At 69.7% G+C, this 55096-nt stretch carries 53 protein-coding genes, 1 tRNA gene and 2 rRNA genes (1 of these 56 cut by a window edge); 34 read left to right on the forward strand and 22 right to left on the reverse strand.

The annotated features are described in order from the left end of the window. The 3 genes from ACK41C_RS18520 to ACK41C_RS18530 form a co-directional block, all read left to right on the forward strand. Positions 1-1820, forward strand: a 23S ribosomal RNA gene (locus ACK41C_RS18520); the annotation flags it as partial. Positions 1821-1879: 59 nt separating this feature from the next. Further along, a 5S ribosomal RNA gene (gene rrf / locus ACK41C_RS18525) occupies positions 1880-1994 on the forward strand. Between the two features lie 56 nt (positions 1995-2050). Then, positions 2051-2127: transfer RNA gene (locus tag ACK41C_RS18530), tRNA-Met, on the forward strand. 12 nt (positions 2128-2139) lie between these two features. Here the strand turns inward: ACK41C_RS18530 and ACK41C_RS18535 are convergent. After that, complete coding sequence (locus ACK41C_RS18535) at positions 2140-3072, reverse strand: oxygenase MpaB family protein (protein WP_409657462.1); 933 nt, start codon at positions 3070-3072, stop codon at positions 2140-2142. Between the two features lie 61 nt (positions 3073-3133). After that, positions 3134-4537, reverse strand: coding sequence for an aldehyde dehydrogenase family protein (locus tag ACK41C_RS18540; RefSeq protein ID WP_409657465.1), 1404 nt, complete (start codon positions 4535-4537; stop codon positions 3134-3136). Positions 4538-4679: 142 nt separating this feature from the next. Here ACK41C_RS18540 and ACK41C_RS18545 point away from each other — a divergent pair, with 142 nt between their 5' ends. Beyond that, on the forward strand, positions 4680-5156 hold the full coding sequence (locus ACK41C_RS18545; RefSeq protein ID WP_409657467.1) for a hypothetical protein: 477 nt from the start codon (positions 4680-4682) through the stop codon (positions 5154-5156). 42 nt (positions 5157-5198) lie between these two features. Further along, positions 5199-6011: an acyl-CoA thioesterase gene (locus ACK41C_RS18550; protein ID WP_409657470.1), complete on the forward strand. Its 813-nt coding sequence runs from the start codon at positions 5199-5201 to the stop codon at positions 6009-6011. Here ACK41C_RS18550 and ACK41C_RS18555 read toward each other — a convergent pair. Continuing rightward, a complete protein-coding gene (locus tag ACK41C_RS18555; RefSeq protein ID WP_409657473.1) occupies positions 6008-6409 on the reverse strand; it encodes a hypothetical protein in 402 nt (133 codons plus the stop codon). The two genes, ACK41C_RS18550 and ACK41C_RS18555, sit on opposite strands and share 4 nt — an antisense overlap. 134 nt (positions 6410-6543) lie before the next feature. Continuing rightward, positions 6544-6819, reverse strand: coding sequence for a hypothetical protein (locus ACK41C_RS18560; RefSeq protein WP_409657475.1), 276 nt, complete (start codon positions 6817-6819; stop codon positions 6544-6546). A 314-nt stretch (positions 6820-7133) separates the two neighbouring features. On the opposite strand from ACK41C_RS18560, the gene ACK41C_RS18565 reads away from it, so the two are divergent. After that, complete coding sequence (locus ACK41C_RS18565; protein ID WP_409657477.1) at positions 7134-7412, forward strand: hypothetical protein; 279 nt, start codon at positions 7134-7136, stop codon at positions 7410-7412. Between the two features lie 75 nt (positions 7413-7487). Then, positions 7488-8471 (forward strand): aldo/keto reductase, encoded by a 984-nt coding sequence (locus ACK41C_RS18570; RefSeq protein ID WP_409657480.1) that lies wholly within the window; start codon positions 7488-7490, stop codon positions 8469-8471. Here ACK41C_RS18570 and ACK41C_RS18575 read toward each other — a convergent pair. After that, positions 8468-8677 carry a hypothetical protein gene (locus ACK41C_RS18575; protein ID WP_409657483.1) on the reverse strand — a complete coding sequence of 70 codons (210 nt, stop codon included), beginning with the start codon at positions 8675-8677 and terminating at the stop codon, positions 8468-8470. The genes ACK41C_RS18570 and ACK41C_RS18575 overlap by 4 nt on opposite strands. A 134-nt stretch (positions 8678-8811) precedes the next feature. Here ACK41C_RS18575 and ACK41C_RS18580 point away from each other — a divergent pair, with 134 nt between their 5' ends. Beyond that, positions 8812-10791 (forward strand): TonB-dependent receptor, encoded by a 1980-nt coding sequence (locus ACK41C_RS18580; protein WP_409657486.1) that lies wholly within the window; start codon positions 8812-8814, stop codon positions 10789-10791. A gap of 6 nt (positions 10792-10797) precedes the next feature. On the opposite strand, the gene ACK41C_RS18585 is transcribed toward ACK41C_RS18580, so the two are convergent. Together ACK41C_RS18585 and ACK41C_RS18590 are read right to left on the reverse strand one after the other, a co-directional pair. After that, the gene (locus ACK41C_RS18585; protein WP_409657489.1) at positions 10798-12018 is read right to left on the reverse strand and encodes an LLM class flavin-dependent oxidoreductase; all 1221 of its coding nucleotides are present in this window, start codon (positions 12016-12018) and stop codon (positions 10798-10800) included. Between the two features lie 69 nt (positions 12019-12087). Further along, the gene (locus tag ACK41C_RS18590) at positions 12088-13113 is read right to left on the reverse strand and encodes a DNA topoisomerase IB (RefSeq protein ID WP_409657491.1); all 1026 of its coding nucleotides are present in this window, start codon (positions 13111-13113) and stop codon (positions 12088-12090) included. Positions 13114-13231: 118 nt separating this feature from the next. On the opposite strand from ACK41C_RS18590, the gene rlmJ reads away from it, so the two are divergent. The 12 genes from rlmJ to cckA all read left to right on the forward strand — a co-directional run bounded on the left by rlmJ (position 13232) and on the right by cckA (position 25233). Next, positions 13232-14047: a 23S rRNA (adenine(2030)-N(6))-methyltransferase RlmJ gene (rlmJ, locus tag ACK41C_RS18595; protein ID WP_409657494.1), complete on the forward strand. Its 816-nt coding sequence runs from the start codon at positions 13232-13234 to the stop codon at positions 14045-14047. Positions 14048-14121: 74 nt separating this feature from the next. Continuing rightward, a complete protein-coding gene (locus ACK41C_RS18600) occupies positions 14122-14532 on the forward strand; it encodes a hypothetical protein (protein ID WP_409657497.1) in 411 nt (136 codons plus the stop codon). 58 nt (positions 14533-14590) lie between these two features. Then, positions 14591-15154: a sugar transferase gene (locus tag ACK41C_RS18605; RefSeq protein ID WP_409657500.1), complete on the forward strand. Its 564-nt coding sequence runs from the start codon at positions 14591-14593 to the stop codon at positions 15152-15154. A gap of 122 nt (positions 15155-15276) precedes the next feature. Then, the gene (locus ACK41C_RS18610) at positions 15277-17319 is read left to right on the forward strand and encodes an AsmA family protein (RefSeq protein WP_409657503.1); all 2043 of its coding nucleotides are present in this window, start codon (positions 15277-15279) and stop codon (positions 17317-17319) included. Between the two features lie 58 nt (positions 17320-17377). After that, positions 17378-17848, forward strand: coding sequence for a c-type cytochrome (locus ACK41C_RS18615; RefSeq protein WP_409657505.1), 471 nt, complete (start codon positions 17378-17380; stop codon positions 17846-17848). Further along, entirely contained in the window at positions 17848-18519 is a 672-nt protein-coding gene (locus ACK41C_RS18620; protein ID WP_409657508.1) for a cytochrome b/b6 domain-containing protein, read from the forward strand. Before ACK41C_RS18615 ends, ACK41C_RS18620 begins: the two co-directional genes overlap by 1 nt. Positions 18520-18554: 35 nt before the next feature. Beyond that, entirely contained in the window at positions 18555-19316 is a 762-nt protein-coding gene (locus ACK41C_RS18625) for an ATP-binding cassette domain-containing protein (RefSeq protein WP_409657511.1), read from the forward strand. Next, positions 19313-20875 carry a glycine betaine ABC transporter substrate-binding protein gene (locus ACK41C_RS18630; protein WP_409657514.1) on the forward strand — a complete coding sequence of 521 codons (1563 nt, stop codon included), beginning with the start codon at positions 19313-19315 and terminating at the stop codon, positions 20873-20875. The genes ACK41C_RS18625 and ACK41C_RS18630 overlap by 4 nt, the downstream gene beginning before the upstream one ends. 85 nt (positions 20876-20960) lie before the next feature. Beyond that, a complete protein-coding gene (gene fliQ / locus ACK41C_RS18635) occupies positions 20961-21224 on the forward strand; it encodes a flagellar biosynthesis protein FliQ (protein WP_409657517.1) in 264 nt (87 codons plus the stop codon). Positions 21225-21240: 16 nt separating this feature from the next. After that, positions 21241-21996: a flagellar biosynthetic protein FliR gene (gene fliR, locus ACK41C_RS18640; RefSeq protein WP_409657520.1), complete on the forward strand. Its 756-nt coding sequence runs from the start codon at positions 21241-21243 to the stop codon at positions 21994-21996. Positions 21997-21999: 3 nt separating this feature from the next. Continuing rightward, positions 22000-23088 (forward strand): flagellar biosynthesis protein FlhB, encoded by a 1089-nt coding sequence (gene flhB / locus ACK41C_RS18645; protein ID WP_409657523.1) that lies wholly within the window; start codon positions 22000-22002, stop codon positions 23086-23088. 72 nt (positions 23089-23160) lie between these two features. Then, a complete protein-coding gene (gene cckA, locus ACK41C_RS18650; RefSeq protein WP_409657526.1) occupies positions 23161-25233 on the forward strand; it encodes a cell cycle histidine kinase CckA in 2073 nt (690 codons plus the stop codon). Here cckA and ACK41C_RS18655 read toward each other — a convergent pair. Beyond that, the gene (locus ACK41C_RS18655) at positions 25230-25643 is read right to left on the reverse strand and encodes a hypothetical protein (protein ID WP_409657529.1); all 414 of its coding nucleotides are present in this window, start codon (positions 25641-25643) and stop codon (positions 25230-25232) included. The genes cckA and ACK41C_RS18655 overlap by 4 nt on opposite strands. 2 nt (positions 25644-25645) lie before the next feature. Beyond that, complete coding sequence (locus ACK41C_RS18660) at positions 25646-26473, reverse strand: TIGR02587 family membrane protein (protein ID WP_409657532.1); 828 nt, start codon at positions 26471-26473, stop codon at positions 25646-25648. Positions 26474-26568: 95 nt separating this feature from the next. On the opposite strand from ACK41C_RS18660, the gene ACK41C_RS18665 reads away from it, so the two are divergent. Both ACK41C_RS18665 and ACK41C_RS18670 read left to right on the forward strand, forming a co-directional pair. Continuing rightward, entirely contained in the window at positions 26569-27312 is a 744-nt protein-coding gene (locus ACK41C_RS18665; protein WP_409657535.1) for a TVP38/TMEM64 family protein, read from the forward strand. A 38-nt stretch (positions 27313-27350) separates the two neighbouring features. Then, positions 27351-27719: a putative quinol monooxygenase gene (locus ACK41C_RS18670; RefSeq protein WP_409657537.1), complete on the forward strand. Its 369-nt coding sequence runs from the start codon at positions 27351-27353 to the stop codon at positions 27717-27719. A 3-nt stretch (positions 27720-27722) separates the two neighbouring features. On the opposite strand, the gene ACK41C_RS18675 is transcribed toward ACK41C_RS18670, so the two are convergent. Both ACK41C_RS18675 and ACK41C_RS18680 read right to left on the reverse strand, forming a co-directional pair. After that, positions 27723-29360, reverse strand: coding sequence for an acyl-CoA synthetase (locus ACK41C_RS18675; protein ID WP_409657540.1), 1638 nt, complete (start codon positions 29358-29360; stop codon positions 27723-27725). A gap of 108 nt (positions 29361-29468) precedes the next feature. Continuing rightward, positions 29469-30521 carry a fatty acid desaturase gene (locus tag ACK41C_RS18680; protein WP_409657543.1) on the reverse strand — a complete coding sequence of 351 codons (1053 nt, stop codon included), beginning with the start codon at positions 30519-30521 and terminating at the stop codon, positions 29469-29471. A 149-nt stretch (positions 30522-30670) separates the two neighbouring features. On the opposite strand from ACK41C_RS18680, the gene ACK41C_RS18685 reads away from it, so the two are divergent. Together ACK41C_RS18685 and ACK41C_RS18690 are read left to right on the forward strand one after the other, a co-directional pair. Next, positions 30671-32479 carry a DUF885 domain-containing protein gene (locus tag ACK41C_RS18685; protein ID WP_409657546.1) on the forward strand — a complete coding sequence of 603 codons (1809 nt, stop codon included), beginning with the start codon at positions 30671-30673 and terminating at the stop codon, positions 32477-32479. Between the two features lie 13 nt (positions 32480-32492). Then, a complete protein-coding gene (locus ACK41C_RS18690; protein WP_409657549.1) occupies positions 32493-34304 on the forward strand; it encodes a DUF885 domain-containing protein in 1812 nt (603 codons plus the stop codon). A gap of 17 nt (positions 34305-34321) precedes the next feature. Here the strand turns inward: ACK41C_RS18690 and ACK41C_RS18695 are convergent, their stop codons facing one another. From ACK41C_RS18695 to ACK41C_RS18705, 3 genes are all read right to left on the reverse strand, one after another. Then, positions 34322-34990 carry a class I SAM-dependent methyltransferase gene (locus ACK41C_RS18695; protein ID WP_409657552.1) on the reverse strand — a complete coding sequence of 223 codons (669 nt, stop codon included), beginning with the start codon at positions 34988-34990 and terminating at the stop codon, positions 34322-34324. 45 nt (positions 34991-35035) lie between these two features. After that, a complete protein-coding gene (locus ACK41C_RS18700; protein WP_409657555.1) occupies positions 35036-35500 on the reverse strand; it encodes an Rrf2 family transcriptional regulator in 465 nt (154 codons plus the stop codon). Positions 35501-35591: 91 nt separating this feature from the next. Continuing rightward, entirely contained in the window at positions 35592-37262 is a 1671-nt protein-coding gene (locus tag ACK41C_RS18705; RefSeq protein WP_409657558.1) for an EAL domain-containing protein, read from the reverse strand. A gap of 55 nt (positions 37263-37317) precedes the next feature. Between ACK41C_RS18705 and ACK41C_RS18710 the strand changes: the two genes are divergently transcribed. Together ACK41C_RS18710 and ACK41C_RS18715 are read left to right on the forward strand one after the other, a co-directional pair. Beyond that, complete coding sequence (locus tag ACK41C_RS18710; protein ID WP_409657561.1) at positions 37318-37812, forward strand: NUDIX hydrolase; 495 nt, start codon at positions 37318-37320, stop codon at positions 37810-37812. Between the two features lie 26 nt (positions 37813-37838). Further along, positions 37839-38927 carry a phosphatidylinositol-specific phospholipase C1-like protein gene (locus tag ACK41C_RS18715; protein ID WP_409657564.1) on the forward strand — a complete coding sequence of 363 codons (1089 nt, stop codon included), beginning with the start codon at positions 37839-37841 and terminating at the stop codon, positions 38925-38927. Here the strand turns inward: ACK41C_RS18715 and ACK41C_RS18720 are convergent. Both ACK41C_RS18720 and ACK41C_RS18725 read right to left on the reverse strand, forming a co-directional pair. Further along, positions 38908-39309, reverse strand: a complete 402-nt coding sequence (locus tag ACK41C_RS18720; protein WP_409657567.1) for a hypothetical protein — start codon at positions 39307-39309, stop codon at positions 38908-38910. The two genes, ACK41C_RS18715 and ACK41C_RS18720, sit on opposite strands and share 20 nt — an antisense overlap. 65 nt (positions 39310-39374) lie before the next feature. Next, a complete protein-coding gene (locus ACK41C_RS18725) occupies positions 39375-39785 on the reverse strand; it encodes a GFA family protein (protein ID WP_409657570.1) in 411 nt (136 codons plus the stop codon). Positions 39786-39826: 41 nt separating this feature from the next. Here ACK41C_RS18725 and ACK41C_RS18730 point away from each other — a divergent pair, with 41 nt between their 5' ends. Together ACK41C_RS18730 and ACK41C_RS18735 are read left to right on the forward strand one after the other, a co-directional pair. Beyond that, the gene (locus ACK41C_RS18730; RefSeq protein WP_409657573.1) at positions 39827-39961 is read left to right on the forward strand and encodes a hypothetical protein; all 135 of its coding nucleotides are present in this window, start codon (positions 39827-39829) and stop codon (positions 39959-39961) included. A 66-nt stretch (positions 39962-40027) separates the two neighbouring features. Next, positions 40028-40186 (forward strand): hypothetical protein, encoded by a 159-nt coding sequence (locus ACK41C_RS18735; RefSeq protein ID WP_409657576.1) that lies wholly within the window; start codon positions 40028-40030, stop codon positions 40184-40186. A gap of 3 nt (positions 40187-40189) precedes the next feature. On the opposite strand, the gene ACK41C_RS18740 is transcribed toward ACK41C_RS18735, so the two are convergent. Beyond that, a complete protein-coding gene (locus ACK41C_RS18740) occupies positions 40190-41668 on the reverse strand; it encodes a flavin-containing monooxygenase (RefSeq protein ID WP_409657578.1) in 1479 nt (492 codons plus the stop codon). Between the two features lie 89 nt (positions 41669-41757). Beyond that, a complete protein-coding gene (locus ACK41C_RS18745) occupies positions 41758-43305 on the reverse strand; it encodes a PAS domain S-box protein (protein WP_409657581.1) in 1548 nt (515 codons plus the stop codon). 264 nt (positions 43306-43569) lie between these two features. On the opposite strand from ACK41C_RS18745, the gene recA reads away from it, so the two are divergent. The 3 genes from recA (at position 43570) to ACK41C_RS18760 (ending at position 48346) form a co-directional block, all read left to right on the forward strand. Next, positions 43570-44637, forward strand: coding sequence for a recombinase RecA (gene recA / locus ACK41C_RS18750; protein ID WP_409657584.1), 1068 nt, complete (start codon positions 43570-43572; stop codon positions 44635-44637). A gap of 262 nt (positions 44638-44899) precedes the next feature. Further along, positions 44900-47533, forward strand: a complete 2634-nt coding sequence (gene alaS, locus ACK41C_RS18755; RefSeq protein ID WP_409657587.1) for an alanine--tRNA ligase — start codon at positions 44900-44902, stop codon at positions 47531-47533. A gap of 192 nt (positions 47534-47725) precedes the next feature. Next, on the forward strand, positions 47726-48346 hold the full coding sequence (locus ACK41C_RS18760) for a PEPxxWA-CTERM sorting domain-containing protein (RefSeq protein ID WP_409657590.1): 621 nt from the start codon (positions 47726-47728) through the stop codon (positions 48344-48346). 82 nt (positions 48347-48428) lie between these two features. Here ACK41C_RS18760 and ACK41C_RS18765 read toward each other — a convergent pair whose 3' ends face one another. Beyond that, positions 48429-48806 (reverse strand): VOC family protein, encoded by a 378-nt coding sequence (locus tag ACK41C_RS18765; protein WP_409657593.1) that lies wholly within the window; start codon positions 48804-48806, stop codon positions 48429-48431. Positions 48807-48897: 91 nt separating this feature from the next. After that, entirely contained in the window at positions 48898-50115 is a 1218-nt protein-coding gene (locus tag ACK41C_RS18770; protein ID WP_409657596.1) for an NADP-dependent isocitrate dehydrogenase, read from the reverse strand. A 587-nt stretch (positions 50116-50702) separates the two neighbouring features. Between ACK41C_RS18770 and ACK41C_RS18775 the strand changes: the two genes are divergently transcribed. Then, positions 50703-51629: a LysR substrate-binding domain-containing protein gene (locus tag ACK41C_RS18775; protein WP_409657598.1), complete on the forward strand. Its 927-nt coding sequence runs from the start codon at positions 50703-50705 to the stop codon at positions 51627-51629. Between the two features lie 29 nt (positions 51630-51658). Here ACK41C_RS18775 and ACK41C_RS18780 read toward each other — a convergent pair whose 3' ends face one another. Continuing rightward, positions 51659-52717: a serine hydrolase gene (locus tag ACK41C_RS18780; protein ID WP_409657601.1), complete on the reverse strand. Its 1059-nt coding sequence runs from the start codon at positions 52715-52717 to the stop codon at positions 51659-51661. An 18-nt stretch (positions 52718-52735) separates the two neighbouring features. Between ACK41C_RS18780 and ACK41C_RS18785 the strand changes: the two genes are divergently transcribed. Beyond that, positions 52736-53512 (forward strand): RNA methyltransferase, encoded by a 777-nt coding sequence (locus ACK41C_RS18785; RefSeq protein WP_409657603.1) that lies wholly within the window; start codon positions 52736-52738, stop codon positions 53510-53512. A 22-nt stretch (positions 53513-53534) separates the two neighbouring features. Beyond that, positions 53535-54779: a DUF1254 domain-containing protein gene (locus ACK41C_RS18790; protein WP_409657605.1), complete on the forward strand. Its 1245-nt coding sequence runs from the start codon at positions 53535-53537 to the stop codon at positions 54777-54779. A gap of 9 nt (positions 54780-54788) precedes the next feature. On the opposite strand, the gene ACK41C_RS18795 is transcribed toward ACK41C_RS18790, so the two are convergent. Further along, on the reverse strand, positions 54789-55096 hold the end of the coding sequence (locus tag ACK41C_RS18795; protein WP_409657608.1) for a tetratricopeptide repeat protein. The gene runs 1438 nt beyond the window's last position; the window shows 308 of its 1746 coding nt (coding positions 1439-1746); its start codon lies off the right edge, out of view; the stop codon is at positions 54789-54791.

Here is a 55096-nt window from a genome sequence, read left to right on the forward strand (position 1 = left end):
ACTATCTGGCAGACACACGGCGGGTGCTAACGTCCGTCGTGAAAAGGGAAACAACCCTAACCATCATCTAAGGCCCCCAAGTAACGGCTAAGTGGGAAACGATGTGGGATTGCTTTGACAACCAGGATGTTGGCTTAGAAGCAGCCATCATTTAAAGAAAGCGTAACAGCTCACTGGTCAAGCGATCCTGCGCGGAAAATGTAACGGGGCTAAAGCCGTTCGCCGAAGGTATGGGTGTGCGCAAGCACGCGGTAGCGGAGCGTTCCGTAAGCCTGTGAAGGTCAGTCGCGAGGCTGGCTGGAGGTATCGGAAGTGAGAATGCTGACATGAGTAGCGACAAAGAGTGTGAGAGACACTCTCGCCGAAAGTCCAAGGGTTCCTGCGTAAAGCTAATCTGCGCAGGGTTAGCCGGCCCCTAAGGCGAGGCCGAAAGGCGTAGTCGATGGGAACCAGGTGAATATTCCTGGGCCAGTTGGAAGTGACGAATTCCGTAAATTGTCGGGGCTTACTGGATTGCTCCCGGCAGTGAAGGAGTTCCTGGAAATAACTCCAACGGAGACCGTACCCGAAACCGACACAGGTGGACTGGTAGAGCATACCAAGGCGCTTGAGAGAACTATGCTGAAGGAACTCGGCAAATTGCACGCGTAACTTCGGGATAAGCGTGACTCACCCTGGGCAACCAGGACTGAGTGGCACAGGCCAGGGGGTAGCGACTGTTTATCAAAAACACAGGGCTCTGCGAAGCCGTAAGGCGACGTATAGGGTCTGACGCCTGCCCGGTGCCGGAAGGTTAAAAGGAGGGGTGCAAGCTCCGAATTGAAGCCCCGGTAAACGGCGGCCGTAACTATAACGGTCCTAAGGTAGCGAAATTCCTTGTCGGGTAAGTTCCGACCTGCACGAATGGCGTAACGACTTCCCCACTGTCTCCAGCATAGGCTCAGCGAAATTGAATTCCCCGTGAAGATGCGGGGTTCCCGCGGTCAGACGGAAAGACCCTATGAACCTTTACTGCAGCTTCGCCTTGGCGTTAGCGGCAACATGTGTAGGATAGGTGGGAGGCTATGAAGCCGGGGCGCCAGTTCCGGTGGAGCCATCCTTGAAATACCACCCTTGTTGTCGCTGACGTCTAACCGCGGCCCGTTATCCGGGTCCGGGACATGGCGTGGTGGGCAGTTTGACTGGGGCGGTCGCCTCCCAAAGTGTAACGGAGGCGCGCGATGGTGGGCTCAGAGCGGTCGGAAATCGCTCGTCGAGTGCAATGGCATAAGCCCGCCTGACTGCGAGACTGACAAGTCGAGCAGAGACGAAAGTCGGCCATAGTGATCCGGTGGTTCTGCGTGGAAGGGCCATCGCTCAACGAATAAAAGGTACTCTAGGGATAACAGGCTGATTTTGCCCAAGCGTCCACAGCGACGGCAAAGTTTGGCACCTCGATGTCGGCTCATCACATCCTGGGGCTGGAGCAGGTCCCAAGGGTTCGGCTGTTCGCCGATTAAAGTGGTACGTGAGCTGGGTTCAGAACGTCGTGAGACAGTTTGGTCCCTATCTGCCGTGGGTGTACGAAGCTTGAGAGGATCTGTCCCTAGTACGAGAGGACCGGGATGGACACACCTCTGGTGGACCTGTCGTGGCGCCAGCCGCGCAGCAGGGTAGCTAAGTGTGGAATAGATAACCGCTGAAAGCATCTAAGCGGGAAACTAACCTCAAAACAAGGCTTCGCTGAGAGCCGTAGTAGACCACTACGTTGATAGGCCAGATGTGGAAGCGCGGTGACGCGTGTAGCTTACTGGTACTAATCGCTCGATCGGCTTGATCGTTCTTAGTTGAACTCATGCAAGCTTTGAGCTCGATGTCTTCTCGTCATCCGTTTCGTTGACCTGGTGGCTATGCCGAGAGGTCCCCACCCGATCCCATTCCGAACTCGGTCGTTAAGCCTCTCAGGGCCGATGGTACTTCGTCCTAAGGCGCGGGAGAGTAGGTCGTCGCCAGGTCTACCAAACGGATGAACGTCCAGACCCTTCAATCACGATCCTCATACCGGCTTTGCCGCGGGGTGGAGCAGCCCGGTAGCTCGTCAGGCTCATAACCTGAAGGTCACAGGTTCAAATCCTGTCCCCGCACCCAAAGTTCTATGCGTCAGGCCCCCTCACGGGGGCCTTTTGCGTTTTCGGCCGGCGTCAGGTCGAGGCGACGGCGGGCCTGGGTCCAGGGCGCCGCCTCGATCTCGACCGCGTCAGCGATGCGCCCCAGGATCTCGACCACCCGGCGTTCCGGGGCGCTCAGGCGCCAGGCCCGGCCGAGGCCCAGAATGCTCCGGACCTTGGCCGGAACGAGTTCGACCGCGGCGCGGATCAGCAAGCCTTGCAGCGACCGCAGCGGCGCCGGAAGGATTGGAGTGCGGCGCAGGATGTCCAGAAATTCGAAGACGATCTCCGAGCGTTCGAGCCGGGGGCGCATGGCTTCGAACAAGGCGAACACCTCCGCCTCGGAGCGCGGCGTGGCGCTTGCCCCGTAAAGCGCCGCGGCGGGCGCGCCTTCGGCGTAGAACCGGTCGCGGTCGGCCGCCGCGACCGGCCGCACATAGGCGCGGTAGGCTTCCAGGAACCCGAACGACGCCGTGGCGTGCACCCAGGCCAGCAACTCCGGATCGTCTGCGCGGTAGGGCTCCCCCGCGGGGGTCACGCCCGCCACCAGCCCGTGGCGCGCCCGGACGCCGGCGATCATCCGCTCGGCCGTGCTGCGCGCGGCATAGACCGTGACCATGGCGGCCATTCCGGTGCGCCGCAGGCGCGGCAGGGGATCGGTTCGGAAGCTGGTATGCTCCCAGACGCCTGTCCGCACGCGCGGCTCTGCCAGCTCCAGCAGCACGGCGGCCACGCCGCCCACGAACAGGGCCACAGGATTGCGAAACACCCGCCAGGATACGGAATCCGGCGCGGCGAGTGCGGGTTCGCCCAAGGGGTGGGCGAAGTCGACCTGGGGGACCCCCGAACCTTCGAGGAATTCGCGCAGGCCGGCCTCGACCCTGCACTTCACGAACCTTGGCAGAACGGGCGCGGCGGGCGGCATGGCGATCCCTTCCCGTCTCCAGATCGGGTCGGGCCGCGGCCGCCGCAAGGCGGACGCCGCCTCAGCGCGCCATGTTGATCACCTGGCTCTGGGTGAACTCCGCCAGCCCCGCCTCGCCGAGCTCGGTCCCTACGCCGGAGAGCTTGGCGCCGCCGAACGGCACGCCGGGATCGAGCTCGGCGTGCTTGTTGATCCAGACGGTGCCGCTCTCCATGCGGCCGGCCAGGTCATAGGCCTTTTCCAGATCGTTCGACCAGATCGAGCCGCCCAGGCCGTAGATCGAGGCGTTGGCGCGGGCTAGCGCATCTTCGCCGTCCTTGATCCTGATCACCGGCAGGACCGGGCCGAACTGCTCCTCGTCCACCAGGCGCGCCCCGTCCTCGATGTCGCGCACGATGGTCGGGCGGATGAAATAGCCCTTGCCCTCCGGCGCGGTTCCGCCCGCGACGATCTTGCCGTCCTTGCGCGCGTCCTCGATGAAGCCGAGCACCTTCTCGTACTGCATCTTGTTCTGCAGCGGACCGAACTGGACGCCCTGCTGCAGGCCCTCGCCGACGACCGCCGCGTCGGCCAATCTGGCGAGCTCCTCGCACATGCGGTCGTAGATGCTCTCGTGCACGTAGGCGCGCTTGACGGCGATGCAGACCTGACCCGAGTTCTGGAAGGCGGCGTTGAAGATCTTCGGCGCAGCTTCGGCGGGGTCGACGTCGCCCAGTACGATGGCCGCATCGTTGCCGCCCAGCTCCAGGGTCACGCGCTTGAGGGCGTCGGCGGCGCCGGCCATCACCTTGCGACCCGTCTCGGTGGAGCCGGTGAAGGAGATCTTGCGCACGTCCGGATGCTTGGTGAGTTCGCCGCCCAGGTCGTTGGCGTCGGCGATGACGTTGAGCACGCCCGGCGGCACGATGTCCTTCACCAGTTCGGCGATCCGCAGGGTTGAGAGCGGCGTGGTGGCGGCCGGCTTCAGCACCACGGTGTTGCCCGCCAGAAGGGCGGCCGGGACCTTGAAGGCCATCAGGACCAGCGGGAAGTTCCAGGGCACGATGGCCCCCACCACGCCTAGCGGCCGGCGGCGCACCTCCACTTTGCGATTGGGACCGTCGTCCAGCACCTTCACCGGCAGGTCGAGGGTCGCGAAGTAGCGGAAGAAGGCCGCCGCCCCATAGGCTTCGCCGACCGCGGCTTCCAGGGGTTTGCCCTGTTCCTGGGTGAGCAGGCGGCCGAGTTCCGGCGCGTGGGCCTGGATGGTCTCAGCCATGGCGAGCAGGGCCTTGCGGCGATCGTCGATCGGCGTGTCGCGCCAAGCGGGAAAGGCGGCCTTGGCGGCGGCGACGGCGCGGTCCAGCTGGGCCTTGGAGGCGCGGGGGCAGACGGCCAGCGGCTCCTCGGTGGCCGGGTTGACGACGTCCATGGTCGCGTCGCCGTCTTCCAGGCGACCATCGATCAGCAGCTTGAACGGACCCATGGGCTTCCTCCTCGTTTTCGGCGTTCATCAGGCGCGGCTGACGCAGCGGCGGTCAAGCGGGTCCGGGGAGACGTGCGCCGGGAACAGGGTTAGTGAGTAGCCATTGGGTTCGTACCCGCCCGCGCGGCGGCAGGAGGTGTCGATGATCATCGCCGGTTGGATCCTAGCGCTCATCGGCCTGGCCCAGATCGTCTATTCGGGCACGATCGAGGTGTCGCAGCTGACCGAAGGCAACCGGCTGCTCGGCGTGCCGCCCAGCGTGGTGGCCAATGTCGACCTCGTGGGCCAGAGGGCGATGATCCATATGTCGGGGTGCGCCACCTTCCTGGCCGGCGTGATCTTCGTGGGCGCCGCCTATCTGAAGCCGGCGCCGCCCGGCCAGGAGAGCAAGTCCTGGACGAGCATGGCCGCCATCGCCGCCATGGTGCTGACACTCGCCGCCGGCGGCGGCTTCGGCGCCTTCCTCTACGCCCTGCACGAGCGCAACGCCGACCAGCGCCTGGTGGACGAGATCCGCGCACGGGAGGCGCGCAACCTCTCCACCGAAACCCTGATCGAGGAGGCCGAGCGGCGCCTGCAGCGCGAAACGGAAGCCGCCGAAGCTTCCCGCGCGCCATAAGGTCCCCTTGCGCAGGCGCCGAAGCCTGAGCATGAGGGGAGCATGACCGAACGGCTCTTCTTCGACCTGCGCGCCACCCACAATCCGCACCGCTGGTACCTGCCGCTGTCGCCGGCGGTCTGCGTCGGGCCGGCGGACAATCTCTTCATGTTCGGCGGGGTGGGTCTGGCCTCGGCCATCGGGGCGCTGGAGCGCACCTGCGGCCGGCCGGTGGTCTGGGCGACGGCGCAGTACCTATCCTATGCCCGGCCGCCCAGCGTGGTCGATCTCGATGTCTGGGAGCCGGCCTCGGGCAAGTACAACACCCAGGCCCGGGTGATCGGCCACGTCGGCGACAGGGAGATCTTCACGGTCAACGCCGCGCTGGGCGCTCGGCCCAGCGACCGGTCGGGCCAATGGCTCGCCGCGCCGGATGTTCCACCGCCGGAAGACTGCCCCACGGCGGCTCATTGGCGCGGCGGCGGGAACGATCTGCACAGCCGGATCGAGGTGCGGGTGGCCAAGGGCGACTACGGCGGCACGGACGCCGGCGGCGATCCGGCCGACGGGCGGCTGATCCTCTGGATCCGCTCGCGGGAAGGCTTCGCGATCGACGCCCCCCTGCTGGCGATCATGGCCGACTTCGTGCCTGGCGCCGTGGGCAACGCGCTCGGGCTCAACGCCGGCGGCAACAGCCTGGACAACACCATCCGCGTGCGCCGGATCGTGCCGACCGAGTGGGTGCTGTGCGACATCCGCATCCTGGGGATCCACGGCGGCTTCGGCCACGGGGCCATGTACCTGTTCGCGCAGGACGGGGAACTGATGGCCACCGCCAGTCAGTCGCTGATCGTCCGAATCCGCAACGAGCCTTAAGCGAGCGCTTCCAGAACCGGGATCCTGGCTAGGTCCTTCGGCCGCCCAAAGAGGCGGCAGATTTCGATCTGCTCGGCCGGGGAGGGGATGAAGATCGCGCTCCGCCCGTGCGGAACCGCCACGCGTGTGCCGGGGCGCAGCGGAACCCATCGTCCCTCAGCCCTCACTTCCAGTCCGGCCATGATCTCGATAGGCAGCGGGGCGACCGCGGCCTTGACGAACACCCTCGAGCGGAACTGCGGCGAAGGGGCGGGCGGCGCGACCGGCAGGCCCCAGAGTTCCGCCAGCCTCCGGGCGTCCTCCTCGCTGGTCAGGAGGTCGACATCGGGCGGTTCGAGGCCAGACGCACCGGCCAGCGTCATGCCGGCGCTGCCGAACACCCACCAATCGTCGGTCAATCGAGACGCGGCGGCCGCCAGAGCGTGAAGCGTGCGGGCGAGGGGAGACGTGGGACGCATGGCCCCTGATAGCAGACAAGCGAAAGGCCGGCGTCGCCGCCGGCCTTCCTGGAACCTTAAGAGGCCGGTCGCCGTCAGTTGGCGGCGAAGGCGGTGCCGTTCTGCGCCTTGATCTCGGCGAGCTTCACGGTGGTGACCTGGGCCGTCTGCTTCACGCAGCGGCGGTAGGCGTCCAGCGAGAGGGTCTCGTTGCGGGTGGCCTTGAAGCAGACGTTGCGCACGGCGCGCGAGACGTCGGCCTCGATCTGGGCGTCGCTCTTGCCGGTCAGGGCGACGCGGGCGCTTTGGGCATGGGCCGGGGCGGCGAAGGCAATAGCGGCCGCGGCGGAGAGAACAATCATACGGATCATAATGTGCAGTCCCGAAAGGGGGTTGGAGCCAACCGCCTCCCGACGTTTCCCTATTCGGCTGCGGTCAAATCTGACGCGACCGCTTCGCCATGACCGCCTTTTGCCGGCCTTAAGCTGCGGTTTCAAGCGAAGATTTTGCAACGCAACATAACGCTGTTGCGCTGCGGGATAATTGGGCGGCCCGCCCGCTTCTTGAGCGCGTCGCGGCCGTGGCGCCGCCGTTGCGGAGGTCTGTTCGCGAGGCGCCGAAACGAAACAGCTTGCATCGGAGCGGCCTTCACCATTCAGTAACTCTGATTAACAGCCGAGGTCCCATGTCGCTTATCGCACTCGCCGCCGCCGCCGCCGTTTCTGCGACCCAGGCGGGGCAGCCGGCCTCGGCCACCGCACCCGTCGCCGAACCGATGCGTATGACGGCCGTGCTGCTCGACTGCCAGGTGAAGGAGACGGGCCTGACCGATTGCAAGGCGCTGGACGCCGAGGGCGCCACGGCCGAGGCCGCCGTGAAGATGGCCGCCCAGGTGGAGGTTTCCGAAGCCTTCGCCCTGGCCAATCCCGGCCGCATCGTCCTGAGGATGACCGTTACCAACTGACGCCTCGGCGCTTCCCTCCCGCCGGGCCGCTCTCTACAGAGAGCGGCGTCAGCAGGTCGACAGGGAGCGCGCGGGATGGATAAGCGGAAGGTCGGGCCGTTCGAGGTCTCCGCCATCGGGCTGGGCTGCATGAGCCTGTCCTCCGGCTACGGGCCGCCCGCGCCGCGCGAGCAGGCCGAGCAGGTGCTGAAGGGCGCTCTGGACGCCGGCTACACCTTCTTCGACACCGCCGCGGTCTATGGCATGGGCCACAACGAGACCCTGATCGGCGAGGTGCTGAAGGACCACCGCAACGAGATCGTGCTGGCTTCCAAATGCGGCCTCACCAACGGCGACCGGCGCGAGATCAACGGCCGGCCGGAGGTGCTGAAAGCGACCTGCGAGGCAAGCCTCAAGCGCCTGCAGACCGAGGTTATCGATCTTTACTACCTGCACCGTTGGGACAAGCGCGTGCCGATCGAGGAGAGCGTCGGCGCCTTGGCCGAGCTGGTGGCCGAGGGGAAGATCAAGGCCATCGGCCTGTCTGAAGTCTCCGCGCCCACCCTGCGCCGGGCGCATGCGGTCCATCCCATCGCAGCCTTGCAGACCGAATATTCCCCCTGGACCCGCAACCCCGAGATCGCGGTGCTGGACGCCTGCCGCGAGATCGGCGCGGCGTTCGTCGCCTTCAGCCCCGTCGGCCGCGGCTTCCTGGCGGGCGGGGCGCGGAACCCGCAGGCGTTTGCCGAGGATGATATCCGCAAGGCCATGCCCCGATTCCAGGGCGAGGCTTTCGCCGCAAATCTGAAGCTCTTCGACGCCTTTGCGGCCATCGCCCGCGACGCCGGCTGCACGCCGGCCCAGCTCTGCCTGGCCTGGCTGCTGCAGAAGGACGAGATCATCGTGCCGATCCCAGGCACCACCCGCCCCGACCATATGCGGGAGAACGCCGGAGCCGCGGAAGTCCGCCTTTCGCCGGACATCGTGGCGCGTCTGGAGGCGACCGTGAATGTCGGAACCGTCGCCGGCGAACGCTACAGCGCTCAGCTCCAGGCGAGCGTCGATACGGAGATCGCCTAAGCCTGTTCCAGGCTGTCGGCGGCGTCGGCCAGCGCCGCGCGCGCGAGGCGCTTGGCCCGGTCGGCGACCTCCTCGGCGGGAAGCTCCTGCAGGCCGCGCGGGCGGGGCAGGCTGACCTGCACGGTGACGCCCTGGGCGACCAGCACCGAAACCCCCACGCTGGTTGGGCCGACCGTAACCGAGGGCGGAAGGGTGATGTCGGACATTGCGGCGTCTCCGGACTTCTCCCCCCTCGCTCTATCTTGGGGTGCGGCAGGCCGATGTCCAGGCACGGTTTTATGACCCGTTGCGGGCGGAACCTGGGCATGACGCGAGGGCAAGTCGTGTATCAGGGGCGGCCATGACGCCCGTCCTGCCGCCCCCCGAAGTCGAAGCCGTGATCGTCCAGCCGCCGCGGCTGCCTGCCTTGGGCGGCGAGGCGGTGTTCGCCGTCCAGCAGATCGACGCAGAGGCGCTGGCCGCCGCGCCGCGGCTGGATGCGGCGCTGAAGCAGGCGCCGGGCGTCTCGCTGTTCCGCCGCACGGGGAGCGAGGCGGCCAATCCCACCATCCAGGGTGTGTCGCTGCGCGGGATCGCGCCCTCAGGCGCCGGCCGGGCCCTGGTGACGCTCGAAGGCGTGCCGCAGAACGATCCGTTCGGCGGGTGGGTGATCTGGTCGTCTCTGCCGCCCGAAGGACTTGGGGCGGCCCGGCTGGTGCGCGGGGCAGGGGCGGGGGCTTACGGCGCCGGCGCGCTGACCGGCGTGGTGGCTCTGGACGAGCGGTCGACGCGCGAGGGCCTCTCGGCGCTCGATCTCTCGGTCGCCGAGCGAGGCGGCGCGCGCGGGGCTGCGGCTTTCGGGACGCGCCGCCTGCTGGCGACGCTGAGCGCCGAGACCAGCGACGGCTACGTGCCGGTGCGCGGCGCCCTCGCCGGAGCGGCTGACCGGCCGACCCGCTTCGACGCGGTCAGCGCCTCGGCCCGGCTGCAGGCGGATATCGGCTCCGTCGACGCCGCCTTCCGCCTGGCGGCCTACGAGGAGCGCCGCGGCGCCGGGCTCGCCGGCGCAAACTCGACCGCCAGCGGCGGGCAGGCCAGCCTGACCCTCGCCGATATCGGACCCGACGGCGGCTGGCGCGCTCAGGCCTGGCTGCGCGCCAGCGACCTGAAGAACAGCTCCATCGCGGTGGCCGCCGGCCGCGCCTTCACCACACCGGCCAACGACCAGTACGCCACCCCGGCGCTCGGCTACGGCTTCAGTGCGGCCCGGCAGGGACGGGGCGAGGCCTGGTCTTGGGAAGCCGGCGGCGACCTGCGGGTGACGGAAGGGCGGGCGAAGGAGCGGTTCCGCAACATGGGCGGCGCCTTCACTCGCAGCCGTGAGGCTGGGGGTGAGACTCTCGTCGGCGGCCTCTACGCCGAGGCCGCCTGGGCGCGCGGGCCGTGGCTCGCCACCGGCGGCGTGCGCCTGGACGGCTGGGCGCAGCGTGATGCGACGCGCATCGAGCGCGACCTGACGACGGGCGCGGTCGTCCTGCAGCAGGGGGCCTCCGACACCTCGGGCCAGACCCCGACCGCCCGCTTCGGCGTCCGCTATGAGCTGAGCGACGGCCTGTGGCTGCGCGGCGCGGCCTATGCGGGTTTCCGACCGCCGACCCTGAACGAACTGCATCGCCCCTTCCGGGTCGGGAACGACATCACCGAGGCCAACGCCGCTCTGGAGCCCGAGACCTTGCAGGGCCTCGAGCTCGGCCTCGGCGGCGCCTCCTGGAGCGCCACCGTCTTCGCCAACCGCCTGAAGGATCCGATCGCCAACGTCACGATCGGAGCCGGTCCCGCCACCTTCCCGGTCGCGGGGTTCGTTCCGGCCGGCGGCGTCCTGCGCCAACGCCAGAATGTGGGACAGATCGAGGCCGTGGGGCTCGAGCTCGACTGGCGCGGCGCTCTCGGACCGGTCTCGCTCAACGCCGCCCTTTCCGCCGTGAGGGCGGAGGTCGACGGCGGCTCGGCCGCGCCCCAGCTCACCGGCAAGCGGCCCGCCCAGACGCCGGAGGTGACGGTGACCGCCGGCGCCGCCTGGAGCGCGTCCGAGCGCCTGAACCTCTCGCTCAACCTGCGGTTCGAGGGCGAGCGGTTTGAAGACGACCTCAACACCCGCCGGCTCGCAGCCTCGGTGGGCGTCGACGCCCGCGCCGCTTGGCGGGTCGCCCGCGACGTCGATCTCTACCTCGCCGCCGAGAACCTGACCGATGCGCGCATCGAGGTGGGCGAGACCGGCGACGGGGTGGAGAGCTTCGCCGCCCCCCGGACCCTGCGGCTGGGCGTCTCCATCCGGAGGTAATGCAAGTCAGCTCTTCGGCTCGGCGCCCGCCGCTTGGCCCTTGATCATCTCCACGATCTCCGGCCGGATGTTGTCGGCGCCCTTCTCCATCATGTGCTGGACGATCCGGGCGCCGACCGCGGCGCGCATCTGGCCGGTGAAGTTGTCCTTGTTGGCCCCGACCCAGGCCATCGAAGCTTCTCGATTGGCGTTCAGTTCCTGGAACCGCGGGGCCACATAGCGGGCGACGAGCTCGTAGGAGCGCTTGGTCGCCTCCCAATTGGCCCAGTTGTGCGCCATGAACAGGAAGGCGCCGAAGCCGCCGCTCTCGTCCACCAGCTGCTGGATTCGCGCCGCGGCGTCGTCCGGGGTGCCGATGATCGCCATGCCGGAGGAGACCATCGCCTCGACCGGATCGCCCGGGCCTTCCGGCACGACCGGTAGGTTAGCGATCTCCCGGAAATAGTAGATCCACTTCTCCAGGCCGAAGCGGATGTCGGCCATGGCCTGTTCGCGCGTCTCGGCGATATGCATCGGACCGACCAGGCGCCAGGCGCTCCGGTCCATCGCATGGCCGTGCTCGGCCGCCTGCTCGCCGGCGATGGCCCAGTTGGAGGCGAGCGCGTTGAAGCCGGCCGTCGAGGTGGCGCCCAGCGATAGGAGGCCCAGGCCGTGCTTGCCCGCCGCCCGCGCGCCGGTGGGCGAGACCTGGCTCGCCACGGCGATCTCCACCGACGGCCGGGAATAGGGCGTCATCTGCAGACGCGCCTCGTGCAGCTCGAACCAGTCGGAGACGTGGCTCACGGTCTCGCCGCGCAGCAGGCGGACCAACACCTCCAGCGCCTCGTCCATGCGGTCGCGCTGCTTGGCCGCCGGAATCCCCATCATCGCTGCGTCGGAGACGAGGGCGCCGGGGCCGACGCCGAACATCACCCGGCCGCGGGTCATGTGGTCCAGCTGGTTGATCCGGTCGGCCAGCATCAGCGGATGGTGGTAGGGCAGGGAGGAGACTCCGGTGCCCAGGCGGATGTGCCGGGTCCGCTCGGCGGCCGCTGCGATGAACACCTCCGGCGAGGCGATGAGTTCGTAGCCGGCCGAGTGGTGCTCGCCGATCCAGGCCTCTTCGTAGCCCAGCCGATCGAGCCATTCGACCAACTCCATGTCACGATGGATGGCCAGGGTCGGGTTCTCGTCGATCGGATGGAACGGCGCGATGAACGCTCCGAAGCGCAGTTTTTCCCCCGCCATGGCGGCCCTCCCGTGTCGTTTGGGAAAGCCTAACGCCGATCCGCGAAAGGCGCCTAGGGTGACCCGCCGTCAGGTCGGACTCGCCTCTTCCAGGAATCGCAGCACCGCCAGTTCGAAGGCGCGCCCCGAACCGGCGCTCTTCAGAGGCAGTTCGCCAGCCTCATAGGCTTCCAGGATCCTGGGATGGATGTAGGCCGAGCGGCAGACCGCCGGGGTGTTGCCCAGCACGCCGGCGACCGCCTTGATGCAGGTGGCGATATTGCGCCGGGCCTCGGTCGGGCTCGCGCACTCGGGCAGGGTGAGAAGCGCCCGGGCCGCCGCGACCGTGCCGGCGAAGGTGCGGAAATCCTTGGCGGAGAAGTCCTCGCCCATGGCCTCCCGGATGTAGGCGTTGACGTCGGAGGACTCTACGGCGTGGCGGCGTCCCTCCTCATCCAGGTACTGGAACAGCCGCTGCCCGGGCAGGTCCTGGCAGGACTTCACGATGCGCGCCAGGCGGCGGTCGCGGAAGCCGGTGCTGTGGACCTTGCCGCTCTTGCCGCGAAATTCGAAGCGGCCCCCGGTCCTCCCGAGCTTGGCGTGGCGGTTGCGGAGCGTGGTCAGGCCGAAGCTCTTGTTGGTCTTGGCGTATTCCTCGTTTCCCACGCGGATGAGGGTCAGCTCCATCAGTCGCACTACCGCCGCCAGCACCTTCTCCCGCGGCAGGCCGCGGCGGGCGAGGTCGGCCTCGACGCGCCCGCGCAGGCGGGGCAGGGCGCGGCCGAAGGCGATCAGGCGGTCGTACTTGTGGCTGTCGCGCACCCGCCGCCAGTCGTCGTGATAGCGGTACTGCTTTCGCCCCCTCTGGTCCCGGCCCGTCGCCTGGATGTGGCCGCGGGGCGAGGGGCAGATCCACACCTCGGTCCAGGCCGGCGGCAAGACCAGTCTGCGGATGCGTTCCAGCGCAGCCTCGTCGCGGATCGGCCGCCCCTCAGCGTCGCGATAGCCGAAGCCGCCGCGAGCCTTCACCCGGCGGATTCCGGGGTCGCCGTCATTGACGTAAAGGAGGCCCGCGCTCTCCACCGGCGCGGTCAGTTCGGCGGTGTCGCGCGGCATGGGCGGCAAGGGACTCCTGTTTGCGATCCCGCCGGGCCGTGGCACAGAGCGGCGTCTCGCCCGCGCTCAACGTAAGGCGAGGCGGCGAAGTTCCTCCCGATGCTCGAGGCCTAAGACCTTGAATTACCGCCACGCTTTCCACGCCGGGAACTTCGCCGACCTGGTGAAGCACGCCGCCCTGCTGGCGCTGCTCGACCGCCTGCCGCGGCCGCTGCGGGTGATCGACACCCATGCCGGTCGCGGCCTCTATGATCTGAGCGGGTCGGAGGCTCAGCGCTCGGGAGAGGCCGAGGCCGGCGTCGGGAAGCTGATGCAGGCGCCCGACCTCCCGGCGGCCTTCCGCCCCTTGCGCGACGCGGTCCGGCGCCTCAACGGCGGCGATGTCGCCCGCCTCTATCCGGGGTCGCCGCTGCTGGTCGCCGGCGCCCTGAAGTCCGGCGACTCCTATCTCGCCTGCGAACTCCGGCCCGAGGAGCACTCGGCCTTGGCGCAGGCGCTGAAGGGCAAGGCTGGCGTCGGGACCCGCTGCGCCGACGGATACGCCGCGGCGGTCGCCGAGCTTCCCGACAAGGGCGCGGCCCTGGTCCTGATCGATCCGCCTTTCGAGCGGGCCGACGACTATGCCCGCTGCGTGGAGGCCCTGTCTGCGATCGCCCGCCGCAATCCCGCAGCGACGGTGATGATCTGGCTGCCCCTGAAGGACCTGGAGACCTTCGACGCCTTCCTGAGAGACGCCGAGGACGCTGGGGCCGGCCGGCTGCTGGTGGCCGAGGCGCGGATGCGGCCGCTGACCGACCCCATGAAGATGAACGGCTGCGCCCTGGTCCTCGCCGGCGCGCCTCCGGGGTTGGAGCCCGTGCTTGAGCAGATCGTCGGCTGGACCGCCCAGGCCCTGGGCGAAAACGGTCAGGGCCGGGTCTGGACCGCCGCATAAGGTTCATTTTTCGCCGGCGAGATGGTGGGTTAGGTTTGTTGCACTGCAAAAACCTTGGCCGTTCGGAGGCGAGCATGTTTCCCCTGGCTGTTTCGCAAGACCAAGGCTCCGGCTCTTCGGAGGCGGCGCCGATATCCCTCTATCTGCCGGTCGGCGCGGCCTCGCCGCTATGGCCGGTGTTCGCCGGCGCCGTCGGAGCCGGGCTCGCCTATTGGTGGATGACCCGCTGGCCGGCCGCGACCAACCTCGAGGCCCTTCTGCCGCATCCTGTCGGTGAATCGCCGCCTGGGCCGGAGCCTGCCGCGGAGTTCGCGCCTGCCGCGCCGGAACCGGCGGTTCCAGCGGAGACCGTCAAGGCTGTGGCGGAGGCCGCTCAGGCGGTGACCGAGCAGGTGGTCGAAGCGGCGGCGGAACCGGACCAGGCCCCCGTCCCGGCGACGGTCAAGCCATCCAGGCCGCGCCCTCCACGCCCGCCGGAAGCCTGATCTGGCGGGCGGCGCCCGCCCGGGCTAAGCCTCTCGCCTGATCCGGCGGGGAGGCGGCGTGGCCAAACGGGCGTTCGACATCCTGGCGGCCCTCCTGGGGCTTCTCCTCCTGTGGCCGTTGCTGCTGGGGCTGGGCTTGGCTGTCCGCCTCGAAAGCCCCGGACCCGCCTTGCACTGGTCCCGGCGGGTGGGCCGCTTCAATCGCATCTTCGCCATGCCGAAGTTCCGCACCATGCGGACCGGCGCGCCGGACGTGGCCACCCATCTGCTGCAGGACCCCGCCGCCTGGATCACGCCGCTCGGCCGGTTCCTCCGCCGCACCAGCCTCGACGAGCTGCCCCAGCTCTGGAGCGTCCTGAAGGGGGACATGAGCCTGGTGGGGCCGCGGCCGGCGCTCTTCAACCAAGACGACCTCGTGGCTCTCCGCACCGCATCCGGCGTCGACCGCCTGCGGCCCGGCCTCACGGGCTGGGCTCAGATCAACGGGCGGGACGAGCTGCCGATCGAGGAGAAGGCCAGGCTCGACGCCGATTATCTCGCCCGGCGCTCCTTCGTCCTGGATCTCGCCATCCTCTGGCGCACGGCCGCCGCCGTCCTCGGTGCGCGGGGCGTCAGGCACTAAGCGGCCGAAAACTCACGGCCATCTGGCGCGTTAGCTCCGCGAAGCTGGAGCGCCATGTGTCGACCGAACCCTCGCCTCGCCGCCCCCAAGAAAAGCCTGACAGGCGAAGCGCCGCCGCGCGGTTGCGCGCCTTCCGTCCCCGGGTCGGGCGCGCCGGAACCTGGGCGCGGGAACGCATCGCCGCGCGGGTGGCGAAAGCGCCGACACCGAGCGAGACGGCCCTGGTCCGCGCGGGAGCCGCCGCCGGCGTTGTGGCGCTGGCCCTGATCGCCTTCCTCGCCTGGTTCGACTGGAACATGCTGCGAGGCCCCATCGCCCGCATCGCTTCGGATCGCACCGGGCGAGAGGTGGCGATCCAGGGCGACCTTCGCGTCCGACTGCTCTCCTGGGAACCCAGCGCCACCGTGGAAGGCCTGCGGATCGGCCATCCCGCCTGGGCGGGGCAGGGGAACACGGTCGACCTGGCGCGGCTGCACGTCCAGATCCGAGCCCTGCCGCTGCTGCGCGGACAGGTGATGATTCAGCGCCTCGAGCTCGATCGTCCGACCTTCGTCCTGATCCGCGACGCCCAGGATCGCGTCACCTGGGACTTCTCGAAGGACACAAGGGACGAAGGCGAGCCCTTCAAGATGCCCCCGGTGCGGCGGTTCGTGATCGAGGACGGTCGCCTGCGGTTCCAGGACGCCAAGCGGAACATCGTCCTCGACGCCACATTGGACGCCAGCGAGCGCCAAGGCCGCGCGAACCGTGGCTTCCAGCTCGCCGGCAAGGGTTCGATCAACGACGAAGCCTTCCTATTGGAGGTGAGCGGCGGACCGCTGCTGAACATCGACCCAGGCAAGCCCTATCCCTTCGACGCCGACATCCGGGCCGGCGCCACCCGGGTAACCGCGCAGGGCGCCATCCCCAGGCCGTTCGATCTTGGGCGGCTCGGCATGGACCTGACGGCGCAGGGTCCCGATCTCGCCGATCTCTTTCCCCTCACCGGCGTCGCTCTGCCCAACACGCCGCCCTATCGTTTGACCGGACGGCTGGGACGCAACCAGCGGCTCTGGACCCTCGAAGGCCTGAATGGGCGGGTGGGCGACAGCGATCTGGCAGGCGGGCTCTCAGTGAACACGGCCGGCGAACGGCCGCTCCTGACCGCCGACCTGCGCTCGCGCAGCCTGGACTTTGACGACCTTGCTGCTGTCTTCGGCGGCGCGCCGAAGACGACGGGAAGCGAAACCGCCTCGCCGCGGCAGCAGGCCATCGCCCGTCAGATGGCCGCCCAGCAGCGGATATTTCCCGACGCGCGCCTGAACGTCGAACGCATCCGCGCCATGGACGCCGACGTCCGCTACCGAGCGGAGAACGTGCGCGACGCCATGCTGCCCCTGCGCGGCGCGGCCACTCATGTGAAGCTTGAGAACGGCCTCTTGACCGCCGATCCGGTGCGCTTCGAACTGCCCCAGGGGGCGATCTCAGGCTCGGCGAGGCTCGACGCCCGGCGCGACACGCCGGTCAGCAGCATCGACCTGCGGCTCGCCAATGCCCGCCTCGAACAGCTCATCACGGTCTCGGGTACGCCTCTGGCCGGCGGCCTCGTCGGCCGCATCCAGCTGACGGGCGCTGGGGATTCCGTGCATCGGGCCGTCTCCGACGCCGACGGCCAGGCGGTGGTGGTGATCCCCGGCGGCGAGATCCGCGAGGCCTTCGCCGAGCTGTTGGGGATCAACGTGGTTCGCGGGCTGGGCCTGCTGCTCTCGAAGGATCAGAGCCGGACCGAGATCCGCTGCGCCGTCGCACATTTCCAGGTGCGCGACGGCGTGCTGCAGGCCGAGCGCATCGTCTTCGACACCGGGCCGGTGCTGGGCGCGGGCTCGGGCTCCATCGACCTTGGCCGTGAACGCATAGCCCTGCGCATCGAAGGGCAGCCGAAGGAGGCGCGCCTGATCCGCCTCATGGCGCCGATCACGCTGGAAGGGCCGATCCGCTCGCCCAAGCTCGGGGTGGAGGCCGGCGGCGCCATCGCCCAGGGCGGAATCGCCGCCATCCTGGGCTCGGCGGTCGCGCCGCTCGCAGCCGTGCTGCCCTTCGTCGATCTCGGCCTTGCGGAAGACGCCGCCTGCGGCGCTCTGATCGCTCAGGCGCGCAAGGAAGGGGCGCCGGCGCCTCGGCCTTAGTTGACGCCACGGCCAGGCTCTTCCAAGTTTCCGGATCGCCCCTCCGGAGAGTCCCGCCATGCCGCCGTCCCAGACCAAGACCAGCGCCGCCGCCATCGCCGTCGTCCTGGCCGTGACCGCAGGCGGAGTCGCCTTGGCCCAGACGGCGGCGCAGAATGCGGTGGCCGCGCGCCAGGCCGGTTTCAAGACCATGGGCGCGGCCTTCAAGGCGGTGAACGACGAACTCAAGAAGGGGCAGCCCGATATGAAGGTGGTGGCCGCCCAGTCCCGGACGGTGAACGTCCAGGCCCACGCCCTGCCGGGCTGGTTCGCCAAGGGCTCCGGCGCGGAATCCGGCGCCAAGACCAAGGCCAAGGCGGAAATCTGGACCGATTCAGACACCTTCGCCGCCGCCGCCCGCGCGCTCCAGACCGAGACCGCCAAGCTTCAGTCCCTGGCCGCCGGCGGCGACGCCGGCGCCGTGCGCGACCAGGTGCGGGCCGTGGGCGCCGCTTGCGGCAATTGCCACAAGCCGTTCCGGGCCGACTGATGACCGATGCGCCTCAAGGAGCCGCCTCAGCGCCGCTCTGGGACCTGCCGACCCGCATCGTCCACTGGGCCCTGGTGGTCCTGATCCTGGTCTCCTGGTTCTCGGGCGGCGAGAACATGCAGCTGCACCGCTGGTCCGGCTACGGCGTGCTGGGGCTGTTGGTGTTCCGCCTCTGGTGGGGCGTGGCCGGCGGCTCGACGGCGCGTTTCGCCAGTTTCCTGAAAGGGCCGGGCGCGGTCGCCGCCTATGCGCGCACGGTGTTTCGCCGCGAGCCCGGCGAGGCGGCCGGCCACAATCCGCTGGGCGCCTGGAGCGTCATGGCCATGATCGCCGCCCTGGTGGTGCAGGCGACGCTCGGCCTCTTCGCCAGCGACATCGACGGGCTGGAATCGGGCCCGCTTTCCTACATGGTCGACTTCGACACCAGCCGAGCCATAGCCGAGGCGCACGAGCTCGTCTTCCGCATCGTCCAGGCGCTGGTCGCGCTGCACATCGTCGCGGTGCTCTACTACTGGGCCTGGAAGCGCCAGAACCTGATCGGCGCGATGATCACCGGCAAACGCGCCTTCTCCGGCGCCGCGCTGAAGCCGGCGCCGCTCTGGCGGCTCGTCGTCGGGGTCGTTCTGGCCGTCGGCGTCGCCTGGCTGATCGCCAAGGGCCTGCGCTTCTAGGGCGGCCTTCGCCCAGCGGCGCGCCGGTGCTGGCCATGGCCCAGATCGAGCTCTCCGGCGTCGCCAAGCGCTACGGCTCCCATGTGGCGCTGGCGGGGATCGACCTGGCGGTGGCGGAGGGCGAGTTCGTCGCCCTGGTGGGCGCGTCCGGCTCGGGCAAGACCACCCTGCTCAAGACGATCAACGGCCTGGTCGCACCGGATGCGGGCGAGGTGCGGGTGCTGGGCGGAGCAGCAGCCGGCGCGCCGCATGAGCTTCGCCGCCGCATTGGCTATGTCTTCCAGGAGGTGGGGCTCTTCCCGCACCTGACGGTCGCGGAGAACATCGGCGTGACGTCACGCCTGCTGGGCTGGGACAGGCCGCGCATCGCCGCCCGGGTGGAAGAGCTGCTCGACCTCGTCGCCTTGCCGCGGGAGATGGCCAGCCGCATGCCGACGGCGCTGTCGGGCGGGCAGAGGCAGAGGGTCGGCGTCGCCCGCGCCCTGGCGGCCCAGCCGGCGGTGGTGCTGATGGACGAGCCGTTCGGGGCGCTGGATCCCGTCACCCGCGACGGGCTCGGCGCTGACTATCGCGCCCTGCACGAACGGTTGGGCCTGACCACGGTGATGGTCACCCACGACATGGCCGAGGCGGTGCTGCTGGCCGACCGCATCGTGGTGCTGGAGGCCGGGCGTCTCCTGGCCGATGGGCCGCCGGCTCGGCTGGCGGGTTCGGACGATCCCCAGGTCCGCGCCCTGATGGATGCTCCGCGCCGTCAGGCCGAACGCCTGCGCGCGCGGCTGGAGGGCGGCGCGTGACCGGCCCCGTCGCTCAGGCTTTCGCGCTATTACCGGACTATCTGGCCTGGCACGTCCTGCTCAGCGCCAGCGCCCTGGCGCTCGGAATCTCCATCAGCCTGCCGCTGGCGGTCGCGGCCAGCCGCAGCACGCGCCTGCGCTGGCCGCTGCTGGCCTTCGCGGGGCTGATCCAGACCATTCCCAGCCTGGCCCTGCTGGCGCTGTTCTATCCGCTGCTGCTGGCGCTTTCGGCGGCCAGCGCCGCCGTCTTCGGCCGCGGGTTCTCCGCGCTCGGTTTCCTGCCGGCCCTGCTGGCGCTCACCCTCTATTCGATGCTGCCGATCCTGCGGACGGCCGTGGCGGGGCTCACCGGCGTCGACCCCGCCGTGCGCCAGGCGGCCGACGGGGTGGGCATGACATCGCGCCAGCGGCTCTTCCAGGTGGAGCTGCCCCTGGCGGCGCCGGTGATCATGGCCGGCGTGCGCACGGCCGCGGTCTGGACCATCGGGGCGGCGACGCTGGCGACCCCCGTCGGCCAGACCAGCCTCGGCAACTACATCTTCGCCGGGCTGCAGACGGAGAACTGGGTCTTCGTCCTGTTCGGCTGCGCGGCCTCGGCCCTGCTGGCCCTGAGCGCCGACCAGCTTCTCGGCCTGATCGAGGCCGGCGCTGCGCGGCGCCGGCGCGGCCTGGCGGCCCTGGGGGCGGGGCTGCTCGCCGCCGGCGTGGCCGCCGCCCTCCTGCCGCTGGCGAGCTTCGGTCAGCCGGGCGGCTATGTGGTCGGCGCCAAGAACTTCTCCGAGCAGTACATCCTCGCCGAGCTGATGGCTCATCGGCTGGAGCGCCAGGGCTCCCACGTCCGCCGCAAGGAGGACCTGGGTTCGGCCGTGGCCTATCGCGCGCTCGCCGCCGGCGAGATCGACGCCTATGTCGACTATTCCGGCACGCTCTGGACCAATGTGCTGGGTCGCACCGACAATCCGGGCCGCGAGGCGGTGTTGGCCGAACTCACCGCCGAGCTTGCCCGCCGCGACGGCGTGGTGGTGCTGGGCTCGCTCGGCTTCGAGAACGCCTACGCCTTCGCCATGCGCGCCGACCGTGCGCGGGCGCTGGGGATCTCCGATCTCGCCGATCTGGCCCGCGCCTCGCCCAGGCTCGCCCTGGGCTCGGATCTGGAGTTCCTTTCGCGGCCCGAATGGCGGGCGGTGGAGGCCGCCTATGGCTTTTCCTTCCGCAGCGCCCGGGCCTATCAGCCGACCTTCATGTACCGCGCCCTGGCCGGCGGCGACGCCGATGTGATCTCCGCCTTCTCCTCCGACGGCCGGATCGCCGCCGACGATCTCGTGGTTCTGGCCGATCCGGAGGGCGCGATCCCGCCCTACGACGCGGTGATCCTGATCTCGCCCAGGCGTTCGGGCGACGAGCGCCTGATCGAAACCCTGCGCCCGCTCATCGGAGCCATCCCGGTCGAAGCCATGCGCGAAGCCAATTACAGCGTCGACCGCGACACCGGAAAGGCCACGCCCGCTCAGGCGGCGCGAGCCCTCGAGCGGAGGCTGGGATCGGCGCTTGGCCAGTAGGCCGGATTCTCCCTTCGTTAACCATAAGCCGGCAAATTCGGCCTACCTTCCATTCCGCATCAACGCGTAGCGTAGAGAGGCCCCCATGAGCGGCGCCGAAGTTCTGGATGTCGCCCGCGACGCCATCTGGCTCACCATCCAACTGTCGGCCCCGGTCCTGATCGTCGGCCTGGTGGTGGGGGTGGCCATCGGCCTGATGCAGGCGCTCACCCAGGTGCAGGAGGCGACGCTGGTCTATGCGCCCAAGATCGTGGCGATCTTCATTTCGCTGCTGGTCTTCCTGCCTCTGATGGGAGCGTTGATGAGCAGCTTCATGCGCCAGATCGCCGCCCGCATCGCCGGCATGTGAGCCGCACGGCGGGCAGATGGAGTCCTACGCCGCAGCCGCCCAGGTCTATGCCGCGGGCCTGATCTTCGCCCGCATCGGGGCGCTGGTCATGGTGGTCCCAGGCTTGGGCGAGACCAGCGTGCCGCCGCGCATCCGCCTGGCCTTCGCCTTCCTGATGACCCTGATGCTGGCGCCGGTCATCGCGCCCAGCCTGCCGGTTCCGCCGACCGTGTCCGGCGTCGCCGGCGCCGTGTTCAAGGAAGTCCTGATCGGGCTCATGATCGGGACCATCCTGCGCCTGTTCTTCACCGCCCTGGCCACGGCCGGGGAGGTGGTGTCGCTGCAGACCACACTCTCCTTCGCGCAGACCGCCGCGCCGGGACAGGCCGCCCCTCAGACGACGCTCGCCACCTTCCTGAGCGTGCTGGGCGTCACCCTGATCATGACGACCGACCTGCACCACATGTTCCTGGCGGGCATGGTGCGGTCCTATGCGCTGTTCCCGTTCGAACGGCCGATCCCGATCGCCGACGGCGCCACCCTGGCGGTGCGCACCGCCGCCGATTCCTTCCGCCTGGGCCTGCAACTCGCAGCCCCCGTGGTGGTGTTCGCCATCGTCTTCAACGTCGCCACCGGCCTCGTCGGCCGGGTGATGCCGCAGTTCCAGGTCTTCTGGGTGGCTTCTCCGCTGATCGTTCTCCTGGGCCTTTCGATCTTCGCTCTCAGCCTGGGCGTGATCGGCATGGTCTGGGTCGACGCCTACCGGGCGCTGGCGTCGACCTTCGTCGGATAAGCCATGGCCGACGAAAACGACTCCGCATCGAAGACAGAAGAACCCACCCCGCGGAAGCTGCAGCAGGCGCGGGAAAAGGGGGACGTCGCCAAGACCCCGGACCTAGCGGCCCTGATGGCGCTTTCCGGCGCGGCGGCGGTGCTGGCGCTCGGAGGCGGATGGCTCGGCCAGAACCTGGCGGCGGGCCTGACACCCTTCATCGCCCGGGCCGGCGAACTGCGGCTGGAAGGCGGCGGGGCGGTGGAGATCGTGCGCCATGCGGTTCTCGCCGGCGCGCCGCTCCTGCTGACCGTGCTGGCCGCGGCGGCGCTGCTCGGAGCGGCGGGCAACCTCGTCCAGCACGGCTTCATGTTCACGCCCGAGAAGGTGAAGCCTGACCTGAAGAAGGTTTCGCCGCTCGCGGCCCTCAAACGGATCTTCGGCCCCGACGGCCTGATGCAGTTCGTCAAGTCGGTGACCAAGATCGCCATGGTGGCCGCCGTCGCCTGGATCGTCATGCGACCCTACGGCCCAACCCTGCGCACCCTCTCGGCGATGGACGCCGCGGCCATCCTGCCCCTCGTGGCCGAGATCCTGCGCAAGCTGGTCTTCGCCGTGGCCGCCCTGATGCTGGTGATCGCCGGCGCCGACTATCTCTGGCAGCGCCAGCGCTTCATGAAGCGCATGCGCATGTCCAAGGAGGAGCTGAAGGAAGACTACAAGGCCACGGAGGGCGACCCCCACGTCAAGGCCAAGCGCAAGCAGATCCAGATGACCCGTTCGCGTCAGCGCATGATGCAGGCCGTGCCCTCGGCCACGGTGGTGGTCATGAACCCGACCCACTACGCCGTGGCGCTGAAATACGAGGAAGGCCAGGCCAGCGCACCCCAGTGCGTCGCCAAGGGGCTGGACGCCCTGGCCCTGAAGATCCGCGCCGTGGCGGAGGAGGCCGGCGTGCCCGTGATCGAGGATCCGCCGCTGGCGCGCGCCCTCTATGCGGCGGTGGAGGTCGACGACGTCATCCCGCCCGCCCACTACGAAGCCGTCGCCAGGATCATCGGCTTCGTCTTCCAGTCCGGCCGCCGCGCGGCGGCCAAACGCCAAGACTCTTAAAACGTGAGACAATCTGTGAGTGATTCGTCTGGGGGCGACGCCTCCTTGCTTCGGATGAACCAGGGTCGCCCCATGGTCGAGCAGAACTCGCAGGATCGTGCGGCCCGCCGCTTCGACCCCATGACCGCGGTCGCCGCGGCCTGTTTCCTGGTCGCCGTGGGCTTCGCCGCTGTGCCGGCCTTGCACGCCGGCCCCACGACCATGGCCGGACTGTTGCTGCTGATCGGACTGGCGGGCGTGGCGTGCCTGGGCCTCTTCGCGCTGCGCTCTTCCGCCGAACCTGTGGCCGAGGCCGAGCCCGGCGCCGACCAGTTGGTCCATGCGCTGACCGAGCCGGCCGCCATCGCCGCCGCCGACGGCCGCATCCACGCCTGCAACGCCGCCTGGAACGAGACGGTGGGCGCGGCCCCGCGCCTGCCCAAGGCGGGTCCCTCCGCCGCCAGTCTGTTCTCTGCGCTCACCGCCGCCCGCCGCGGCGAGATCGGCCAGGCCGCCCTGCGCACCAACGGGACTGAACACGCCGCCACCGTCGCCCCGCTGGGCGCCCGCCGCTTCCTCGTGCGGCTGGTCGACGCTGCGCCTGTGCCGTTGGCCCTCCCGGACGCCTCGCCCGCACAGGCCGCAGCGCCACCCGTCTCGGCCGTTCCCCCGCCCCAGGCGCTCGACGCCTTCGCCGCCGCCTCGCCGTTCGGCGCGGCCCTGCTGGAGGGGGAGGATCCTTTCGAGGCCCGCATCGTCGAGGCCAATCCCACGCTGGCGGCGGTCGCCGGCGGCGGCGAGGCCGGCCAGGCCTTCGGCGAACTGATCGACGCCGCCTCCCGCGAGGACGCTGCGCGGCGTCTGCGCGAGGGCCATGTGGGCGCGCTGGAGGTGCGGCTGGCCCGCGATCCGACCAAGATCGCCCACCTCTACCTGTCGAGGTCTGAGGGCCGCTGGGTCGCCTATCTGGTCGACGTCTCGGAGCAGAAGCAGATCGAGCTGCAGCTCTCCCAGAGCCAGAAGATGCAGGCCATCGGCCAGCTGGCCGGCGGGGTTGCCCACGACTTCAACAATCTGCTGACCGCCATCTTCATGCAGCTGGACGTGCTGGCTCAGCGCCATCCGGTGGGCGATCCCTCCTACGAGGGCTTGAACGAGATCCGCCAGACCTCGGCGCGGGCGGCCGACCTGGTGCGCAAGCTGCTGGCCTTTTCGCGGAAGCAGACGGTCCAGCGGGAGGTGCTCGACCTCGGGGAGCTGATCAGCGAGAGCGAGGTGCTGCTGCGCCGGGTGCTCTATGAGGACGTGAAGCTCGAGACCGAGTACGGCCGCAACCTGCCGCAGGTGAAGGCCGACCGCAGCCAGGTCGAAACCGCGGTCATGAACCTGGCGGTCAACGCGCGCGACGCCGTGCGCGCCCATGGCGGCGGCACCGTCACCATCCGCCTGGCTCGCGTCACCCAGGAGGAGGCCGCCGCCCTCGGCTATCCCGCCGCCCAGGGCGACCAGGCGATGATCGAGGTGTCGGACGACGGCCCCGGCATTCCGCCGGAGGTGATGGACAAGATCTTCGACCCCTTCTTCACCACCAAGCCGGTGGGCGAGGGGACGGGGCTGGGCCTGGCCACTGTCTACGGCATCGTCAAGCAGTCGGACGGCTGGATCAGCGTCGCCTCGAAGCCGGGCGAGGGCGCGGCCTTCCGCATCTTCCTGCCCGTCCATATCGCCACCGAGGAGGCGCCTGCGGCCGTCGTGACGGTCAAGGCGCCGCCCAAGGCCCGGGATCTCTCCGGCGCCGGCCGGATTCTGTTCGTGGAGGACGAGGACGCCATCCGGGGTCTGGCCGCCAAGCTGCTGCGCGCCCGTGGCTACGAGGTGATCGAGGCCGGCTCGGGCGAGGAGGCGCTGGACCTGGCCGAGCAGCACGCCGGCGAGATCGATCTGATGATCTCCGACGTGGTCATGCCCGGGATGCAGGGGCCGGATCTCTTGAAGCAGGCGCGGCGCTATCTGGGTTCGGCGCCGGTGATGTTCATCTCCGGCTATGCGGAGGCCGAGTTCTCGAACCTGCTGGAGGGCGAGGACAACATCTCCTTCCTGCCCAAGCCGATCGACATCAAGACCCTGGCCGAGCGCGTGAAGCAGGAGCTGCAGAAGGCCGCCTAAGGAGAGACGTAGCCCTTGGCGCGCAGGCTCAGCCGGCCCATCGCCGGATCGCCTTGGAAGAACAGGCCGCCCTCGCGCGCCGAGCGCTCCGGAATGTAGTCGAAGGTGGTTTCGGCGGTCTCGATCCCGCCGCCCGGGCCGATGAGCTCGCCCTCTATGGTCACCGCGGCGGCCGGCGACTGGCCGATGTTGCGGGCGCGCACCTCCACCACGTGGCCTGCGGGCGTCGCGACCACTTTGCGGACTTCCGCGGTGACGGCCGGCGGCCCGCCGTCGGACCTCGCGGCGTCCCAGGCGATCACGGCGATCAGGGCCAGGGTCAGACTCAGACCCGCACAGGCCGAGACATACTCCAGCAGCGGCGTCAGCGGCCCGCTCTTGGGCGGCGGCTTTGGGCGGCCTTTCGCCATCGTCAGATCACCAGCCGCGCGGTCGCGCAGCCCAGGGCGGCGGGAAAGGCCAGCACGGCGGTCATCGCCGCGGCCGCCGACAGCGAGGTCCCGTCCAGGCGGCCGAAGGTCCAGAGCGCGTAGAGGCTGATGGCGATGGCGATGGCGTAGCCGGGTGCCGTGAAGGCCAGGAACGTTCCCGCAAATCCGCCGCGGCGCAGGCGCGAGCCCTCGCCTGGGAAGCCCAGGCGATAGACGATCAGGTGCAATATGGCCAACGAGGCGGCGATCAGGGCCAGCGCCTGGTGCGGCGACATCTTGTGGGCGATCAGCGTCATCTCCTCGGTGGGCGCCACGTTGAAGGCCAGATAGACCGCCCCCACCAGCATGACGAACAGTTCGCCCGCATAGCCGCCGTCGGCCTTGGGCCAGGCCTCGGTCACCGCCCGGTCTTCCAGCTGTTTTCCCGCCAGCAGCGCCCCCATGGCCCCAGGCACGGCGCAGAGCGCGATCTTGCCGACCGTTTCCTCCAGGCCGTGATCGGCGTCCAGCACGCCGAACACCGCGAGCGCCGCCGCCGAGAGCAGTATTCCCACGCCGAGCGCAGCGAAGGCGTCGAGCACTTCGTCCTTCAGCCGGAAGGTCGCCTCGAAGCCGGCGAAATAGGACAGGCCCAGCAGCAGGGGCAGGCTGGCCAGAAGGAAGATCAGCAGCCGCGGCCGGTCGACCGCCGCGCCCAGCTCCCACATCTCCATGGTCATCAGCAGGGGAAAGGCGAACAGCAGCGCCCCGCCGAAGGCGCGAGCCAGGCCCCTGGCGTATTCGCGATTGGCCGCGGCGTCGATCTGCATTCGGGGTTTCCAAGCTGCGCCATGGGCGGAACGCCGGCTTGCCCTGATCGTTCCCCTCCGCGACCCGGCCGGCGCCGGGGGCGCGGAGGCTTGGATTGGCCGAGGACTTGACGATGGAGGCGTCCGAGCGGTCGGCGCGCCCGATCCTGAGCACGCTGGCTCGGCTGTCGCCGATCCTGCTGCTGGTTCTCCTGGCGGTGGTGCTGGGCCGTCAGCTCGACGATCTGCGGATCGAGGATCTGCGCCTGCACGAGGCGGAGCTTAGGCAATCCATCGCCGAACGACCGGTGCTGGTGGTGGGCGCGTTCGTCGCCCTCTACGCCGGGGCCACGGCGGCCTTCCTGCCGGTGGGGATCGTGCTGATGCTGGGCGCGGGTTTTCTGCTGGGGCCGTGGCTGGGCGCGGCCGCCTGCGTGGCAGGCAACACCGGCGGGGCGCTGATCGCCTATCTCGCCGCCCGCTATTCGGGTCGAAGCCTGCATCGGCGGGCCCAGGCGGGGCGGCTCGGTCCCTTCATCGACGGCTTCGGACGCAACGCCTTCGCCTACATGCTGGCCCTGCGGCTGTTGCCGTTCAGCCCCTTCGGCCTGGTCAACCTGGCCGCCGGGGTGGCTCGGGCGCCCATCCGGCCGTTCCTGGCGGCCACGGTCGTGGGGGCGATCCCCACCTGCCTGATCTACGCCCATCTGGGCGCGGGGCTGGGCACGGTGTTCCGCGCCGGCCGCGCGCCGGACGTCTCGATCATGACCGAGCCCCGGATCTTCGTGCCGCTGCTGTGCCTGGCGGCCCTGTCGCTGGGCGGCGCGCTGATCTCGCGCCGCCGGCATCGCAGCGGCTGAACCTTGCGCGCCGGACTCCCCGGCGGCTTAATCGGCCCATGTTCGATCGACGCGAAGTTCTGGCCGGCGCAGCCGCCTCGGCCCTGGCGGGAGGAGGCGCGGCCCCCATGTTCGGCCTGCACGGCAAGATCGTCTGCGCGCCTGGCGAGCGCGACCGCTTCGTCGCCATTCTGACCGAGGGGCTGGATTTCCTCCGGACCTTCCCCGGATGCCGCATCTATGTCGTGGCGATCGATCCTTCCTCGGCCGACGATGTCTGGGTGACCGAAGTCTGGGACGACGAGGCGGCCCACGCCGCGTCCCTGAAGACGCCGGAGGTGCAGGCGCTCATCGCCCGCGGCCGTCCGCTGATCGTCGGCGGAACGCGCCAGGTGACGCGGCCGCTCGCCGGGGTGGGCCTGGGCTGATCCTCAGGCGGTGGCGGCGAGCGCCTGCAGGGCCCGCTCGCGGCTGGTCTTGTAGTCGACCTTGCCGTTCGGCGCCCGCCCGATGGAAGGCACCACCACCAGCTCCCGCGGGGCCTTGTAGCCGGCGAGCCGCGTCCGCACGTGGCCGGCCAGCTCATCGAGGGTGGGGGGCGCCGCCTCCGCCTCCGGTTCGACCACAGCGCAGATCCGCTCGCCGAACCGGGCGTCCGGCACGCCGACCACCACCGCATCGCGCACGGCGGGATGGGTCTTGAGCGCCTCCTCCACCTCCTCGGGGAAAACCTTCTCGCCGCCCGTGTTGATGCACTGGCTGCCGCGGCCCAGGAGCTTCAGGGTCCCGTCGGCGTTCACCTCGGCCCAGTCGCCCGGCACGCTCCAGCGCTGGCCGTCCATGATCCTGAAGGTCTTGGCGCTCTTCTCCGGGTCCTTGTAGTAACCCGTCGGCAGGAAGCCCGACACCGCCACCAGCCCCCGCTCGCCGGAGCCGGGTTCGACGCGTCGCCCATCCTCGGTGAATACGGCGCAATTCGGCCCCAGCATGAAGGCCGCCGTCGCCGCCTCCGCTCCGGCCGCCGAGGCCGAGGCCCCCAGGCCGACGGCTTCAGACGAGCCGAAGGAGTCCATGATCATCGCGCCCGGGATGTGGGAAAGCAGGCCGCGCTTGTTCTCCTGGCTCCACATCGAGCCCGACGAGCTCATGGTCTTCACCGACGACAGGTCCCAACGGCCGGGATTGGCCTCCAGGGCCTCCAGCATCGGGGTGGAGAAGGCCAGGCCGACGATCACCACCCCGGCGGCCTTCAGCCGCTCGACCTCGTTCCACAGCTCGATGGCGTTGAACTGGCGCGACGGCAGGCAGGCGACCGCCCCGCCCAGGTTCAGGGTGATGAAGGCGGAGAACTGGCCGGTGCCGTGCATCAGCGGACAGCAGACCAGCGACAGCGGCGGATCGGGCCAGCCGGGGCCGATCCGCTCGGCCGCCTCTTCGATCCGTTCCAGCGGCGGGATGCCGGCCAGGGCCTGGCCGCCGGCGCCGATGACGTTGAAGAGGTCGTCCTGCCGCCACATCACGCCCTTCGGCATGCCAGTGGTGCCGCCGGTGTAGAGCAGCAGCAGGTCGTCGGGCGAACGGCCCCACGGGGCGCGGAACGGCCGCCGGGCCGGCGTTCGGGCGACGATCGCCTCGTAATCCTCGGCCCAGGCCGGGGCCGGGCGTCCCGGCTCGGCCACGGCGATCCACAGCTTCACCTTCGGCAGGCGCGTGCGCAGGGGCTCCAGGGTGTCGGTGAAGCCCGAGTGGAAGATCACGGCTTCGGCGTCGGCGTTGTCGAACAGATAGGTCAGTTCGTCGCCGCCGTAGCGATAGTTGGTGTTGAAGGGCGCGAGCCCCGCCTTGAAGGCGGCGTAATAGGTCTCGAGGTACTCCGGGCCGTTGTAGAGATAGGCCGCCACCTTGGCTCCCTGGCCGAGGCCCGCGGGGACCAGCCGGTCGGCGAGGGCGTCGGCGCGGGCGTCGAAGTCGGCCCAGCTCACCATCCGCTCGCCCTGGATCAGCGCCGGCCGCTCGGGCTGCTTGCCGGCGATCGCCTCCCACACGTCCGCAAAGGTCCAGGCGGTCACCATATCCTCCCAAGTCTTGTGCTTTGGGAGGCAGTTGGGGGCGAGGGCGGCGCCTTCGTCAATCCTGACGCCGGGGCAGTTTACGCTGGGGGAAGGGCGATCGTTCCGTCAGGCCAGGCGGGGGCGGCGGCGGATCTCGCGGAAGGAGACCAGCCTTTGGGCGGCCTCGTCCCACAGCGCCAGGCGCACGGTCTTGAACCCCTCCAGGAAGCCGACGCGGCTCATGGCCTTCAGCTCCGGATGGTCCTTCAGCACCTGCGGCAGGCGGTAGAAGGGGATGCGGCTCGACAGGTGGTGCACGTGGTGGATGCCGATATTGGCCGTCAGCCAGCGCAGCGGCTGGGGCAGATCGTAGTGTGAGGAGCCCTTCAGGGCGGCCTCGTCGCGCTTCCAGTCCTTGCTGCGGGCCCACGCCACGCCCTCGAACTGGTGCTGGACGAAGAACAGCCAGACCCCGATGGTCGCGGCCACCACCATGGTGGTGAAATTGACCAGCACGATCGGCAGCACGCCGACCAACCACATCAGGACGGCAAGGCCCGCCACGACCGCGGCCGTGTTGCCCAGGGTGGAGAGCCAGGGCCGCCAGCCGGCCTTCATCATGCCGATGGGCAACCGCTGCTGGAGGAAGAAGACGAAGACCGGCCCCAGTCCGAACATCACGACGGGATTGCGATAGAGCCGGTAGCCCAGCCGCTTGAGAGGAGGCAGGGCCAGGTATTCGTCCACGGTGAGCATCTCGATCACGCCGAGGCCGCGCCGATCCAGGTCGCCGGAGGTGGCGTGGTGCATGGCGTGGGTGCGCCGCCAGTAGTCGTAGGGGGTGAGGGTCAGGACGCCGATGGCACGCCCGACCCAATCGTTGGCGGCCTTGGCCTCGAAGAAGGCGCCGTGGCCGCAGTCGTGCTGGATCATGAACAGCCGCACCAGGAAGGCCGCGGCGGGGACCGACAACAGCAGGCCCGCCCACCACAGGCCGAAATCCGTGGCCACCCAGCCCAGAGTCCAGATCCCCGCCAAGGCGGCGGCCGTCAGGACCAGCTCGAATACGCTGCGCCGCCAGTCGGGGCGCTTGTAGGGGGCGAGCCGGCGGCTCCAGTCGGCGGGTTTGGCTTCGGCGGTCACGTTCGGCGGGTTCTCGGCTTCTGGAGTCACGGGCATGGTCTGCCTGCGAAATGCGTCGTCTCTAAGACGGGGCGTATCCTTGCATTACGGCGATTTAACCCGCCGCGCCACGCCCTCGTCTTGCCCCTGCGCGGCTGCGCCCCCTAGGGTCCCGTCACATTTGTAACAATCGGGGTGGAAGCGCCATGCAGAGCCGTCGCCAGTTTCTGTTCTCCGCCAGCGCCGTCGCGGCCCTGGCGCCCGTCGCCGCCTGGGCCCAGGGGCCTGCGGAGGCCCAGCTTTCGGCCTTGCTGGAGCGGTTCTTCGAACAGGCGTTGGACGACTCGCCGCAGCTGGTCACTCAACTGGGCCTCGATTCCGGCGCCCGGGCGGCCGCCAAGTTCAAGCTGGACGACGCATCCCTGGCCGAGCGCGAGCGCAACAAGGCGCAGAACGCCGAACAGCTGCGCCAGCTCAAGGCGATCGATCGCAGCAGCCTCTCCGGCATGGCGGCGGTGAACTACGACAGCGTGCTGTTCGGGATCGAGACCACCGATGCGGCGGCCCGGCGCTTCGACTACGGCTTCCTGGGCGCCGGCTTCCCCTATGTGGTCTCCCAGCTCAGCGGTTCCTACCAGTCGGCGCCGGACTTCCTCGACAGCCAGCACCGCATCGAGACCAAGGAGGACGCCGACGCCTATCTGGCCCGGCTGGAGGCCTTCGCCACGGTGATGGACCAGGAGACCGAGCGGGCGCGCCGCGACCATGGCCTAGGCGCCCTGCCGCCTGACTTCGTCATCGAGCGCGCCCTGACTCAGATGACCGGCCTGCGCAGCGCGCCGGCGGACTCGCCGCTGGTCTCGTCAGTCGTCCGCCGCACGGCCGAGAAGGGTATCGCCGGCGACTACGGGGCGCAGGCCTCGCGCATCTACACCGACAAGGTGCTGCCGGCGCTGGAGCGCCAGATCGCCCTCTTCGAGGCCGCCCGGCCGCGGGCGGTGCACGACGCCGGCTGCTGGCGCCTGCCCGACGGCGAGGCCTATTACGAGCACGCCTTGCACGCCTCGACCACCACCCGGCTGACCGCCGAAGAGATCCACCAGATGGGTCTCGACCAGGCCCGCTCGCTCTCGGCCCGCGCCGATACGATCCTCAAAGGCCAGGGCCTGACCCAGGGCTCGGTGGGCGAGCGGATCCAGGCGCTCTTCAAGGATCCGAAGCATCACTATCCGAACACCGACCCCGGCAAGGTCCAGCTGATCTCCGACCTGAACGCGATGGTGGCCGAGGCCTACAAGTGGCTGCCCCAGGCCTTCGGGACCCTGCCCAAGGCGCCCATGGAGGTCCGCCGCGTCCCCGCCTTCATCGAGGCCGGCGCCCCGGGCGGCTACTACAACCAGCCGAGCTTGGACGGTTCGCGGCCGGGCATCTACTGGATCAACCTGCGGGATTCGGCCGAGAACCCGAAGTGGACCCTGCCGACGCTGACCTATCACGAGGGCGTTCCGGGCCATCACCTGCAGCTGACCCTGCAGCAGGAGGCGGACCTGCCGATGATCCGCCGGGCCACCTTCCTGTCGGCCTATGGCGAGGGCTGGGCGCTCTATTCCGAGGAACTGGCCAAGGAGATGGGGGTCTACGACAGGGACCCGCTGGGCGAGCTCGGCATGCTGCAGGCCGCGCTCTTCCGCGCCGCGCGGCTGGTGGTCGACACCGGCCTGCACGCCAAGCGCTGGAGCCGCGAAAAGGCCATCGAGACCATGACCTCCATCGACGGCTCGCCGGCCTCGGCCGCCACAACCGAGATCGAGCGCTACTGCGTCTGGCCGGGTCAGGCCTGCAGCTACATGGTCGGCAAGCTGGAGTGGCTGCGGCTGCGGGAGAAGGCCAAGGCGGCGCTCGGCCCCCGCTTCGACCTGCGCAAGTTCCATGACGCCGGCCTGCTGATCGGGGCCGTGCCGCTGACGGTGCTGGAATCCGTCGTCGACGGCCATATCGCGCAGACGCGCGCCTGAGCCGGGAGGCGTCATGAAGCCCTTCGATCGCCGCTCCTTCCTCGCCGGCGCCGCCGGCGCGGCCCTTCTCGCGACCCAGCCGGTCCGCGCGCTTGCGCAGACGCCGGAAGACGCGCGCCTGCGCGCCCTGTTCGACGCCTTCTTCGACGAGGCGCTGGACCGCTCGCCGGAGGGCGTCACCCGGCTCGGCCTCGACAAGGGGGCTCGCGCCGCGGCCAAGTCGCAGCTGGACGACGCCTCCCTCGCCGCCGTGGCGCGGGACAAGGCGCACAACGCCGACCAGCTCCGCCGGCTGTCGGCCATCGAGCGCGCGCGCCTCTCGCCCGGCGAGACGCCGAACTACGATGCGGTGAAGTTCACGCTGGAAACCAACGCCGAGGCGAACGCCCGCTTCGCCTATGGCGGAACCGGCGCCGGCAGCCCCTATGTGCTCTCCCAGCTGACCGGCGCCTATCAGGACGTGCCGGACTTCCTGGGCTCCCAGCACGGGATCGAGACGGCGGCGGACGCCGAAGCCTATCTCACCCGCCTGGAAGCCTTCGCCACGGTGATGGACCAGGAGCTGGAGCGCGCCCGCCACGATGTGGCGCTCGGCGTCATCCCGCCGGACTTCGTGGTCGAACGCAGCCTCACCCAGATGCGCGGCCTGCGGACCGCGCCGGAGGCCTCGCCGCTGGTGGCTTCGGTGGTGGACCGGACGCGGGAAAAGGGGATCGCCGGCGACTGGCGCGGCCGGGCCGCAGCGATCTATTCTGAAAAGGTGGCGCCGGCGCTCGGGCGCCAGATCGCGTTCATGCAAGGTCTGCAGCCGCGGGCGGTCCACGAGGCCGGCGTCTGGCGCCTGCCGGACGGCGAGGCCTACTACCAGCTCTCGCTGCGCCACTACACGACCACCCGGCTGACCGCCGACGAGATCCACGAGTTGGGCCTCGACCAGGCCCGCCGGCTCTCCGAACGGGCCGACGTGCTGCTGCGCGGCCAGGGCTACACCCAAGGCACGGTGGGGGAGCGGATCGCCGCCCTCTTCAAGGATCCCAAGCACCACTATCCCGACACCGACGAGGCCAAGGTCCAGTTGATCGAGGATCTGAACGCCATCGTCCGCGCCATCGAGCCGCGCCTGCCCGAGGCCTTCGGGGCGCTGCCCAAGGCGCCGGTGGAAATCCGCCGCGTGCCCAAGTTCATCGAAGCCGGCGCGCCGGGCGGCTATTACAACCGCCCCGCCCTCGACGGCTCCCGGCCCGGCATCTACTGGATCAACCTGCGGGATTCGGCCGAGAACCCGAAGTGGACCCTGCCGACGCTCACCTATCACGAGGCGATTCCCGGCCATCACCTGCAGCGCTCCCTGCAGCAGGAGGCGGACCTACCCATGCTGCGCCGTATCGCTGGCTTCCCGGCCTATAGCGAGGGCTGGGCGCTCTATTCGGAAGAGCTGGCCAAGGAGATGGGCGTCTATGAGAACGACCCGCTCGGCGAGATCGGCATGCTGCAGGCGGCCCTTTTCCGCTCCGCGCGCCTGGTGGTCGACACCGGCCTGCACGCCAAGCGCTGGAGCCGGGAAAAGGCCATCGAGACCATGGTCTCCATCGACGGCAGCCCGGAAAGCGCCGCGGCGACGGAGATCGAGCGCTACTGCGTCTGGCCGGGCCAGGCCTGCAGCTACATGGTCGGCAAGCTGGAGTGGCTGCGGCTGCGGGAGAAGGCCAAGGCGGCGCTCGGCGCCCGCTTCGACCTCCGCCGTTTCCACGACGCCACCCTGCTCTCCGGCGCCATGCCGCTGACCGTGCTGGAGGCGGTGGTCGACCGCCATGCGGCGGGGTAGGGGGGGCTGAGCAGCTCTTACGCTTCGGCGACCCAGCCCCGGAAGGACAGGCCGGCGTAGAAAAGCGCCACGTCGGAAAAGCCGGCTTCCCGAAGCACCGCTTCGTCCGCGTCGGACGACAGGAGGGGCAGGCGCTCGGCCATGGCCGTCGCCGAGGCGGAGGCCTGCGGAGAATCGACGCTCGCGCCGCTCGCGAACGCCGCCGACCGGGCCAGCCAGCGAACGGGGTCGGCGTCCTTTGGAATGCTGTGGTGCGCGACGATCAGCGGCGCGCCGGGCTTCAGGCGCTGGCGGATGTTCCGCAGCGTGTGCAGCCGTTCGTCCCTGGCGAGGAAATGCAGGGTGAGCAGGCAGGTCGCGCCGTCGAACGGGCCTGAGGGCGCGGCGTCGACATAGCCTTGGTGCAACGCGACGCCCGATTGCAGCGGCCCCAGGACGCGGCGCGCCAGGTCGAGCATCTCGGTCGATGGGTCCACCCCGACGAAGCGCCAGCGGCTCTGCGCCTCGGCGAACGCCTTCAGCTCGAGACCTCCGCCCGCGCCCACCACGAGGATGTCGGCCGCCGCCGGCGCGCGTTCCGCCAGCAAGAGCCTCGCCATGCGGTGGAGGTCCGCGAAGCCCGGCACCTTGCGGGGCGTGTGCTCCGCATAGCTGGCCACCATGACCGGATCGGCGAAGGGCTGCATCGGGTCCGTTGCTAGTCGAGCGCTGAGTGAGCGGTGGGAGCGGCGTCATGCTGCATGGTTGGCCTCCAGGGCGGGCGATCCGCCGCGCTCGGCGAGGCGGGCGTGAAAGTCGGCGCTCAGCGCGGCGAGGGAGATTTCGCCGAACCGGCGAAGGAGCAGCGCCTCGGCTTCGTCGAACGTCTCGCCGAGCGCCGCGTTGACGGCCTGTTCGACAAGGCAGCCGGGCGCCTCGGTGCGATTGCCCATCGCCAGCAACCCTGGCCGGCCCAGCGCGTCGTAGATGTCGCGAAGCGTGACGTCGCCAAGATCGCAGGCGATCGTCCAGCCTCCGCCGTGGCCTTTCTCGGATCCGACATAGCCCCGGTCGCGGAGGCCGCCCATGATCCTGCGGACCACGACGGGGTTGGTGTCCATGGCGCGCGCCAGCGCTTGCGATGTGCTCGGACCGGATTGCTCCGCCATGTGAAGCAGGACGTGGAGAACGCCCGACAATCGGCTATCTCGTCTCATGCAACTTTATATGTTGCGTGATGGGGCGGTTATCAAGCCTGGACGGTCAATTTCGTTTGCGAGGCTTGCTGCGATGGCGGCCGTGAGCCGCCTAACCCCAGCTCTCCGCCGCGCCGGCGCGGCGCATGGCAGGCCGCACCTTGTTGGGCGAGACGGCGCTTGAGATCGGCTGCTCGGGGCGCTCGGCAGGGGCGCCGTAGCGCCAGCCCTGGGCGAAGTCGACGCCGGCGCGGCGCACGGCCTCCTCCGACTGAGCGTTCTCGACCATCTCGGCCACGGTCCGCACGCCCAGTTCCGAGCACATGGTGACGAGATGGCGGATGAAGGCGCTCTCGCGGCCGCCGTGCTGCAGCTCGCGGATATAGCGCCCGTCGATCTTCACCAGGTCGAGGGTGAGCTGCTGGAGATAGGCGAGCGAGGCCGCCCCCGCGCCGAAATCGTCCAGGCAGGCCTGCACGCCCAGCGCCCGCAGCGCCCGCAGGTGCCGGTCGGCCACGGGCAGGTCCTCGATGGCCGCGCTCTCGGTGATCTCCAGCAGCAGCCGTTCGGCCGCGCCGGGGTGGGCGGCGAGCATGCCGCGCACCGCCTCCACGAATCCCGGGCTGCAGATCGTGCGGCCGGAAACATTGGCCGCCAGCTTCAGGGACGGGTCGCCGGCCAGCACCTCGATGGTCTGCTCCACCACCGCCAGGTCCAGGGGCTCGATGAGGTCCAGTTCCTCGGCCATGCGGATCATGGGGAAGGGGCTGCCGTTGTCGCCGAACCGCACCAGCACCTCGTGGTGATGCAGCCTGCCGCCGTCCTTCAAGTCCACCACCGGCTGGTAGACCAGGCGGAAGTTGCGCCCGTTCACCGCCTCGCCGAGGGCGCCGACGTCGGTCAGGGTGCGTTTCAGGGACTGGCTGACCGCCTCGCCGAGGCTGGCCGGCGCGGTCCCAGCCGCTCCGTCCTTGATGAAGGCTTCGAGCGAGTAGCGGATGGCGCGCAGGGCCTGGGCCGGCGCAACGTCGCCCGCCAGGGCGATGGCCTGGGCCGAGGTGTGCAGGTCGCCTGCGCCGTCCAGCGGCAGGAGCGACATCAGCCGGTCGGTCATAGCGTCGACGCTCTCGCCCCGCTGCCGGACCAGGGCGTAGCGATCGTCACCCAGGTCGGCGGCGGCCGACCCGCCGTGGGACTGGGCGCGCAGGGCGCCGGTCAGCCGCAGCTCCAGGTCCTTGAGCGCGTCGGGGCCCAGCATCCGCCGCACGTGATCGAGGCCGGCCAGCTCGACCAGGGCCAGCTCCAGCTCCAGGCCGGTCGCCTTGGCGGTCTCGAAGAGGTTGGTCGTCACCGTCTCAAAGGTCGCGCGATCGTGCAGGCCGTGCGTCGACTGCGCCGCTGCCCGGGTGAAGGCGCAGGAGACCGCGCCGTTGTTGCCTGGCATGCGGAACGCGCAGAGCGAGGCCGCGCGCGGCGCGCCGTCCTTGCCGGCGGGAAGAACGACCACGACGGGGCCGCCGCGGCCGCCGTCCTTCAGCCCTTCCAGCAAGGCCTCCACCATGGTCCGGTCCAGGGGATCGATGAAGTCGCGCCAGTTGCGCCCGACCAGCTCGGTCTCCGCCGCGCCGGACAGGGCCTCGCCCGCGCCGACGGCGAAGGCGATCCTGCCATCCGGGGCGATCTCGATCAGGAGGTCGGCGCTCGCAAAGGCGAGGCCGAGCAGGCGTTGCGAGCCGAGCTGCAAGCGGACCTCCCCATAGGCTCCGGCCAGCAGACTGGCCATATGGCCTTAATTTCGCGTTGAAACCGGCGGCGCCGGGGGGCAGGAGCGGGAAACCATGCGCGAACGCCTCACCGCCCGGGTCCTGTTGTTCGACCCCGCCGATCGCCTGCTCCTGATGCGCGGCCGGCTGCCCGGCCGCCCGCCGGAGAGCGCGGCCTGGTTCACCGTCGGCGGCGGCGTCGATCCCGGAGAGACCCTGATGGAGGCCGCACGGCGCGAGATCGCCGAGGAGACCGGCTTCACCGAGGTGGACCTTGGGCCGGTGGTCTGGCTGCGGGAAGGGGCGGGCGTCCTGGTCGGGGGCGAGCGGGTGCTGTTCCGCGAAAGCTATGTCGTCGCCCGCTGCGCCGGCGGCGAGCCCAGCCGCGACGGCTGGGCCGACTACGAGACCGAGCTCGTCGACGACATCCGCTGGTGGAGTCTGGCGGAGATCCTGTCCGCCGTCGGCGAGCGGATCTATCCCGAGCGCCTGGCCGAACTTCTCCCGGCGGTGATCGCCGGGGACTATCCGCCCGAACCCCTTGCGATCACCGTCACGAAAGCGCGCTAATCGGCCCCAATCGACGGGAGGAAACGATGGCGGCGAACCTGATCCTTGCGGCGGCCCTGGCCTTGGCCTGCGACCTGGAGGCGCCCTCAGGCGCGGCCGGCTGCACCCGGGCCGAGGTCGACGCCCTGAAGATGAACGCCCTGCAGGCCGTGGGCACGCACAATTCCTACAAGCTGGCTATCTCGCCGGCCGAGCTGGCGGCGATCGCCCGAGCCGATCCGCGCCAGGCCCTGGCCCTCGACTACGCACATGCCCCCTTGCGGGACCAGCTGGACGCCGGCGCCCGGCAGCTGGAGCTCGACCTCCTCTACGACCCGGAGGGCGGCCGCTACGCCCGGCCTCTAGGCCAGCAGCTTCCCGGGGCTGCGCCCTACGACCTTGCGCCGCTGGAGCGGCCGGGCCTCAAGGTCATGCATGTCCAGGACATCGACTACCGATCGAGCTGTCCGCTGTTCCGCCTGTGCCTGGAAGAGATCCGCGCCTGGTCCGACGCCCATCCCGATCACGCGCCCATCGCCATCCTCATCAACCTGAAGGAAGGCGGCCTTGCCGGCGTGTCCGGCGCCACCGAGGCCGTGGCCTTCGACGCGGTGGCCATGGACGCCGTCGACAGGGAAATCCGCGCAGAGTTTGGGCCGGAGCGCCTGATAACGCCGGACACCGTGCAAGGCGCCCATCCGACGCTCCGCGAGGCGGTCGCAGCTGGAGCCTGGCCGACCCTCGGGGCTGCCCGCGGCAAGGTGTTCTTCGCCCTCGACGCGCCGCCCAGCCAGGTCGAGATCTATCGTGGCGCACGCCGCTCGCTGGAAGGCCGGGCGATGTTCGTCAATGTCGACGAGGCCTCGCCCGCGGCCGCCTACATCACCCTCAACGATCCGAAGGCGGACGGCGCGCGTATCGCCGCCGCCCTGGCCGCGGGCCTGATCGTGCGCACCCGCGCCGACGCCGACACGGTGGAGGCCCGAGCCGGGGACGCCAGCCGCCGCGAGGCCGCCTTCGCCTCCGGCGCCCAGTACGTTTCCACCGACTACATGAATCCCGATCCCAGGCTGGGCGATTATCGGGTGCAGCTGCCGGGCGGCGGCGTGGCGCGGCTCAGGTCGGCGGGCCGTTGAATTCCGCCTCCCGTGCCGCGGCGTCCACGGCCGGCGGGGCGATCTCCAGCGGCGGCGGGGCGATCGGCGGAGCGACCGCGAGCTGGGGCGGCGAAGGCTCGGCAGGTTCGGGCGGCTGCGGCGGCCTGCGCTTGAAGAGCTTGCCGAGGAAGCTGCCGACGCCGGCGCCCACCTTCTGGCCGGCCACGGCGGCGGCCGCGCTCCCCAGGGGGCCGCCGGCCGCGGCGCCTGCGGTGGAGCCAAAGGTGCCGCCCACCGCGCCGCCGACCTGTTCGAGCAGGCCGGGGCCGGCGGCCTCCTGAGTCTGCTCTTCAGCGGTCTGCGCCGCGACGGGGGCGGCGACGAGAACGGCCGCGCTGGCGGCCAAGATCGTGTTTCGCATCGTCCTGTTCTCCGCTCCCGTCGGGGTCCGCAACGCCGAGGGCGCGAGACAGGTTCTGGCCAAGCTCAGACCGGGCGCTCGTGCGGATGCTGCGGCCGGTCGTCGGTGATCGGCCACCAGTCGGCCTTGGACGCCACGTGGAAGTGGAAGCCCACCTCGCTGCGCACCGGCGCATCGAGGGTTCCGGCCCGCAGGCGCATCACCTCCGGCCTGGCGCGAAGCCGGCTGAAGATCGGGCTTCCGCAGTCGGCGCAGAAGACCCGCTGCTTGCCAGGCGAGGACTCATAGGCCTTCAGCCGATCCTCGCCCGAGATCAGCCGGAAGTCGGCGGTCGCCACCGGCAGGTTCGTGGCGAAGGCCGAGCCCTGAGCCTTGCGGCAGTCGCTGCAATGGCAGACCTGGATCGGGGCGAGTTCACCCCGCACCTCGTAGCGCACGGCCCGGCAGAGGCAGGATCCGGTGTGAATTAAGCTCATCGTTTTACAGCCCATTGACCGACCCGCGTTATCTTCCGTCCATGTCGCGCTTCCTGCTCCAATATCCGGAAACGCCCGACAAGCCCCCGCACAAGGGCTGGGGCCCCTGGCGCGTCTTCGTCTGGACGCTGCTCGTCGCCTCCCTGGCGCTTTGGGGCTGGGCCCTGCTTTCCTGATCCTGCTGGCTCGGCCCTTGCCAGCCTGACCCGATGAACGGGACCGCCGTCCCGGGAGGGGACAGCATGGGGCGTACAGATTCCTTTCACAGCCACGATTCCAAGGGCCGGCTTTTCCGCTGGCTGCGGCGGGGCCTCGACATTCTCGCCGTCGGCGTGCTGGCCCTGGCCCTGATCGAGACGATCTCGTTCCTCACCAGCCTGACACGCGGCGTGCTGAGCTGAACCTCAGGCGGCGGACTTCAGCCGCGCCGGCTCCGGATTGGAGAACTCCATGACGCCGTCCTCCAGCGACCCATAGCGTAGGGCCATCAGGTCCAGGGCGTAGTTCTGGTGAAGCTTCCAGGGCGCCTTGGACCCCTGCTTGGGGAACTTCCCGATCGAGCGCTGGACATAGCCGGAGGAGAAGTCCAGCCACGGCTCCTCGGTCACCGTCGGGTCGCTGTTGCGCGGCGTGCACTGGCGCAGGCCCTTTTCGGCCATGTGGTTCAGGAGTCGGCAGACATATTCGCAGGTCAGGTCGCACTTCAGCGTCCAGGAGGCGTTGGTGTAGCCGAAGGACGAGGCCAGGTTCGGCACGTCCGAATACATCATGCCCTTGTAGCTGAGGGTGTGGGCCGGATCGACGCGGCGGCCGTCCACCGTCAGCTCCAACCCGTTCAGCACCTTCAGGTTCAGCCCCGTGGCGGTGACGATGACGTCGGCGGCGAGCTCCCGGCCGGACTTCAGCCGGATTCCCGTCTCGGTGAAGGTCTCGATGTGGTCGGTCGCCACCGAAGCGCGGCCGGCCTTGATCGCCTGGAAGAGGTCGGCGTCCGGCACCAGGCACAGGCGCTGATCCCAGGGATTGTAGCGGGGCGTGAAGTGGGTCTCGACGTCGTAGTCGGGGCCGAGCTGCTCGCGCACCATGCCGACGATGCGCTGCTTCACCGCCTCCGGCTTCTCCCGCGACATGCGATAGAAATACATGCCGAACAGCACGTTGCGCCAACGGATCAGCCAGTAGGCGGCCTTCGCGGGCAGCCACTTGCGCAGGGCGTTGGCGAACCGGTCCTCCGCCGGGCGCGAGACCACATAGGTCGGCGAGCGCTGCAGCATGACCACATGCGCGGCGTCCTTGGCCATCTCCGGCACGAGCGTCACCGCCGTGGCGCCGGAGCCGATCACCACCACCTGCTTGCCGGCGTAGTCCAGATCCTCCGGCCAGTGCTGGGGATGCACGATTTCGCCTTTGAACCGCGCGGCGCCCGGAAAGTCCGGGCTGTAGCCCTGGTCGTAGTCGTAGTAGCCGCCGCAGAGGAACAGGAAGCTGCAGGTGAAGCGCACGGTCTCGCCGCCGCGCACCGCCTCGACGGTCCAGGCCGCGTCCTCGCTCGACCAGGACGCCCGCTCCACCTTGTGGCCGAAGCGGATGTGGCGGTCGACGCCGTGGTCGCGGGCCGTCTCGCGCACATAGTTCAGGATCGAGGGGCCGTCGGCGATGGCCTTGGCCTCCTTCCAGGGGCGGAAGGAATAGCCCAGGGTGTACATGTCGCTGTCGGAGCGGATGCCGGGATAGCGGAACAGGTCCCAGGTGCCGCCGATGGCGTCGCGCCCTTCCAGGATCACGTAGGAGCGGCCCGGCGCCTGGGTCTGCAGGTGATAGCCCGCGCCGATCCCCGACAGGCCCGCGCCCACGATCACCACGTCGAAATGCTCGCTCGCCATCTTGAGGTCGCCCGCTCCCGCGCCGGCCGCCCAGGCGCCGGCGATTTTCGAATTTGCGGTGTGTATAGCCGATGGCGGGCGGATTGTCCTCAGGCGCTGGCGGCGGCGCGGCGGGCCAGCAGGGCGCTTATGGCGCGGCTCAGGTCCGCGGATTCGTAGGGTTTGTTCAGGATCGGAAATTCGTCGACGATCCGCTCGGCGGCCTGGCTGTAGCCGGTGGCCAGCAGGATCGGCAGATCGGGACGCTCCTTGCGGAGTTGGCGGGCCAGGTCGAGACCGTCCATCGGGCCGGCCATGACGATGTCGGAAAACACGAGATCCGGCGTCGAGCCGTCGGCCAGCGCCTCCAGCGCCGCCTGGGCGCCGCTCACCACCTGGGGCCGGGCGCCGAGCTGTTCGAGGAGCTTGGCGACCACCTCGGCCACCTCGGGATTGTCTTCCACCACGAGGATGCTGGCGCCGTGGTCGGCGGCCGGGCAGTCGGGCTCCCGCCCTTCGATCACTTGGTCGGGGCGGCTTTCGGTGCGCGGCAGATAGAGGGTGAAGCTCGTCCCGTGGCCGAGTTCGCTGGCCGCGATCACCCGCCCGCCGGACTGTTCGACGAAGCCATAGACCTGCGAGAGGCCGAGGCCGGTCCCGCGGTTGACGTCCTTGGTGGTGAAGAACGGCTCGAAAATCCGTTGCAGGATGTCGGGCGGAATGCCCTGGCCGGTGTCGCGCACCGTGATCGCCACGAAGTCGCCGGCCAGCTCCTCGGCGCCTCCATCCAGGGCGACGTTCTCGCCCCGGATGGTCAGCACGCCGCCGGACGGCATGGCGTCGCGGGCATTGACCGCCATGTTCAGGAGCGTGAGGTCCAGTTCCCCGGGGTCGACTTCTATGGCCCACAGCGACTCCGGGAGGTCCACTTCCAGCCGTACGGCGGAGCCGAGGCTGGCGCTCAGCAGGTCGCGCAGGGCCCGCGCCCGATCGCTCAGCCGGATGGCGGTGGGACGCAGCCTTTGCCGACGGGCGAAGGCCAGCAATTGCCGGGTCAGGTCCTGGCCCCGGCGGGCGGCCATCTCGATGGCCTCCAGCGCGCGCAGGGCGCGTGGATTGTCGCCCACCTGCTTGCGCAGCAGCTGCGCCTGGCCGCTCATCACCATCAGCAGGTTGTTGAAGTCGTGCGCCACCCCGCCGGTCAGCTTGCCGACCGCCTCCATCTTCTGGGCCTGGGCGAGCTTCTCGTGAGCGCGCTCGAGGTCCAGCTGAGTTTGCCGCCGTTCGGAGATGTCGCGGGTGACCTTGGCGAACCCGATGTGCCGGCCGCCTTCGTCATAGGTCGGGGTGATCGTCACCCAGGCCCAGAACCGCTGGCCGTCCTTGCGCACCCGCCAGCCTTCGGCCTCGAAGCGGCCTTCCGTCCGGGCTAGGTGCAGCGCCATGTCGGGCACGCCGGCGTCCAGGTCCTCGGGCGTGTAGAAGCGGCTGAACCGCTGGCCGATGATCTCGTCGGCCCGATAGCCCTTGATCCGCTCTGCGCCACGGTTCCAGTTGGTCACTACACCATCGGTGTCGAGCATATAGATCGCGTAGTCGCGAACCGAATCCACGAGCAGCTGGAAGCGCCGTTCGCTTTCGGAAGCTAGGCTCGTCATGATGGGAGGGTCGGCCGATCGTTGGTGAAATGCAAGCCGGGAGGGCTCGCGGCGCGCCGCTTCCCCTCGTCGATCCGACGAAAACTCTTTCAGAAGCCCAACGGTTCCCGGAACTCTTGCGTCGATTTCGGTCGTATCCTGCGGGGCGCCCCTCGGCGGAACATCTTGCGAACTCGGAACAAACGCGGTACGCATTTTCCCGACGCCGTCGCCTCCGGGCGGTCGCGATGTCGGGTTGGAATCATGGAATAAGGAGCGCCCAAGGTGACTCAGACGGCGTTGAAACTCGTGGGAAAAGACGAAGGCGACAAGGCGCGCGCGCTCGAAGCGGCCCTGGCTCAGATCGACCGGGCGTTCGGCAAGGGCTCGGTGATGAAGCTGGGCGAGAAGAGCCATATCGAGGTGGAGGCGGTCTCCACCGGCTCGCTCGGCCTCGATCTGGCGCTCGGCATCGGCGGCCTGCCCAAGGGCCGGATCATCGAGATCTACGGACCCGAAAGCTCGGGCAAGACGACGCTCGCCCTGCATGTGGTGGCCGAGGTTCAGAAGGCCGGCGGCACCGCCGCCTTCGTGGACGCCGAGCACGCGCTGGATCCGCAATACGCCCACAAGCTGGGCGTCAATCTGGACGACCTGCTGGTCTCCCAGCCGGACACCGGCGAACAGGCGCTGGAGATCACCGACACCCTGGTGCGTTCGGGCGCCATCGACGTGATCGTCATCGACTCCGTCGCGGCCCTGACGCCGCGGGCGGAAATCGAAGGCGAGATGGGCGATTCGCTGCCGGGCCTGCAGGCGCGCCTGATGAGCCAGGCGCTGCGCAAGCTCACCGCCTCGATCTCCAAGGCCAAGACGCTCGTCATCTTCATCAACCAGATCCGCATGAAGATCGGGGTGATGTACGGCTCGCCGGAGACCACCACCGGCGGCAACGCGCTGAAGTTCTACGCCTCGGTCCGCCTGGACATCCGCCGCACCGGCTCGGTCAAGGTCCGCGACGAGATCCTGGGCAACAACGTCCGGGTGAAGGTGGTGAAGAACAAGGTCGCCCCGCCGTTCCGCGAGGTGGAGTTCGACATCATGTACGGCGAGGGGATCTCCAAGCTGGGCGAGATCATCGACCTGGGCGTCAAGGCCGGGGTGATCGAGAAGTCCGGCTCCTGGTTCTCCTGGAACAGCCAGCGCATCGGCCAGGGGCGCGACAATGTCCGTGAGTTCCTGAAGAACAATCCCGACATCGCTGGCCAGATCGAGCGCCAGGTGCGCGGCGCCAAGGAGGTGATCGAGGAGGAGCTGCTGGTCGGCCCAACCGAAGGCGAGGACGAAGCCTGATCGCAGCGCAGGGCGGCCGCTGACGGCGCGCCTCCCCCCGGCCTGGCGGCGTTCCCAACCCGACGCCTGGTCGGCGCCCGTCGACCCCGCGTGGCCCTCCTGTGCGGCTTGGAGGACGCTCGAACCTCGCTGGTTCGGGCGTCCTTTTCCTTTGCGGGGGCGCGGGCTTGGCGTAAACGGTCGCCCGACTTCCGCGGGGGGCGGGCGCGAAGGCCGCGCCGTCCCCATATATCCCTGCCCGTTTCAGCGTCCGAAATCAGCCATGCCGAGCGTCAACGAGATCCGCAGCCAGTTCCTGGGTTATTTCCAGAAGAACGATCACCTGATCGTGCCGTCGGCCCCGCTGGTGCCGCAGAACGATCCCACCCTGCTGTTCGTCAACGCCGGCATGGTGCCGTTCAAGAACTATTTCACCGGCGCGGAGTCCCCGCCGGCCCTTCGTGCGGCTTCGTCGCAGAAGTCGGTGCGCGCCGGCGGCAAGCACAACGACCTCGACAATGTCGGCTACACCGCCCGCCACCACACCTTCTTCGAGATGCTGGGGAACTTCTCCTTCGGCGACTATTTCAAGGAAGGCGCGATCGAGCTGGCCTGGACCCTGCTGACCAAGGAGTTCGGGATTCCGGCCGAGCGGCTGTGCGTTACCGTCTACCATACCGACGACGAGGCGGCGGGCCTCTGGAAGAAGATCGCCGGCCTGCCCGACGAGAAGATCATCCGCATCGCCTCCAGCGACAACTTCTGGTCCATGGGCGACACCGGCCCCTGCGGCCCCTGCTCGGAGATCTTCTACGATCACGGCGCCCATATCCCCGGCGGCCCGCCCGGCAGCCCGGACGAGGATGGCGATCGGTTCGTGGAGATCTGGAACCTGGTCTTCATGCAGTTCGAGCAGTTCGCCGACGGGACCCGCCGCGACCTGCCCAAGCCGCAGATCGACACCGGCATGGGGCTGGAGCGCATCGCCGCCGTCCTGCAGGGCGTGCACGACAACTACGATATCGACCTCTTCCGCACCCTGATCGAGGCCTCGAAGGCCATCGTCGGGACCGGCTCCAACGGTCCTTCGCACCGGGTGATCGCCGACCACCTGCGCTCCACCAGCTTCCTGATCGCCGACGGGGTTTCGCCTTCGAACGAGGGGCGCGGCTACGTGCTGCGCCGGATCATGCGCCGGGCCATGCGCCACGCCCATCTGCTGGGGGCCGAGGAGCCGTTGATGCACCGCCTCGCGCCGGTGCTGGTTTCGGAGATGGGCGAGGCCTATCCGGAGCTGAAGCGCGCCGAGCCGGTGATCGTCGAGACCCTGCGCCAGGAAGAGGAGCGGTTCCGCCGCACGCTCGGCCGGGGCATGGCCCTGCTGGACGAGGCGACCGCCAAACTGCCCGAGGGCGGCGTGCTGCCGGGCGAAACCGCCTTCAAGCTCTACGACACCTACGGCTTCCCCCTGGACCTGACCCAGGATGCGGTGCGCAACAAAGGCCTGACCGTCGACCTGGACGGCTTTGAGGCGGCCATGAAGCGCCAGCGGGATCAGGCGCGCGAGGCCTGGACCGGTTCGGGCCAGGCGGCTCAGGCGGCCGAGTGGTTCGCGATCCGTGAAAAGCACGGCGCCACCGAGTTCATCGGCTACGACACCACCGAGGCGACCGGCGAACTCCTGACGTTGGTGGCCGGCGGCGGCGAGATCGCCGAGGCCAAGGCAGGCGAGACCGTTCAGGCGCTGTTCGACCGCACCCCCTTCTACGCCGAGAGCGGCGGCCAGGCGGGCGACGTCGGCGAGATCGAATGGGCGGGCGGCCGAGCCAAGGTGCTCGACACCCAGAAGCAGGCCGGCGATCTGCACGTCCACGAGGTCGAGATCCTCGAAGGCGTGCTGAAGCCCGGCGCGCCCGCCCGCCTGGCGGTGGATGCGGAGCTGCGCACCTCCACCCGGGCCAATCACTCCGCCACGCACCTGCTGCACGCGGCCCTGCGCCACGTCCTGGGGCCGCACGTGTCCCAGAAGGGCCAGATGGTCGACGGCGAGCGCATCCGCTTCGACTTCAGTCACGGCGCGCCCCTCACGCCCGAGGAGATCGAGCGGATCGAGGCCGAGGTGAACGCGGTGGTTCGCCAGAACCTCCCGGCCGCCACCGAGGAGATGGCGCCCGAGGCGGCCATCGAGGCCGGCGCCATGGCGCTGTTCGGCGAGAAGTACGGCGAGAGCGTGCGGGTGCTGACCCTCGGCCGCGCCCTGGAGGGCGAAGGCGCTTATTCGGTGGAGCTCTGCGGCGGCACCCACGTGGCGCGCACGGGCGACATTGCGCTCTTCAAGATCGTCTCCGAAGGCGGCGTGGCCGCGGGCGTGCGGCGGATCGAGGCGCTGACCGGCGAATCCGCCCGCCGATGGCTGGTGGATCAGGCGCAGGTCGCCAAGGCCCTGGCCGACCAGTTCAAGGTTCCGGTGGGCGAGGTGCTGTCGCGTGTCGACGCGCTCGAAGCCCAGCGCCGCAAGCTGGAGAAGGAGCTGGCCGAGGCCAAGCGCCAGCTCGCCATGGGCGGCGGCGGGGCGGCCGCAGGGCCGGAGGAGATCGCCGGCGTGAAGGTGCTGGCTCGGGTCATGGAGGGCGTCGGCGGCAAGGACCTGCGGCCCATCGCCGAAGAGTTCAAGAAGCAGCTCCCTGACGGCGTTGTCGCCCTGATCGGTTCGGCCGAGGGCAAGGCGGCCGTCACCGTGGCGCTCACCGGCGCGGCCGCCGGCCGGTTCAACGCCGTGGAGCTCGCCAAGGCCGCCGTCCAGGCCATGGGCGGCCAGGGCGCAGGCGGGCGGCCGGACTTCGCCCAGGGTGGGGCCCCCGACGCCGCCCGCGCCGAGGCGGGCCTTGAGGCGGTCAAGGCGGCGCTCGCGGGTTGATTTGAGGCGCAACGGCTCCCGATCCGGGCCGTTGCGTCGGCTTCCCGACCCTTAATTTTCCCCTATGGGGTGAAAGTTGTGCATTTCAAGCACTAACGCGCCTAAATGCTTTGCTTAAGCTCGTCTTAATGGATAGGTGGAGCTGACGTGCGGCGGGCTGTCGCACGGCGATGTGACACAGGGGTTGGAACTATGAAAAAACTGATGGCGCTCGCCGCGATGGCCGCGGCGCTGCTGTTCGGCGCCGCCGCTCCCGCGGCCGCCGACACCGATTTCGAAGGCTCGCATTCCGTGACGCTGAACAACAGCGATCCCGGCCTGGTCGTGCATTCGAGCCCGATCAACACGAACTTCAGCTTCACCCTGGCCGAGGGTGGGTCGCAGACGATTTCGCTGTTCTCGCTCTACACGCTGGAAAGCGCGATCAACGCCGACGACCTGACGCCCAAGCCGATCGAGGTCCTGTTCGGCTTCACCCTGCCGGTCGCCTTCGGTGGCTCGGTGGACGGCTCGACGGTGGGCTGGCGCTCGCTGACCGGCTTCTTCCAGGGCGGCTCCGTCACCTGGAACGGCCCGGTCCAGCTCGCCTTCGGCAACGGCGGCATCCTGGAAGTGGCGCTGAACAACACCACCTTCAACAACGGCATCCTCTGGGGCACCGGCAACGTCGGCGCCACGATCGAAGGCACCTTCACCCTCGTCCAGGCTGCGGCCATTCCGGAGCCGGGCGTGTGGGCCCTGATGATCGCGGGCTTCGGCCTGATGGGCGCGGCGCTCCGTCGCCAGCGCGCCCTGGGCTTCGCCGCCGCCTAAGCGGACCGAAGATCCCAAGACGTCGAAGGCCGGGGCTTCTCGCCCCGGCCTTTTTCGTTGTGCAGGTGACCTCGAAAGCCGGTCAGGGCTTGGCGTAGACGGCGATCTTGTTGCCGGTGGGATCGCGCATATAGGCGCCGAAGAAGCTGGTGGATTCCGGCGGCCGCGGGCCCGGCGCGCCCTCGTCGGTCCCGCCGTTGGCCAGGGCCGCGGCGTGGGCGGCTTTCACCGCCTCGGTGGACGGCGCCTTGAAGGCGATCATGATGCCGTTGCCGGCCCGCGCCGCCTGGCCGTCGAACGGCGGGCAGATGAAGGTGTCGGCCTCGCCGCCGGCCGGTCCATAGCCGGCCCAGCCGCCGTCCAGGAACTTGCGCTCGTAGTCGACGGCGCCGAGCACAGCGTCGTAGAAGGGCAGGGCGCCCTCCACGTCCAGGGCCCCGATGGTGACATATCCGATCATGACGATGTTCTCCTTCCCGTCGCGCGCAAGCTAGACGAGAGGGAGAACAAATCAAGAACTATATTATGAGAACCGCCGAGGCGGCGCGCCGTCAGCCTTGCTTGAGCGCCAGGTCGAGGTTTGCAGCCACCTTGTCGATGAAGCCCTCGGTGGTCAGCCAGCCCTGGGTGTCGCCCACCAGCAGCGCCAGGTCCTTGGTCATCGAACCGCTTTCCACCGTGGAGACGCAGACCTTCTCCAGGGTGTCGGCGAAGTGGGTCAGGTCGCCGTTGCCGTCCAGCTTGGCGCGGTGCTTCAGCCCTTGCGTCCAGGCGAAGATCGAGGCGATCGAGTTGGTGGAGGTGGACTCGCCCCGCTGGTGCTGGCGGTAGTGGCGGGTGACGGTGCCGTGGGCGGCCTCGGCCTCCATGGTCTGGCCGTCGGGCGTGATCAGCACCGAGGTCATCAGGCCGAGCGAGCCGAAGCCTTGCGCGACCTGGTCGGACTGCACGTCGCCGTCATAGTTCTTGCAGGCCCAGACGAAGCCGCCGGACCACTTGAGCGCCGAGGCCACCATGTCGTCGATGAGGCGGTGCTCGTAGACGATGCCGGCCTCCTTGAACTTGCCTTCGTACTCCGCGGCGAAGATCTCGGCGAAGATGTCCTTGAAGCGCCCGTCATAGGCCTTGAGGATGGTGTTCTTGGTCGACAGATAGACCGGATATTTCCGCTGCAGGCCGTAGTTGAAGCAAGCGTGGGCGAATTCGCGGATCGAGTCGTCCAGGTTGTACATGCCCATGGCCACCCCGCCGCCGGGGAAGCTGAACACCTCGTGCTCTATGGTTTCGCCGTTGTCGCCTTCCCACTTGATGGTCAGGCGGCCCTTTCCGGGCACCACGAAGTCGGTGGCCTTGTACTGGTCGCCGAAGGCGTGGCGGCCGACGATGATCGGCTGGGTCCAGCCCGGAATCAGGCGCGGCACGTTGCGGCAGATGATCGGCTCGCGGAAGACGACGCCGCCCAGGATGTTGCGGATCGTGCCGTTCGGCGACTTCCACATCTTCTTCAGGCCGAATTCCTCGACCCGGGCCTCGTCCGGGGTGATGGTGGCGCACTTCACCCCCACGCCATGGCGCTTGATCGCCTCGGCGGCCTCGACCGTCACCTTGTCCTCGGTCGCGTCCCGATGCTCGATCCCGAGGTCGTAATAGTCGATCTGCAGGTCGAGGTACGGGAAGATGAGCTTGTCCTTGATCATCTTCCAGATGATGCGGGTCATCTCGTCCCCATCGAGGTCCACGACGGGGTTGGCGACTTTGATCTTGGCCATGAGGGCGAGGCGCTCCGGGCGAAACGGATAGGGTTCGGGCCGTATACCCACTGGGGCGTGTGAGAGCAAACCGGCATCACCCTGCGGCGCCGTCCGGGGAGGTTCGGCCGGCTTCCTGCTTGGACGGGCTCCGGCCAGCGGTCCTGAACCCGCGGCCGCGGATCGCTGCAAGCCTCCGTGAGCTCAGCTCACGCACGCCCGGCCCAATAGTCGTTTGCGGCCCCGCCGCCCGGCGCCCATTCTCGACCCCAGGTCGAGAGAGCACGTCGATGATCGCCGACGAGACTGCGATAGGGATCGAAGCGCCGTCCCGGGCCGGCGGGGCCTGGAGGGCGACGCTTTCCCATCTCTGGGCGTGCTGGTGGTGGACCCTCAGGGTGCACGTCGCCGCCAGCCACGGAATCCCTCGCAGCGCGCTCTCGCCGCCGCCGGCCTACTGGCTGGCGTCCCTGGCCGCGTCCTCGCTGCCGCTCCCCCGGCGGCGGGGGCGCGCCGATCCCGATTGAGGGCCCGATCAAGGGAACGCCGCTATTGTCCGGCCTGTCGCTCTTGGCGATAAATCTTCCATGTCCGTGAGCTGAGGCGCCATGCCCAAGCGAACCCTGCCGCCGCTCACCGCGCTTCGCGCGTTCGAGGCCTTCGCGCGCCTTGGGCGGATGAACCTCGCCGCCGACGAACTCTGCGTCACGCATGGCGCCGTCAGCCGCCAGGTGCGAAGCCTGGAGCGCCTGTGCGGCGTGCGCCTGACCCACGGCCCGCGCAACCGCCTGCGCCTCACGGAAGCCGGGGCGGAGTTCGCCCTGGGGGTGGCCGCGGCCTTCGACAGCCTGGAGACCTCCTATCTGGCCCTGAAGTCGTCGGCCGAGCGGGAGCTGCACGTCTCCTGCGTCGGCACCCTCGCCATGCGCTGGCTGATCCCGCGCCTGGCCGGCTTCCACGCCCGTCATCCGGAGTTGCGGATCCGGGTGACCGAGGCCTACGGCCCCGTCGACTTCCTGCGCGAGCCGTTCGACGCCGCCATCCGCCTGGCCGAGCAGGTGTCGGGGGAGGGGCTGCAGGCCACGGCCTTCCTGGAGAACTACCATGGCCCGGTCCTCGCGCCGGCGCTGCTCGGGCGCCATGGAGACGGCCTCGCCGCCCTGGCTGCGGTTCCACGCCTCCACACCCGGCCTCACCGGCAGGCCTGGCGGGAATGGGCGGCGCACGCCGGCGTCCCGTTGCGCGAGGCCGCCGAGAATCGGGAGTTCGAGCACCTGTTCTACATGCTGGAGGCGGCCGCCGCCGGCCTGGGGGCCGGCGTCACGCCCTGGATCTATGTGGCCGGCGACATCGCCTCTGGCCGGCTCGCAGCTCCGCTCGGCTTCGTGAAGAGCCCGGCCCGCTTCCACTTCATCGTTCCCGAAGGCCCGCCCCGCCCCGCGCTGGCGGCCTTCCGCGACTGGCTGATGGAGGAAGCCCGGGCCGCCCCGCCGCCCCCCGCGCGCCGGGCCGCGCCGGTCGGCGCCTTTCCCTGACAGCGGCGCTCGGCTGGCTCGGGCGGCGGCTATCGCACGCCGCGCATCGCTGCGCGGGCGGTCTCGGCGATCAGTGCGTCCCGCGCGGCCGAGTCCAGGGTGGCGCCGGAGAGGAAGACCGCCGCGGCATAGTCGCGACCGTCCGGCAGGCGGACGAGCGCGACGTCGTGGGTGGCCGACGCGACGCCCAGCGTCACACGCGCATCGCCCGGCGCGTGGACCGCCTGCGCGCCTTCCGGAAAGCCCGCCGCCAGCCGCTCCGCACGGCCCGACTCAGCCATCAGGGCCAGCAGGCGTTCCGTGGAAGCCTCGGAAAGCAGTTCCCCCGTCGAGAGCCGCCTCAGCAAGGCCAACATGCCGCGCGGGGTGGCGGTGTCGCGCGGGTCCTGGAGGCGGGCGCTCGCCGCCGCGACCCGCCGCTCCATCGGCACGGCCGAGAGCGCTCGAAGAAAGATCGGCTCGTCCTTCCACGCGATGCGAAACGAGCTCATGCCCGCGCTCTCGGTCTCCAGCTCGCGCGCATAGCGGTCGATCCGCACGCCGGGGATGTCGGCCTGCGCCAGCCAGGCGCTCACCCCGCCGGGCCCGCCGATGCGCCGCAGAAGCACGTCGGCGGCGGTGTTGTCAGCCTCTCGCACCATCGCGGCCAGCAGGTCGTCCAGCCGATATTCGCGCCGCGCCGGCCAGGCCGCGGCGATCCCGCTGGGGGGCGGGGAGATATCGTTCTCCTCCAACGTCAGTCGCTCGTCGAGACCGACGCGGCCGGCGTCCACCTCCGCCAGCACGGCTGCGGCGATCACCAGATGGGCGAGCCCGCCCAGGGGAAACCGCCGGTCGCCGTTGAAGGTCCAGACCTCGCCGCTCTCCAGGTTCAGCACGCCGGCGCCCAGCACGCCCGGGCGGGCGCGCTCGGCCAGATCGCCGATCTCCTGGTTCAGGCGTTCGCCGTGCAGGGCTGGGGTGGTGGAAACCTGGCGCAGCAACGGCTCTTCGCGGCAGCCGGCCAGGGCGAGGCCGGCAAGCAGGACGGCCGGCGCCAGTCGCCTTGCTCCTGCTTTCCGCCTTCGGGTCTTGCCTTCTTTGGCCACCCCATCTCAAAACGCGCCATGACTTCCGGTTCCGCCCCTTGCGTGATCCTCGACAAGCCGCAGCTCGCCGAAAATATCGGGGCGGTCGCGCGGGTGATGGCCAATTTCGGTCTGTCGGACCTTCGCCTCGTCAATCCGCGCGATGGCTGGCCCCAGGAGCGGGCCTGGGCCTCGGCCTCCGGCGCGGAATGGCCGCTGAACGGGGCGCGGGTCTATGACAGCGTCGAGGCGGCCATCGCCGACCTCCAGCTCGTCTACGCCACCACCGCCCGCCCGCGGGAGCTGCAGTTGCCGGTGATGGGCCCGCGCGAGGCGGCTGCGAACCTGGCTCGGGAAGCCGCCGTCGGTCACGCCACGGGCCTGCTGTTCGGCGGGGAGCGCGCCGGCCTGGAGACCGCCGACATCGCGCTCTGCCAGGCTGTGGTGACGCTTCCCATCGATCCGCGGTTCCGTTCGCTCAACCTCGCCCAGGCGGTCGCCATCAACGCCTACGAATGGCGTATGACGGTCGACACCGGCGCGCCGCCGATCTTCCGCGAAGGCCCGCCGCCGGCCACGGCCGAGGCCCTGCAGGGCCTTTACGAGCATTTCGAACGCGAACTCGAGGCCGCCGGCTTTTTCCATCCGCCGGAAAAGAAGCCGTCCATGATCCAGAACCTGCGCGCCGCTCTGGCCCGCGCCCGGTTTTCCGACCAGGAGGTGCGCACCTTCCGCGGCGTGGTCACCGCGCTCTCGCGCGGCCGCGGCCGGGTGCTGGAGAAACTGGCGCGCCAGAGGGCGCAATCGGGCGAATGACGGGGAAAGGAAGGGGAGGGATATGGACCATCTGGAGGATCTGAGGACCGCGGCGAAGCTGGCCTGGCTGTTCGCCCTGCCGGCGGTGGAGATCGCCACCACCCGCGCCCGCGGCGCGATGGGCGGATCGCAGATGAACGCCTTCGGCCATATGCGGAAGCTGGCCGACCACACCTCGCGGGCCGTCACCACACCGAACAACGACACCCTCTATTCCAGCGCGCAGGTGGACCTGTCCGCCGGGCCGGTGACCCTCAGCCTGCCGGCCGCGGGCGAACGCTACCTGTCGCTGGCCCTGATGGACGCCTACACCAACAACTTCGCTATATTGGGCACGCGAACCACTGGGCCTGACGGCGGGGTCTTCACCTTGGTAGGACCTTCCGACGCCGCCGAGGGCGCGAACGTCGTGCGCTCGCCCACGCCGCACGTCTGGGCCCTGGCGCGCATCCTGGTGGACGGCCCGCACGACCTGGAGGAAGCCCAGGCGGTCCAGCGGGCCATCTCGATGCAGGGGCCGGCGGTGGAGACGCTCGGCCCCTTCGCCCCGCGCAGCGCCCCCTGGCCCGACTATTTCGACACCGCCGGCCGGCTCATCGCCGCCAATCCGCCGCCGGTCACCGACCGGGCCGCCTTACACCGGATGGAGCCCCTTCGGCTCTCCGACTTCGATCCGGGCCGGTTCTCGGCCGAGGAAGCCCAGGCGATCGAGGCGGGTGTCGCCGAGGCCCGCCAGGCGCTGCGCCGCAGCGGCCTGGGCGGCGCGGGTTTCATCGACGGCTGGTCCTATCCCGCCCCGCGGCTGGGGGACTTCGGCCAGGACTACGCCTATCGCGCCGCCGTGGCCCTGGCGGGCCTGGCCGCCCTGCCGCCGGTGGAGGCCATGTACATGCGCGGCCAGGGCCACCTGCCGCGCGCCCTCTACGACGGAACGCGGGCCTGGCGGCTGCACTTCCCGGCCGAACGCCTGATCCCGGTGGACTCCTTCTGGTCGCTCAGCCTCTACGAGGCGACCGACGACGGGCAGTTCTTCTTCACCGACAACCCGCTGAACCGCTACGCCATCGGCGACCGTACGCCGGGGCTGGCCTACAACGCCGACGGCTCGCTCGACATCTGGATCGGCCATGCGAGCCCGGGCGCGGAGCGGGAGACGAACTGGCTCCCGGCGCCGGCCGGCCCCTTCGCCCTTTTCATGCGGGCCTACCTGCCCAAGCCCGAACTGCTGGACGGCGCCTACCGCCTCCCTCCGGTGACGGAGGCTTGAGGATGGAGCTTAGAACCGCGAGCTCGTGAGGGTCACGTCCGCCAGGCGGAACGCCTCCTTGTGAGCCGCCGTGGCCTGAGCCGCCTCGGCGGCCTTGCCCTGGGCCTCCAGCGCCTGAGCCAGGCCGAACAGCGCCCAGCCGTCGCGGCGATAGTGCTTCAGGCTGTCGCGATAGACCGCCTCGGCCTCCGCAGGCCGACCCGCCTGCATCAGGGCCGCGCCCAGATAGTGCGCCACCGGCTGGTGCCAATAGGCGGGTTCCGTATAGGGCAGCCGCCGCTCGATCTCCTGGGCCCGGCGGAAGCTGACGATGGCCG

Source organism: Phenylobacterium sp., assembly GCF_046290725.1.
In the GTDB taxonomy this organism is placed as follows: domain Bacteria; phylum Pseudomonadota; class Alphaproteobacteria; order Caulobacterales; family Caulobacteraceae; genus Phenylobacterium.

Bases quoted from the DNA above. Each gene is read 5' to 3' on its own strand.
- ACK41C_RS18625 (WP_409657511.1), top strand. From the start codon at position 18,555: ATGGCCCAGATCGAGCTCTCCGGCGTCGCCAAGCGCTACGGCTCCCAT.
- ACK41C_RS18740 (WP_409657578.1), bottom strand. From the start codon at position 41,668: ATGGCGAGCGAGCATTTCGACGTGGTGATCGTGGGCGCGGGCCTGTCG.
- fliQ (WP_409657517.1), top strand. From the start codon at position 20,961: ATGAGCGGCGCCGAAGTTCTGGATGTCGCCCGCGACGCCATCTGGCTC.
- ACK41C_RS18580 (WP_409657486.1), top strand. From the start codon at position 8,812: ATGACGCCCGTCCTGCCGCCCCCCGAAGTCGAAGCCGTGATCGTCCAG.
- ACK41C_RS18720 (WP_409657567.1), bottom strand. From the start codon at position 39,309: ATGCGAAACACGATCTTGGCCGCCAGCGCGGCCGTTCTCGTCGCCGCC.
- ACK41C_RS18710 (WP_409657561.1), top strand. From the start codon at position 37,318: ATGCGCGAACGCCTCACCGCCCGGGTCCTGTTGTTCGACCCCGCCGAT.
- ACK41C_RS18615 (WP_409657505.1), top strand. From the start codon at position 17,378: ATGCCGCCGTCCCAGACCAAGACCAGCGCCGCCGCCATCGCCGTCGTC.
- cckA (WP_409657526.1), top strand. From the start codon at position 23,161: ATGGTCGAGCAGAACTCGCAGGATCGTGCGGCCCGCCGCTTCGACCCC.
- ACK41C_RS18745 (WP_409657581.1), bottom strand. From the start codon at position 43,305: ATGACGAGCCTAGCTTCCGAAAGCGAACGGCGCTTCCAGCTGCTCGTG.
- alaS (WP_409657587.1), top strand. From the start codon at position 44,900: ATGCCGAGCGTCAACGAGATCCGCAGCCAGTTCCTGGGTTATTTCCAG.
- flhB (WP_409657523.1), top strand. From the start codon at position 22,000: ATGGCCGACGAAAACGACTCCGCATCGAAGACAGAAGAACCCACCCCG.
- ACK41C_RS18785 (WP_409657603.1), top strand. From the start codon at position 52,736: ATGACTTCCGGTTCCGCCCCTTGCGTGATCCTCGACAAGCCGCAGCTC.
- ACK41C_RS18590 (WP_409657491.1), bottom strand. From the start codon at position 13,113: ATGCCGCGCGACACCGCCGAACTGACCGCGCCGGTGGAGAGCGCGGGC.
- ACK41C_RS18700 (WP_409657555.1), bottom strand. From the start codon at position 35,500: ATGAGACGAGATAGCCGATTGTCGGGCGTTCTCCACGTCCTGCTTCAC.
- ACK41C_RS18670 (WP_409657537.1), top strand. From the start codon at position 27,351: ATGTTCGATCGACGCGAAGTTCTGGCCGGCGCAGCCGCCTCGGCCCTG.
- ACK41C_RS18680 (WP_409657543.1), bottom strand. From the start codon at position 30,521: ATGCCCGTGACTCCAGAAGCCGAGAACCCGCCGAACGTGACCGCCGAA.
- ACK41C_RS18715 (WP_409657564.1), top strand. From the start codon at position 37,839: ATGGCGGCGAACCTGATCCTTGCGGCGGCCCTGGCCTTGGCCTGCGAC.
- ACK41C_RS18600 (WP_409657497.1), top strand. From the start codon at position 14,122: ATGTTTCCCCTGGCTGTTTCGCAAGACCAAGGCTCCGGCTCTTCGGAG.
- ACK41C_RS18760 (WP_409657590.1), top strand. From the start codon at position 47,726: ATGAAAAAACTGATGGCGCTCGCCGCGATGGCCGCGGCGCTGCTGTTC.
- ACK41C_RS18575 (WP_409657483.1), bottom strand. From the start codon at position 8,677: ATGTCCGACATCACCCTTCCGCCCTCGGTTACGGTCGGCCCAACCAGC.
- ACK41C_RS18565 (WP_409657477.1), top strand. From the start codon at position 7,134: ATGTCGCTTATCGCACTCGCCGCCGCCGCCGCCGTTTCTGCGACCCAG.
- ACK41C_RS18540 (WP_409657465.1), bottom strand. From the start codon at position 4,537: ATGGGTCCGTTCAAGCTGCTGATCGATGGTCGCCTGGAAGACGGCGAC.
- ACK41C_RS18655 (WP_409657529.1), bottom strand. From the start codon at position 25,643: ATGGCGAAAGGCCGCCCAAAGCCGCCGCCCAAGAGCGGGCCGCTGACG.
- ACK41C_RS18790 (WP_409657605.1), top strand. From the start codon at position 53,535: ATGGACCATCTGGAGGATCTGAGGACCGCGGCGAAGCTGGCCTGGCTG.
- ACK41C_RS18690 (WP_409657549.1), top strand. From the start codon at position 32,493: ATGAAGCCCTTCGATCGCCGCTCCTTCCTCGCCGGCGCCGCCGGCGCG.
- ACK41C_RS18730 (WP_409657573.1), top strand. From the start codon at position 39,827: ATGTCGCGCTTCCTGCTCCAATATCCGGAAACGCCCGACAAGCCCCCG.
- ACK41C_RS18735 (WP_409657576.1), top strand. From the start codon at position 40,028: ATGGGGCGTACAGATTCCTTTCACAGCCACGATTCCAAGGGCCGGCTT.
- ACK41C_RS18585 (WP_409657489.1), bottom strand. From the start codon at position 12,018: ATGGCGGGGGAAAAACTGCGCTTCGGAGCGTTCATCGCGCCGTTCCAT.
- ACK41C_RS18685 (WP_409657546.1), top strand. From the start codon at position 30,671: ATGCAGAGCCGTCGCCAGTTTCTGTTCTCCGCCAGCGCCGTCGCGGCC.
- ACK41C_RS18695 (WP_409657552.1), bottom strand. From the start codon at position 34,990: ATGCAGCCCTTCGCCGATCCGGTCATGGTGGCCAGCTATGCGGAGCAC.
- ACK41C_RS18620 (WP_409657508.1), top strand. From the start codon at position 17,848: ATGACCGATGCGCCTCAAGGAGCCGCCTCAGCGCCGCTCTGGGACCTG.
- ACK41C_RS18705 (WP_409657558.1), bottom strand. From the start codon at position 37,262: ATGGCCAGTCTGCTGGCCGGAGCCTATGGGGAGGTCCGCTTGCAGCTC.
- ACK41C_RS18765 (WP_409657593.1), bottom strand. From the start codon at position 48,806: ATGATCGGATATGTCACCATCGGGGCCCTGGACGTGGAGGGCGCCCTG.
- ACK41C_RS18660 (WP_409657532.1), bottom strand. From the start codon at position 26,473: ATGCAGATCGACGCCGCGGCCAATCGCGAATACGCCAGGGGCCTGGCT.
- fliR (WP_409657520.1), top strand. From the start codon at position 21,241: ATGGAGTCCTACGCCGCAGCCGCCCAGGTCTATGCCGCGGGCCTGATC.
- ACK41C_RS18545 (WP_409657467.1), top strand. From the start codon at position 4,680: ATGATCATCGCCGGTTGGATCCTAGCGCTCATCGGCCTGGCCCAGATC.
- ACK41C_RS18570 (WP_409657480.1), top strand. From the start codon at position 7,488: ATGGATAAGCGGAAGGTCGGGCCGTTCGAGGTCTCCGCCATCGGGCTG.
- ACK41C_RS18550 (WP_409657470.1), top strand. From the start codon at position 5,199: ATGACCGAACGGCTCTTCTTCGACCTGCGCGCCACCCACAATCCGCAC.
- ACK41C_RS18560 (WP_409657475.1), bottom strand. From the start codon at position 6,819: ATGATCCGTATGATTGTTCTCTCCGCCGCGGCCGCTATTGCCTTCGCC.
- ACK41C_RS18725 (WP_409657570.1), bottom strand. From the start codon at position 39,785: ATGAGCTTAATTCACACCGGATCCTGCCTCTGCCGGGCCGTGCGCTAC.
- ACK41C_RS18535 (WP_409657462.1), bottom strand. From the start codon at position 3,072: ATGCCGCCCGCCGCGCCCGTTCTGCCAAGGTTCGTGAAGTGCAGGGTC.
- ACK41C_RS18775 (WP_409657598.1), top strand. From the start codon at position 50,703: ATGCCCAAGCGAACCCTGCCGCCGCTCACCGCGCTTCGCGCGTTCGAG.
- ACK41C_RS18770 (WP_409657596.1), bottom strand. From the start codon at position 50,115: ATGGCCAAGATCAAAGTCGCCAACCCCGTCGTGGACCTCGATGGGGAC.